The organism is Paenibacillus rigui (assembly GCF_002234615.1).
GTDB lineage: Bacteria > Bacillota > Bacilli > Paenibacillales > NBRC-103111 > Paenibacillus_S > Paenibacillus_S rigui.
Genome location: NZ_NMQW01000017.1, coordinates 230,687 through 288,357 on the forward strand (window position 1 = coordinate 230,687; position 57,671 = coordinate 288,357).

Here is a 57,671-nt window from a genome sequence, read left to right on the forward strand (position 1 = left end):
AATGCATGCCTGCTCTCACGCCGGGATACAAGGAATCGAACGGCTCCGACAGCCACTGCGATTCCGTTGCAGATACCACGTTTCCTTTCTCGTTGAGCAGTGCCACATTGCCTTGACCGTCACCGAGCTTCGGCTGCGACCAGTAGCGGGAGATGGCCTTTTCGTTGAGAGAGATCGACAGCCAGCCCAATGTCTGATAGTTGTTCACACTGCGAAGCGGGCGAATAAAGGAAAGCACCTTCGACCTTCCGTTATACGTATCGACCGTGTAAAGCTCCGTCCACATTTTCGACTCGATGTCGGGGATCCTCACAATACGGTCCAGGTCGGAGCTGTAGATGGTAGCCGTGGATAAGGTTGGGTTCGCATTCGCCGGATATATCGTGACATTCAATATATAATCCTTCGAGCTGACGAGATTAGCCATAAAAGCTATGATTCGGGTCTGAGTAGCTACGTCCTGATCCGTACGGTTCACATACTGCTGGATATCACTTTGCCCGATCAATGTAATCGACAAATTCTCGACGTCCTGAAGCATGAAGCGAAGGTTTGCGTCCATTTGGCGCAGCGTATCGATACCTGCCTGCTCCGTCTTCTCTTCCGTAATGTTAGATGAGATTTTATACGCAAAACCCCCAAGGAATACCAAGGGGATTAGCGTAGTTACAAGCATGATAAAAGACAGCTTACGTCCTAAGGAGAGTCCCAGCCAACGCCACATTGAAATCTATCCTCCATTGCAGGAAAGTCTTTAGCCCTTCACCGCTCCCGCTGTCATCCCTTTCATTACTTGCTCCTGGAAAGCCAAATAGACTAGGATTGTAGGAATGACCGCTATAGTCATGGCCGCTAACGTTAGACCATAATCCGTCTGGTAGCCGTCTGCAAAGGTGGCAATGCTTAACGGCAGCGTCTTCAAGGTCGATTTACTGATAAAGACCAACGCAAACGAGAAATCATTCCACGAATGCAGGAAGCTAAGAATTGTAACGGTAGACAGCGCCGGCAGCGAGATGGGCAGCATTATGCGTAAGAATACACCCCATAGTCCCGTTCCGTCAATAAATGCGGCTTCCTCAATCTCCTTCGGCACCGAGGTCAAATATGCGGTAAGCACGAATATCGCCGTAGGCAGCGCGAAGGCCGTATAAGGAAGAATCAGCGCCCAGTACGTGTTCAGAACGGACATCTGCTTCATCAAAATGAACAAAGGCACCAGCGTACTGTGTATGGGAATCAGCATCCCAACGACGAAAAAGCCCATAATCCAGCCTTTGAACCTGAATTTCAGCCGGGCGATGACGAAGGAGGCCAGTGCCGAAATAAATAAAGTAAACACGAGCGAAACGACAGACACAATTACGGAATTGGCAAAAGCTGTTCCCATCTTAGAAGATTTCCAAGCTCTCGCAAAGTTATCCAGCTGCCATGCCTCCGGAAGCCCGAAGGGCCGGTTCATAAACTCGGCATTCGTCTTGAAGGCACTGATAAACAGCCAAAATAGCGGATATAACGTTAACAGACCGTAGATGGTCAGCAGTGTCCAGAAAATCGCGCTTTTCCATTTTTTTGCGGTTCCGCTGCCGGATTTATAGGGCGATACCGATGTTTTTTGCACCATGACTCCGCTCATTAGGCGTGCCCTCCTTTCGCTTCCTGCTTCGATTTACGGCTGGTCAGCCATTGGCTGGTACCGATAAAGAGCAAGCTGATAATAATGATGGATGTAGATATCGCGCTTCCGTAGCCGTAACGGTAGGAAGAAAACGTCGAGTTGTACATATATGTTGCGAGAAGCTCCGTCGAATGCGCCGGACCACCCTTCGTCATGACATACACCAGGTCGAACGACTTCAAGCTGCCTGAAATGCACAAAATAATCGCGACCTGTACGGTGCTCCAGATCATCGGCAAAGTAATGGAAACCATTTTTCTCGCGCCGCTTGCACCATCGATCAGTGCCGCGTCGTGAATCTCTCCTGGAATGTTCTGAAGCGCTGAAATAAAGATGATCAGATACAATCCGACAAAGCTCCACAACAACGGAGGGATCAGCGAAAAGATAGCAATATGAGCATCGGACAGCCATTGCAGCTTCCAGCTTCCCAAGCCTATGGCATCCAGAAGAAAGTTCAGAATCCCGATTTGCGGATGGTAAATGTACTGCCAGATCATCCCGATAATAACGGAGGACATGACCATCGGCATAAAGATCGCAGACCGTAAAAACCGCTGAAGCGGATTACTTTTATAAAGCACAATAGCAAGCACTAAAGCTAAGGGAACCTGCCCTAATACAGAAGCTAATACAAAAATGACGTTATTTTTGAGTGCCCTCCAAAATACCGGATCGTGGATAACTTCCACATAATTTTTTAATCCGATGAATTTGGCCTCTCCGATGCCTTTCCAATCAAAGAAGCCGTAGTAAGCGGACCAGATAACAGGAACAAAAACAAATAAAGTATAAATTACTAAAGCGGGAAGTAAGCCGAGGATGACAAACCGGCGTACGTTCAATGTATTAGTCACGAATCTCACTTCCTTTCAAATAATCAGCCCTCCGGGAGGGAGGGCTGCTGTAATTGGGGAGTTACCGGTTTATTTACCGAGAGCACCCGCCTGTGCATCTTGAATTTTCTTGGCAATCGCTTCCGGATTGCCGCCCATCAGAAGCTCCTGGAGACCGTTGTTGATTACTTCAACTGCAGCAGAGCTCAGCTTGGAATCGTATACCGGTGTAATTTTCACATTCTTCATCAGCTCGTTCAGCTCTACAAACAGCGGATGCGCTTTGGATTTATCTACATCGATTTTGTAGCTGACCAGCGTGCTGCTATCCAAGGTTGCTTTTTGTCCTTCAGGACCGGACAAGGCGTACAGCAGCTGCAAAGCCGCTTCTTTTTGTGCGCCGGACACTTTTTTGCTCATACCCATTCCTGTCCCTACAACGCCTGCAGTCGATTGAGCCTGACCTTTGCCGCCGTCAACCGGAGGCAGTACGGAAATATGGGTTGTGTCGAGAATTTCCTTTGGAGCGGTTTTTACAAGATTTGCGAGCGCCCAGCCGCCATCCATGAACATAGCCGCTTTCCCTTGTGTATACAGCTGGATCATTTGATTCTCGTCAATGCTGTTGAAGCCGTCCTGGAACGCTTTCGATTTGCCCAAATCTTGAAGCACCGTCAAGGCTTTCACGAATTCAGGATCTGTGAATTTCGCTCCGTTTTGCGTTGCTGCTTTTAAGAACCAATCCGTACCGGTCACACGGTCGCCGATTGTACTGAAAATTGTCGATTGTGCTACCCAGTTCGCTTTGTTCCCCAAAGCTACTGGAATCACATTGTTTTTGTTGAACGTATCGATCGCCGTTTTCAGCTCATCCCATGTTTTAGGCACTTTCACATTGTACTTGTCGAAAATCGCCTGGTTGTAATAAATGAAGGAGCTCGGTGCCAGGTTCATCGGTACGGAATAAATTTTGCCGTCTACCGTGAAGCCGTCCAATGCATTCGGGATGAAGTTATTTTTCCATTCCGGCTTGGTGTTTAGAAACTCGTCAACCGGCTGAAGCAGCTTGCCGTTCACGAATTCCTTCGTCATGGCGTCAGGCCACATCACGAACATATCCGGCATTTCATCCGCTGCAGCTACGGTGCGCAGGCGAGTTTTCAGACCGTCTGTCGGAAGACCTTCTACTTCCAATGTCACTTCCGGGTGAGCCGCTTGGAAATCATCCAAAATTTTACGCATAGCGATCGCTTTCGCGTCCTGGCCTGTCCAGTTGTGCCATACGGAAAGCTTTACTTTTTCTTTGGAACCACCGCCTGCGGCAGCCCCTTTATTGTCAGCCTGCTGTCCGCCTCCGCATCCTGCAAGCATGGTCGCTGTAGCTAACATAGCCAGACTTACTTTCGTTATCTTTTTCATGTTCTTACTCTCCCCTTTCGTTTCTAACCTCATTCTATAGACTTCACGCCTTTTCAGTAAGGGGAATTTCATAAGAAGCAGGGTAGAAAAATATCGGATGAGGGGGGTGGGTGGAGACGAAACATAGGAGAGAGGTGAATGATGAATCCTTGAGAGACATCCGGAGCAAGGGGTGTGCCTACGGTCGCTTTTTTCGGAACGACAAAAAAGAAGACGCAAAAAAGGCACACGCATCCCTTATACCTCTACGGTCTCCAATTGGTCGAACCTTTATTTATTAGCTAACTAGTAGCGTTGCTCCTTCCCTACACGAAAAAGAGGAGAGTTATCATAATTGGGGCGAAGACTTATTGTAATTTCAGCTATGACACGAAGCCTGGCAAATGTATTTGGCAGGCGCAAGGTCAATTCGATTCTGGCAACGATTGGGCAAGTGATTGCTTTGTTCTCCGTATTACTTCACAACGAGGGACTCGAACCCTCAATGTCTTACGACCGCGAATTTTAAGTTCGCTACGTCTGCCAATTCCGCCAGAGGCGCATAAAAGATATGATGGGTCTGACTGGAATCGAACCTGCATTTTTGCTTTTATTTGAAATTCGTAATTGAGATCATCCATTTTGATTGTCGACGTACTCCCTAGCCAGGAATTACAGTGTGAACAAAATCCGGGGGAACTACGGTGATCCATAATCAAATTTGTTCTTGCACATTCAGGACAGATCTCCATTAACATTAATAATAAACTTAGCCCCACAGCAAAGGGCTGCGGGGCTAAGTTCATATTTTAAAGGGGGGCGATTATTATTATTTTTAAATCTTCTTCAACCTTCTTCTTTTAATGCGCCGATTATCTTTCGAATATCCTCTAAAGGTACTTTAGGTTCTCTGTTATAGGTCAGCAATCCGTTTATCTCCTGCTCCACATCCGTTAATTGCGTGTAACAGAAACCTTGCACGACGGGGGATGCGATTAACGGGTCTACGACTGCGGCCAATCGCTGAAGGAAGTCCTGATCATTATCTGCGCCGGAATAGCCCCAGCCTTCCCATTCGCTTTTCTTGTACGCGATGCCACCAAATTCAGAGACAAGGATGGGCTCACCTTGATATAAGGTTTTCCCCACATGTAATTGCCGTTCAGCTGGTCTTGACTGAATTGCATTATCGACTGTGCGGTAACGTTCTATCAGTACATGTTCCCGCCATTCGTAGTCATGAATAGTCAACAGATCAGATGTCATATGCTCCCAACCATCGTTGGAAATGACAAGTCGGTGCGGATCCAGCGATTTGGTCAAATAGTACATTGCATTGGCATGATGCTGCTCTCTTGCATCCGTCAAAATATTCGGTACGCCCCAGCTTTCATTGAGCGGTACCCAGGCTACGATTGACGGATGATTGTAATCACGTTCGATTGCTTCTTGCCACTCCTGCGTCAAGCGGCGAATGTAGGTCTCATTAAGAGCGCAGGCATTCGCCGCTTCTCCCCAAACGAGTAAACCAAGCCGGTCACACCAATACAGATAACGCGGGTCTTCAATCTTTTGATGCTTGCGAGCTCCATTAAAGCCCATCGACTTCGTCAACTCAACATCTTGACGTATCGCCTCATCCGATGGTGCTGTCAAGAGTCCTTCTGGGAAATACCCTTGATCCAAAACCAATCGCATGAAATACGGATGATTGTTTAGGCATAGCTTTCCTTTTTCCACAGAAATTTTGCGCATGCCGAAGTAGCTAGTAACCTGATCCACAATCTGCCCATTCTGACTAAGCTCGAAATGAACATCATACAAATGCGGATGCTCAGGTGTCCACCAGCGATCTGGACGGCTGAAATGATAGTCGAAATCCGGTAATTGCACGGTACAATTATCAATGTTACTATGAATGCGAATGACCTGCTCAACAAGCTCCTCACCTTTGAAGCTTACCCGTATGCGAAGCTTAACATCTGAACCCATGCAAGATTCTAATCCATTGACAAAAGTCCTCAACTGGACCGTATTCTGATCGATGTCAGGTGTCATTTTCACATGATCCAAATGAAGCACAGAGACTGCCTCCAGCCAAACCGTCTGCCAAATGCCCGTCGTTCGCGTATAAAATATCGCCTCCGACTTATCCTTCCAATATTGCTTGCCCCGCGGCAAACTCAAATCCCGCGCATAATCTTCTGCGCGAACAACCAGCACATTTTCTCCTGCATGAAGCGAATTCGTTATATTAACAGAAAATGAGGTATGCCCACCTTCGTGCTTCGTTATAAATTGTCCGTTTATCCAAACAGATGCAGCATAATCTACTGCTCCGAAGTGTAGAACAACCTGTCTACCCTTCCAGTCATCTGGCAGCCGTAATGACCGCTGGTACCAGACAACATCGTGAACCCCTTTGTCCTCTATACCACTCAGCTTGCTTTCGTAACAAAAGGGAACTTGAATTTGTTGTGTGAACGGATGGTTACCAGCTCCCCACCCCGCCTGCTCACCAACCCGGTTATCATCAAATTCAAACGCCCACTCCCCATTTAAATTCATCCATTCGTTTCTTACAAATTGCGGTCGCGGATATTCATTCCGTATCATTGCCTTCATCTCCTTAAGCAGAGCGGGATGAATTTGAGTTTTTACAAATTCGCCCCGCTTATGATGCCTTATTTAGGGTGCATATTATGGTGAAGAACTGAACAGCCATTGCTGATTAGCCGTATTCATATCTTGATATTGGGAGATATTTGTACCATCTATCGTTGAACCACCTTCTACATCAATCAACTTTCCACTGTTACGGTTGACGATCTTCCAATAACCACCGCCGACACTCACGACTTGCCATTGTTGATTCGCAGCTCCAGATCCCGTATCGGTATATTGCGAAATATTTGCACCATTTGCGGTGGACGACCCTTCTACATCAATCGTTTTGCCGCTGTTCACATTGATGAACTTCCAGTAACCGCTACCTTGATCGACCGCTTTCCACTGCTGAGCCGTTATCGCACTATCATGCCACTGCCGAATGTTAGCGGAATTTGCCATTGATGCATCTTGTACATCGATAACTCGCCCACTTTTCTTGTTTGCAATTTTGTAAATCGCATTATTAGTAAGTGTACTCACGGGTTGTGGTACTTCGATAAATGCCCATTGCTGGTTAGGAGTCCCTGAATCCGTAAATTGGCTTATATTCCTACTGTCATCTCGGCCAGAGCTTTCCACATCGACGGCCTTACCGCTATTTCGATTAATGATTTTCCAGAAGCCTTGGCCCACGCCGGTAACCGTCCATTGTTGATTCGTCGCACCAGATCCATTGTCAGTATATTGGGAAATATTCGCACCGTTCGCTGTGGAGGACCCTTCTACGTCAATCGCTTTGCCACTATTCAGATTAATGAACTTCCAGTATCCACTCCCCTGGTCAACCGCTTTCCACTGCTGGCCTGTGCCATTGATATCATGATACTGAGAAATATTAGCGGAATTAGCTGTTGATGCACCTTGGACATCTATTAACTTCCCGCTGTTCCGATTCACGATCTTATACACTTTGCCATTGGTAATTTGCGTAGCCGGCGTAGTGCCACCTGGCAAATAACTTAGGTGGCTCAGCATCTGCTTCTGTCCGCTGGATAAATTGCTTTCGATTTGATCAATATTTTTGTAACCGAACATATCCTCAAGCATCGCGATGGACTCCAATTGCACAGCTAATTGCCAAGTTAAGCATTCCAAGCCATAATACTCCGTAAAATTATTCCCCATAATCCCTTCGCCCAGCAATGCTTTGAACTGGTAGCCAAGTCGTCCGTCATAATCGGTCGGCGCATTTGCATTGTTCGCTAGAATTTTAGCGAAGCTGAGGTATTGTGCGTCTCCCGTACTTACGTACAATCTGTAAAACTCCGCAGGACCATTAATCATAAACGTATCTGTATACGAATGTCCGGTTGCGACAAGGCTTTGCCCCACCAAGCCTGCTGACGGCCAAGGGCTCTTAAGATCGGAAGTGACCACGCCATCAACGCCTTTGGCGGCATTGTGCGCTGCATCCTGCTCCGAGGATGCCGTTGCCGATTTATCCTGCGCGATGTTAGAGCCAGAACCATCATATACTTTGAACTCGTAGATGCTTGGCCATGGTCCACCTTCTGCTCCAGTAATTGTAATGCGTACATAACGCGCAGTCGCTGTACCATTATCCACATAGCCCATGGATACGGGTCTGGCGGTATTACCGGTTTTATCAATAAATGTCGTCCAGTTCGTGTTATCAGTAGATGTTTCAATCTTGTACTTGTAATACACATTTCCATACTCAAACATCGTTTCAACTCGGCTAATACTGTAATTTGCACCCAAATCTACTTTGAACCACGATGGATATACAGCGCCATTCGCTGCCCAACGTGTTGATGGGTACACGTTATAGTTGTAAGCGAATGTCCAGCTTTGAACATAGTTTCCCGCGTTCTTTGCTGCACTTAACCACTTACTATCTCCCGTTACATCATAAAGGGAGTTAAAAGCATTCAAGGCCATCATTCCAGCTTCTTTATCCATCGTATTGTTATTGTCAGGCGTACCACCCACGTAACTATAGGTTTGATCGACATTCGTCAGCGACCAGTTTCCTGCTTGAATGGCTGCCGTATAATAGCGCGGATCATGCGTAGCCAAATACAATTTTATAAGAAAACGAATCGGATTTGTTGTATTGAACTTGCCTGCATTTTGGACAGTACCATCGATGTTATAGCTTCTTGCCCATGAGCCGTCTGCTGCTTGCTTCGTGACTAGGAAATCACCGAATTTCTGCACATAGATCATCCAGTTGTCGTGATAATCTCCTCGGGCATAAGCCGTATTATAAGCATCAAGCACTCCTTCGGCCGCATCTGAAACGGTCCGAAGAAACAGGGGGTCAGAACCCCATAGTCCTGTATCACTAAAGAAATCCGTTTGAGGAATACCTGCAGCTGTCATAGAGCTATTTGCCCAGAAGTCGATCATCGCAACACCTTTACTCAGATTGCTTGCGTTATTATTCTTATAACCGTCACGAATCATCTCCCAGCCGACCTTGGTCTGTTGACCCACGAAACCGGATTGCAAATGATAGCCCGTATCACCGCTTGTTCTCGTTAAAGAACTCCAGGGAAGACCGTTAGCCCCATTAGCGAAGCTCTGATATTTGGCACCAAAATAAGATAAGTCATTATTGTAGATCGTATTCGCATCAATATAATTCACTGTTGGATTATAAAGGTTGTACGCATATTTCCAAACGCTTCCTTGCGTAGTCGAGAAGTCCGTATCTTGCCCTACTTTTATAACCAGAGAGTACGAATGACTAACGCCCGTTTGCACGGGATGGCTGCGTCGAACGAGCCCTGTCAAGTGAAGCAAACCATTCTGGTCATTACCGTAGTAATTTTTATCACCTTCGGTGCTTGGATATATATAATTTAATGTGGGACGAGGTGATTTCTTAACACCAATGGCACCAAATTTAAACCCTGCATCTACAAGCCAGGATTCGCTGGATTCACTTTGAACAGAGCTTAAATTTGCATTAGTGTGAATGAAGGCCAACGATTCACCCGAGCTAGCCGTCTGCATCGCCATCATCGGAAGTGGAAGACGTGTTTCTTTGATGAAAAAGTTTTCATCCGCGTAATTACTCGCCAACGCTCCAGAAACCACATTGCTATTTTGTTTATACCAATTGCCTGGGGCAAACATATTGTAATCCGTAAGACTTGTCGATGAGAGCGGGTATAACGCATAGCGGGTTGCAAAGCCTTTATCCCCGCTATTTACAACAGCTACATTCACGTTACGTGACATTACGAACGCACCTGTGCCATCCTGCACCGTATATTGGTCTGTATAGTCGAATCGGCTCCCGTTACTTGTGGTCAGACTCCCCGTTGCCGTAATTACCCCCCCTGCGTTTGCCCAACTTGTATAGGGTCCTTGATAAGAAATTTCCGTCGAAGCTGCACTTTTTATTTGTAAGGATAAGGGATTAACCTGCTCATCGAGCTTGCTAGTCCCTTTGTAAATACCTACACCATAGTGCCCTGAGCCTTGATCATCCAGTGCTAAGGTATAAGCCCCAGATACAAGAGAGGCTACACCAACCGCCTCTACCTTCGATGCCCCCACGTTAATTCCTGATAAAGCAATGAAAAGCGTCAATACCGTGCTCCCCCATTTTTGCCAAGACATCATTATTCTTTTCCTCCCGTAAAGGCAATGCCCTTAATAATTTGCTTTTGGAAAAAAATAAACACAATGATAAGCGGAATAGCTGCGAGTGTATTGGCAGTCATTGGAAGCGAATATTGCTGCATATAAGAGCTTTGAAAGTTAGGCAAACCTAATGTAATAGTCATGAATGTTTTGTTAGAAACCGAAACGAGCGGCCACAAGAAATCGTTCCAAGCCGCCAAGAACGAATAGATACCCAGCGCTGCAAAAGCTGGACGTGACAATGGAATGAAAATAGAAGACCATATGCGCCAATATCCCGCCCCATCCATGCGTGCTGCTTCTTCTAATTCCTTCGGAAGTCCGTCAAAAAACTGCTTTAACACAAAAATACCGAATGGGCTAGCGATACCTGGGAGAATGAGCGAAGCCAAATTGTTAAGTAGCCCCCAATCTCGCATCATGAGAAACAGCGGAATGAGCGTTGCTTCTCCAGGAATCATAAGTCCCATCAGGAATAACAGAAATAGCCACTTGCTGCCTGGGAATCGCACGCGAGAAATCGCGAATGCAGCTAAGGAGTCCACAATGACGATCACAATCGTCTGTATGGTGGCAACCAACAGACTATTCAACATCCAGTGGAAGATGGGTGCCTCGGACAAAACCTTTCGATAGTTAACAAGGGAAAGCTGGAGAGTCCCATTTTGTAGAAAAGGTACACCTTCCGTTTTGAACGATAACGCGATCATATACACGATCGGCAACAAAAAAGCGACTGTAACAAGCAAAACTAATACACGAATAATCCAACGATAAAGCCGTTCCATAGGACCTCCTCTAGTTCTCATTAGGCATATACTTGAATTGCAGGGCAGAAATGATCATGATGATCATCATTAGCAAAATGGAGACGGCAGAGGCATAGCCCAAATCAAACGTTTTAAAGCCTTTTTCATAAATCATAAAGACGATTGTTTTCGTACCGCCCGCAGGTCCGCCGCTTGTAATAAGCTTGGATTGCCCAAATATTTTGAAGCAGGCAATGGTCTGAAGTACGATTACCAGTAATGTAACTCTCGAAAGCGAAGGCAGTGTGATGAAGCGGAAACTTTGCCAGCGTGATGCACCTTCGATTTGTCCAGCTTCGTAGAAGGTTTGTGGAATGTCCTGGAGGCCTGCTAAATATAGAATAAAAACAAGACCAACCGTCCACCATACTGTGGCTATGATAATACTAACCCAAGCAAGAATCGGCTGCGAGATCCAGAAAATTTCTTTTTGATAACCAACCAACTTAAGCAATTGACTTAGTAACCCTGAGTATGGCTGTAAAAAAATAACCCAAATCGTGGAGATTACCGAAACCGACAACATCATCGGCAAAAATACACTGGCTCGGAAAAAAGATTGCCATTTGCGGATTTGATTGATCAGAAGCGCTAACGCGAGCCCTGTCAAAACAAGTAACGGCGCAGAAATAATAACGAACATAAACGTATGCCATGTATAGATCCAGAACTCTTTATCTATAAGGAGATTATGATAATTTTTGAAGGCAACAAATTTTTTAGTACCCAGCAGCGCCCAATCGTAAAAGCTGATGCGGAGTCCAAAGAAAATAGGAACTAAGGAAAAAAGGACAAAGAATAAGAAGTAAGGGAGCACCATGATGTATCCGATGCCCCATGATTTTCTTTCATATGTTGTTGATCGCATGGATGCCGCTCCTTTCAATGCGGATTATACAAAAGAAGGTCAGGCCCGCTCTTCCTACCGATGAACCTCGAAGCAACAGGTGATCTATCCGCGGACCTAACCTTGTCTTATTTACTTATTTACTTACTTATTCGCAATCCCATCAACAGCTTTACTAGCATTTTTCAAAGCCTCTTCCGGTGTTTGCTTCTGAATCGTCATTTTTTCGAATTCTTTAATAATTGCATCACTCATCAAGCCCCACTTGTCGCTGCGCGGGAAGTAGGCTACACTTTTGCCTGCATCTGCGTAATCTGAACGATATTTCAGTTTCTTGAAATCATCCGATTGAAGTACTTTATCAACAGCAGGGATATGTCCAGCTACCGCCCACATTGCACCGTGTTGCGCAATCCAATTAGCGAAAGTTACAGCCGCTTTCAGCTTCGCAGGATCATCCTTACTATGCTTTGGCAGTGTCAATGTGTGGGAATCGCCCCACTCCGCTGGGTGATCATATAAGGTTGGAACTGGCATAACGCCGAAATCCAGATCTTTCGTAGCCTCAAAAGCTCCTGTTCCCCAAACACCTGTAATTAAGGTTGCAGCTTTGCCATCTTGGAACATTTTGAACGCATCATCAATGTTTGGCGGAATCAATTGATTTTTGTATAGGTCATTCACAAATTGTATCGATTTCAGTGCTGCTGGGTTGTCCAAAACTGATTTTTTACCGTCATCAGAAAGTACTTTGCCTCCATCGTTCATTTGGTTATACCAAGACCAGAACAACCAGAAAGAATCCGTGCGCACATTCGGTTCCGTTAATGGAGCAATCTCTTTCGGCACACTATCTTTAATTTTTTGCAAAAACTTCACATAGCCCTCTGGACCTTTCTCTATATCCGGCTTGCCGTCCTTCAATACGCCAGCCTGTTGCAACCATTTCTTGTTGTAGTACATAACGACAACATGTGTATCTAAAGGTACGGAATAATGCTTACTATTATAAATAGTCGATTTCAAAATCGTCTGGTTGTAGTCTCCCCAGTTTACGCCGGCCTGACTAGCAGCATCGTCTAGTGTATTCAAGTAACCCGTCGGCACGAATTGTGGCAATCGCGAGGAATGTACAATAGCTACATCAGGTGCGCTGTCAGCCGCTAGTGCGGTTTGTAGCTTCGTATAGTAGTCATCTGCTTTACTCGGATCTTGCTCGACCTGAATGTCAGCGCTTTCTTCATTAAATTTCTTGACCATTGCGTTCATGTAATCCCCGTCACCACCACTAAATGGTGTCCAGTACGTAATTTTCACTTTCTTGCCTGAAGCGGCAGCTTCCGTTCCAGCTGTGCTTTTCGGTGCATCCGTTGCGGTACTGCTGCTCGTGTCTGTTGTAGAAACACATGCGGATAACAAAATGGAAGATGCTATCGTTAGTGTGCTAATCTTAATCAAATTCTTTTTCATGTGTTGAACCCTCCCTAAGCTATCTACTTACTTGGTACATCCTTATCATACGGGAGGGGATGATGTCTTTTCTTTGGAAGCGTATAGCTCCTTAGGACGTATTTTTATTGAAATGACACCTTGTCTACACGCTGTCTCGATACTCCCCTGGTGTCTGACCCGTTAAAGTTCGGAATACCCGATTGAAATGACGCAAATTCGTGAAACCCGTCGCCTTAGCGATATCCACGATTTTCTTCTCAGATGCAAGCAGCAATCGTTTCGATTCTTCAATCCGGCGTTGCGTCACATAATCAACGAAAGTGATACCTAGCTTATTTTTGAAAAGAGTGCTCAGATACGATGGGTTCAGATACACTTTGTCCGCCATCATACTTAAAGTAATTGGCGTGCTGTAATGCTCATCGACATAGCGAACAACCGTATCAATGGGATTGATCTCGATGGACGAATTTCGTTGATGTACCATTTCACTCAGTCTCCCTAATAAACGTTCACAGGTTTCCACCATTTCGAACATGGTCGTTGTGGACAATATTTGTTCCAGCACACGCTTAATTTCTGCATGCTGCAGCCACTCCTTGACGAGATTCAGCCTGACTGCAAGCTCATAAAAGTGGAGCAACATGGCGCAAATTTGTTGCTGTACCATTTCAGGCGATGTCATGGCATCACACAATTTACGGACAAACTTCCTCGTTTTAAGTCTAGTTTCCACCGCATCGCCATCTTCAATACTCTTATCCAACAGAGCCCAATCCGAAGTCAACGTGTTCATTTTAACTTCTTTGCTTCCCTTCACCGAAGCATAGGTAAGAATGCGGTCCCCTCCCGTCACAAGACGGTAGAGAAGCGCTGTCTCTGCTTCTTCGTAAGATTGGGAAATCGTCTCCATATCGAACACCTCTGCGCCAAGTCCAATGGTGATCGTAACATTGCTCATATTCTTCATTTCTTTGCATATACGTTTCGCCCACGATGTCACATGCGTATAGGCTTCGGGTGTCGTCTCATAATTTAGCAATGTCACGACTTTTGTATCTGATATCGGAAACACATAGCCAGTCCATCCCGTTTCCACAGATTCCTGAATAAATTGGGAAATAAAAAGGGAATATAACGCGGGATTCACACGAAAATAACGCTCATCTTCAATAAATTCACGATCCAGATTAATTAACAAGCAGCAATACGATGCATGCGGAAGCTGAATGCCTACGTAATCCATTAAATCAAGCTCCTCATGGCTGATACTGCCATCCATCAATCCCCTCAGGATGTGATGTCGTAATCGTTCCCTTGCTTGCCTTTCCTCCATCTGTTTGCTTGTCTCTTGCTCTTTTATAGACAACCATTCTGATTGAAGACTATCTAGAATCCGATACAACTCCTTACGTACAATTGGCTTGGTCAAGTAATCCTTAGCACCCATCCGCAATGATTCACGTACATATTCGAAATCACTATATCCGCTCATCACAATAACCTGTATGTTGGCATGCTTTTCTTTCAAGATATACTGTAATTCAATGCCATTCATAATCGGCATCATAATATCCGTAATCACGAAATCAGGCTGGTGCTGTTCTATTTTCTCAAGTGCCTCAATGCCATCCTCCGCTTCATCGACAACCTTCCATTCTCCTTGCATTTCCGCAATCATATGACGAAGCCCTTTCCGGAAAATAGACTCATCATCCACGATTAATACTTTTGGCATCTAGTTGTCCTCCTCTGATGAGATCTTGCCACTATCCGTATATGGAAACTTTATGATTACCTTTGTGCCCTGCATGGGTTCACTGGTAATGAATAAACCAAAGGCAGAACCATAACGAAGAACGATTCTTCGATGTACGTTGACGATACCATGGCCCCCTGCTGCACCTTCTGGCAGTGACGCATATTGAAGTCTATTACGAAGGGTTTGAAGCTCGGCAGCATTCATGCCTTTACCGTTATCTTCAATTGCAATCAGCATGCTATTACCTTCCTTGGTCCCTATTATGCGAATCCTCCCTCGCCCTCTGGCCCTGCCAAAACCATGAATAATACAATTCTCCACAATTGGTTGCAGACTAAGACGGATTACATGACTAGACAGCAACCATTGATCTATTTCAATCTCGTAGTGTAGTTTATTTTCAAATCGAATCAGCTGAATGGCCATATACCCTTCGACATGCCCGAGTTCTTGTTGAAGAGGTACCTCGCTTTGATCGCTGTTAATGCTGTAACGTAGTAGATGACTTAAATTGTTTGTCATTTCAACAACTTCACGATTTCCTTGAATCTCCGCATACATGCTGATACTTCCTAATGTGTTATAAAGGAAATGCGGATTAATTTGATTTTGCAGAGCGGCCAACTGGGAATTCTTCTCTCGAATTTCAGTCTCATACAGCTTATAGCCCAAATCGCTCAACCTCGATACCATCACATTAAAGGTATGGCTCAATTGCCCTACCTCATCTTTGTTGCGAACCGGTACAGCTACAGCCAAGTCACCATTTTCTACTCTTCTCATTAAATTCCCTAGCTGACTGATTGGTCGAGTAATAAGTAATGAGAGCCAAATGGAGATTAATACCGCCAAGAATAAGCATCCAATACCAATGAATATAATATTATTTCGAACGTTAGCCGTGTCTTGTAACAGCAATGACATGGGAACTATTCCAATCGTTGTCCAACCCGTTAGACTTGAGGTGTTATATGTCAATAGCTCTTCCTTGCCCTTTGAATGGACAACAAGGCTTCCTGTACCCTGATAATTTCGGATTAAGGTATCCGTAACATCCAGTGAACTGTCTTTGTACACTAAGCGTCCTTCGTCATCGACGATCGCAATATTCCCAAAATTTGAAGTAGCGAGATGGTTACTTCTATTTTCAATAGCAGAAACAGGTACATCAATGACAAAATACCCCACTTGCTTACCAGTCTGGATACTCTTAATTTTACGGGTGACAGTCATGACTCGCGATTTCACGCCATTACTAGAGTTAACTTCATGTGGACCCAAGTAATTCAAATTATTAGATGAAGCAGATATCCGCTCAAACCACGGCTCTTTCTCCAATTTTCTTGATGTTGTAGCAATGCTTTCGGGTAAAAGGACATAGGATGAGCCCTTGGTGCCGTATAAATATAAACTGGTGACATTCACCCTCCCATTCACTAGCACATGATTAACAAAACTGCCAATCGTCGTATTCTCCTCTAACGTCAAAGGTGCCCCCTCACTTCGGGAAGCAGCCAAAAACCGCATGATCTCCGGCGACTGGTATGGCATCATAGTAAGTAAATTCAATTCATTCATGTACGTATCGAGGTTTGTCGTCAACTCACGTACAACATCCCCTTGATATTTTCCTACACTTTTTTTTATCGATGCTGAATAACTGGAATAAGCGAATAAGCTAGCTATAAGTAAAGGTAAAATGACTATTAAATTAATCACTAGCATTTTTGTTAAAAGCCGTAAATTAGCAAATCGGCTAAGAATCTGATTAGGTGTCATCGTGCTATTCTCCAAAATGTTCTTGAATCTGTTTAGTGATCTGATTTTGCGAATTTCGCAGCACATCCTCAGGTGATTCTGACTGATGCAGCATTTTAGCTATTTCTGAAGAAATGAAATCATTAATTTTCCCTTGGAAGGGATGGTCTGGAAAATACGTCACATGATCTACCTCACTTGTATAAATTGAGGAGAAGCGTCGATCCGTGAACATTTTTGACTTCAACGCGCTCAGATTGCCGGGAATATGTCCTGCTCTGGCCCAGCTATCGCCATGTTTTGAAATCCAGTCTGCAAATTTAATAGACGCGACAACTTTAGCAGGGTCGGACTTCGTATGCGCTGGAAACGCCATTGTATGGGAATCGCCCCACACAGCAGGATGGTCATAAATAAGAGGGATCGGTGCTACTCCCAAATCCAAAGACGATTCCGATTCAAGCGCGCCTGTCGACCATACGCCCAATATTAACAAGGCCGCTTTATCTGCTTGGAAGATTGAAAAAGTATCGGACAAATCCGGTGGTATCAACTTGCTGGTATATAGCTCATTGACATAATTGAGCGCTCGCAAGGAAGGTCCATTGTTAATATTCAATGAATTCCCTTCATTCCCATAAAACTGCCCACCATCATTCATTTGGTTATAAAATGACCACCAAAGCCAATAGGCATCCGATCGAGTGTTCGGTAATGCCAATGGAGCGATATTTGAAGGAATACGCTTCTGGAGTGTTCTTAGAAATTGTATGAATCCCTCTTCACCAGGCTCTAAGTTTAAGCTTCCATCCTCACGCAATAGCCCCGCTTGTTTTATCCACTTCTTGTTGTAATACATCACATCAAAATGGGTGTCTAAGGGAATCGCATAATGACTTCCGTTCACGGTCGTTTTATTCAAAATCATTGTATTATAGTCATTCCAGTTAACATTTGCCTCCGTAGTTGCTTGTTGGATATTTGTAAGAAAACCGGCTGGCACATATTGAGCAAATCGTGAAGCATGAATAATTGCAACATCAGGTGCTTCATCCGTCACAATTGCTGTTGGAAGCCGCGTGTAATACTCGTCGGAATTATTGTTCGTTAGCTCTACGAAAACATGCTCGGTATTTTCCTGATTATATTGGTTTACAAGCTCCCGCATAAAACTGCCATCCCCTCCACTAAATGGTGTCCAAAATGTTATTTTGGTTGTAGTCTTTATAGGCTGGGAGGTGAACTGGCTTCCTTGCGGTTCACTATTGCAAGCTGTCATTAAAATACACAAAACAATGAGGGTAAGAACTGTTTTCTTTGGGGGTAATGGCTTCACTATTCAACCCACCTTCTCTTCCGTGAATGGATAGCTCTATCTTAATAGAAAAAAGAACTGATCGGTATCAGTTCTTTCACTTTTTTATGGACATATTTTTAGGTTCATTAATCATGGTTAACAGGACTGGCATTCGAAGACCGCAGTCATAACCAATTTTATTATTTGCCAGGGATCGAGGTTGCGCTTCATGGACATTGCGATATTCTATCAAGGTTTCGAGACACCGGCAAACGCAACTTAGCCAGCCGCTGCCCTTATTTCAGCGCTTAACGAAGGTTCAGTTGATTTCGATGGTTTTAATGACTCTGGCAGGATTGCCCCCAACGATGACATTGTCAGGCACATCCTTTGTCACCACGGCTCCAGAGGCTATAACGACATTATCGCCAATGGTAACGCCTGGGTTAATAACGGCCCTTCCTCCGATCCAAACGTTATTTCCAATCGTAACAGGCTTGCCGAATTCTGCCCCCGAGGCCCGTTCAAACGGATTTATGGGGTGTGTAGCCGTATAAATATGTACACCGGGTCCGATAAAGCAATATTCACCGATACGAACTTCACACACATCTAAGATAACACAGTCGAAATTGGCATAAAAATGATTGCCGATATGGATATTGTATCCATAATCGCAGCGGAACGTCGGTTCGATATAGAGGTTCTCACCTGTGGAACCAAAAAGCTGTTTAAGAAGCTCGGTACGTTGATCAAGCTCTGTTTCCAGTGTTTGATTAAACAAACGAGTCTGTTTTCTGGCGTTCTCCCGATCTTTTGTTAGCTGCGGGTCTGAGGCAAGATAAAGCTCCCCAGCTAGCATTTTTTCTTTTTCAGTTTTGAAATTCATTCCCATCCTCCTTTCCATCTCTCAAGTAATTTTGCAGCTCCCTTAGCTATACCATACAGGAAATGGAAGTCGAAGCATAGTCCCTCCATATCTTGACCCTCTTCTTCCTATAGAGATCCTATGCATAAACCGCAGAAGTCATTTCTTCTCCCGGCTTTTAACGCGAAAATAAAAAAACTGCCCGAGCAGGTTACCGCTCAGACAGCTTTCGTGAAATCTTCTTATTTATAAGCCAAGCGAGCTTGGTGAGCCGCTTCGTAAGCTGCGATTTTGTCCGCATGCTGAAGCGTCAAGCCGATGTCATCCAAGCCTTGCAGCAAGAATTGACGACGGTGCTCATCCAATTCAAATTCGATGCTCAGGCCTTGATCGTCGGTGATCTTTTTGTTTTCCAGGTCAACGGTCAATTGGTAGCCTTCTTGCTTCGTTGTGCGTTGGAACAGCTCTTCGACTTGCTCTTCGCTCAATTTGATCGGCAGGATGCCGTTTTTGAAGCAGTTGTTGTAGAAAATGTCCGCATAAGACGGAGCAATGATCACTTTGAAGCCGTAGTCTTGAATCGCCCAAGGAGCGTGCTCACGGGAGGATCCGCAGCCGAAGTTCGCACGGGAAATCAGAACGGAAGCGCCTTGGTAACGCGGTTGGTTCAGGGAAAACTCCTTGATCACCTCGCCTTGCTTGTCAAAACGCCATTCGAAGAACAAGAATTGGCCGAAACCGGAACGCTCGATCCGTTTCAAAAATTGTTTTGGGATAATCGCATCTGTATCTACGTTTACGCGGTCCACCGGACCTACCAGGCCGGTATGCTTTTTAAAAGCTTCCATGTCGTTAGTCTCCTCACTTAAAAAAGATTGAATTAAGCTTCTTGCTTCACTTTGAATTCCCAATCGCGAACATCATAGAAATGTCCTTTGATTGCTGCAGCAGCGGCCATAGCCGGAGATACCAAGTGGGTACGTCCATCACGTCCCTGACGCCCTTCAAAGTTACGGTTAGAAGTGGATGCGCAGCGTTGGCCCGGCTTCAATACGTCCGGATTCATCGCCAAGCACATGGAGCAGCCTGCATCGCGCCATTCGAAGCCCGCTTCAGTGAAGATTTTGTCCAAGCCTTCTTTTTCCGCTTGAATTTTAACGCGGCCAGAGCCTGGTACAACGATTGCCGTTACGTTAGAGGAAACCTGGTGTCCTTGCGCTACGGCTGCTGCCGCGCGAAGATCCTCGATCCGTCCGTTCGTACAGGAACCGATAAATACATAATCCACAGCCAGATCCGTCATTGGAGTGCCTGGTGTAATACCCATATATTCGATCGCTTTTTCAGCGGCTTTACGTTCGTTCTCCGTTGGGAAGCTTTGCGGATCCGGTACCAGTGCCGTAACGTCTGTACCCATACCAGGGCTCGTTCCCCAGGTTACTTGCGGAATCAGGCTGTCAGCGTCAAAATCAACAACGCGATCGTATACTGCGCCCTCATCTGTAGTCAGTTGTTTCCATGCAGCTACCGCTTCGTCAAAAGCAGCGCCTTGTGGCACGTATTCACGGCCGCGCAGGTATTCGAAAGTCACTTCGTCCGGAGCGATCAGGCCGGCTCTTGCACCTGCTTCGATGGACATGTTACAAACCGTCATGCGCTCTTCCATGGACAGGTTGCGGATAGCTTCGCCTGTGTACTCGATAACGTAGCCGGTTGCAAAGTCTGTGCCGTATTTTGCGATAACGCCCAAGATCAAGTCTTTCGCCGTTACGCCCGGGTTCAGCTTGCCATTGATGCGAACTTCCAATGTTTTCGCTTTGGATTGCTGCAAGCATTGAGTAGCCAGAACGTGCTCCACCTCGGAAGTACCGATACCGAACGCCAACGCGCCGAAAGCACCGTGAGTCGAAGTATGGCTGTCGCCGCACACGATCGTTTTACCAGGGTGAGTCAAGCCCAGCTCAGGTCCCATAACGTGAACAACGCCTTGATCGATGCTGTCCAGGTCGAACAGGGTCACGCCAAAATCTTTACAGTTTTGCGACAGAGTGTCGATTTGCTGCTTGGAGATCGGATCCGTGATGTTGAAGCGGTCTTTCGTAGGAACGTTGTGATCCATTGTTGCAAAAGTCAGATCCGGACGGCGCACTTTGCGGCCGGACAAGCGAAGCCCTTCAAATGCTTGTGGAGACGTAACTTCGTGCACCAGCTGCAGGTCGATATAAATGATGCTTGGTTTGCCTGCTTCCTGATGAATTACGTGATTGTTCCAAATTTTCTCGAACATTGTTTTTGCCATCAGATTCACCTCATTAGTCATGAATGATAATCAATTCATCCTTTGTGCATAGTCTAGCATTTCTTTATTCATTGTTCCAAGATATAATATCTATAAGCTTAATAGGAAAATATAATAAGAACATTTGCAAAGCTGCTTAGACCTTTTGATTCTATCATATATCAGATTGAAATTCATATAGAAACGGAGCCGTAAAAAATGGAACTTAGACAGCTGCAATACGCGCTGCAAATCGCCATAGACAAAAACTTCTCCCGTGCCGCGGAGAAGCTTCACATTGCCCAGCCGAGCTTAAGCCAGCAGCTTTCGAAGCTGGAAAAAGAAATCGGCGTCCTGCTGTTTCAGCGGACAACGAACTCCGTCGAGGTCACGCATGCAGGCTCGCTCTTCGTGGATAAAGCTCAAGCGATTCTCGACATGGTCGAGCAGCTGAAGCGGGAGATGGATGACATTTCCCAAATGCGCAAAGGCAAGCTCGTTGTCGGCAGCCTTCCGATTACCGGGGCGCATGTGCTGCCCTTTGTACTGCCGGTGTTCCAGTCCCGTTACCCGGAGATCGAAATTACGCTTATGGAGGAGACAACGGCCAACCTGGAGCATTTTACGGCTAATGGTCAAATCGATATCAGCCTGCTTTCGCTCCCATTATTGGACGAATCACTCACGTATCAGCCGCTGATCGAGGAAGAAATCATGCTCGCGCTGCCGCGTCAGCACAGGCTGGTCGAAGCGTCGCAGCACGGTCAGATCGACATCGAGGACCTGAGGGATGAGCCTTTTATCGCTTTGAAAAAAGGTCAAGGCTTCCGCCAAATTACACTTGAGCTGTGCCAGCATGCCGGCTTTGCTCCGAATATCGTGTTCGAAAGCAGCAATATCGAAACCGTCCAATCGCTCGTTGCCGCCGGCATGGGCATCGCGTTCGTACCCCATATGGTGTCTCGCGGCGGCTGGAGCCAGCTGGCCCCCGCTTACCTCTCGCTGAAGCAGAGGCCGACCCGCACCCTTGTCATTGCTTACCGCAAAGGACGGTACCTGTCGAAGGCAGTGGAGGCTTTTATGAACACCTTCCGCGAAATCATGGAGATGCAATGGGAGACGGAGGTTCGACAGCTGCGGCCGAACGACTCGGAAGGAAGCTGAAGTGCAGCGTCGTAACCCGCCACTTTGCGCCAGCATACCACACAACAAGAAAAAGGCAGCCGACCACATCAGGTCACGGCTGCCCTTTCTTTTAAACTGCTTCATCATTTTATTAGTACAAAGTGGGTCTTCGGTCTTCAAAAATCGGGATCCGGCTCCGTACCTCAGCCACCAGCCCTAAGTCTATCTCGGCACGAATGATTTGTTCCGTCCCGTCGCCCTCGGCCAATACCTCACCCCAAGGATCTATCACCATCGAGTGCCCGAAAAATTCCGTCGTCCCGCTGATGCCAACCCGGTTGCAGGAAATAACGAACATCTGATTCTCGATTGCCCGCGCCATCAACAGTGTACGCCAGTGATGCAATCTCGGGTTCGGCCATTCCGCAGGCACGAACAACAGCTGTGCGCCTCCCAAAGCCAGCTTGCGGGCAAGCTCAGGAAACCGGATATCGTAGCAGATCATCATCCCGGCGGAAACACCGTCCAGCTCGAATTGTCCGACACGGCTTCCCTCTTTCAAATATTTTTCTTCGTCCATGAGACGAAACAAATGGATTTTGGAATAGTCCGCGACGACCTTGCCTTCCCGATCAAACGCGTAAATCGTATTCAAGATGTCCTCGCTCTTCTTCTCGGCGATAGACCCTCCGATAATATTGACGCCGTGCTTCACGCTGAAAGCCGACAACAATGCTTGGGTCCGCTCTCCGTTCCGGTCGGCCAGCTCGTGAATTTGGTCCAGCGCATAGCCGGTGTTCCACATCTCCGGAATGACGATAACGTCGGGCTTGACGGTATGGTTCACAGCTTCCTCCAGCAACGATTCCAGCTTTGCAAAATTGCGTTCCGGCTCACCGATGGCAATATCCATTTGCAGTAAGGCTACATTCCATTTTTGACTTGACATACCGCTTTCACCCTTTATCTCATCTATATATACTTCTATAATAAATTTATCATAGTCCAACATGACCTGAACTTCAATGCCCCGCTCCTATTCTCTCACTCACATGTTTCATTCAATGAAACATTATGTTGACATGTGAAACTGCTTCTTTTATCATTTTACTATTCATTTCAATCAAAGAAAAGCAAATAAGCAGAGTACTCCTATACATCTGCTTGTATTTCGTGTTACATTAATGCTAGCCCGCGTTGTCGGCCACACTAACGAAAACATATGGAGAGTGACTATAGATGAGTTCCCGAGTTTCCGCCTTTCCCATCCAGCCAGCCGAGCGTATGAAGGGGCTGCCCACGCAGTTTTTCGCAACGCTTGTTGCCAAAGCGAATCAACAAATTGCAGCAGGCCATGACGTTATCAACCTGGGTCAGGGCAATCCCGATCAACCGACCCCGCCACATATCGTGAAAACATTGCAGGAAGCCGCCGAAAATCCATTGTACCACCGCTATCCGCCCTTTAATGGCTTCCTGTTCTTGAAGCAAGCCGTCGCGCAGCGCTACAAGGAGGACTATAATGTAGATCTGGATCCGGAAACCGAGGTAGCCATCCTGTTCGGCGGTAAAACAGGACTTGTCGAAATCGCCCAATGCCTTCTGAACCCAGGGGATGTTTGCCTGGTTCCGGATCCAGGGTATCCGGATTATTGGTCCGGTGTCGCTCTGTCCGGTGCGCGCATGGCCTTTATGCCGCTGCGGGAGTCCAACGGCTTTTTGCCGGACTACAGTGCGCTTGCCGCCGACGATTTGAACAAGGCGAAGCTCATGTTCATTAATTATCCAAACAACCCTACAGGGGCCGCGGCACCTGCTTCCTTTTACGAAGAAACGATCTCTTTCGCGGAAAAACACGGCATCGTTGTTGCAAGCGACTTCGCATACGGCGCCCTTGGATTTGACGGCCATAAGCCGATCAGCTTCCTGCAGCTGCCGGGAGCTAAGGAAGTGGGCATCGAGTTCTACACGCTGTCCAAGACCTATAATATGGCCGGCTGGCGCGTTGGCTTTGCGTTGGGGAATAAAGAAGTGGTTCGGATGATCAACCTGATCCAGGATCATTACTACTGCAGCTTGTTCGGAGGCATTCAAGCCGCCGCGGCCGCCGCATTGACTGGACCCCAAGATTGCGTTACGGATCTTCTTGCTATGTATCAGGGACGGCGGGATGCGTTATATACGGCGCTCGATAGCATTGGCTGGAAAGCCAGCCGCTCCCAGGGCTCGTTCTTCACCTGGCTGCCCGTACCAAAAGGACACACCTCCGCTTCGCTTGCCGATCTATTGCTGGAGGAAGCCAAAATTGTCGTCGCTCCGGGCATCGGCTTTGGGGATAGCGGTGAAGGCTATGTCCGGCTTGGTCTTCTGACACCGGAAGCGCGTTTGCAGGAAGCGGTCGAACGGATCGCCAAGCTGAATCTATTCGCTTGACACGTGATGCCCGAACCTTTACAAACTGCTTCACGCCGTGCTATGCTTAGAGGAAATAGTTGAAATGAACCCAAACGTGATGATGGGATTAGTAGGTTGCCTTTGACGTGTCCAGAGAGTAAATTCCACCGGCTGAAAGAATTTACCGCGAACAGCTTCCGAACCCGCCCCGGAACGGCCAACGAAGAGTTGGACGGCTTATGCCTTGCTGTTACTTAAGGCTTGTATAAAGTTGGATGTTGTATATAACATCAATTAAGGTGGTACCGCGGAAGGTAAAGCTTTCGTCCTTAGAGGACGGGGGCTTTTTGTGTTTTTTCAATACTTTACGCAGTCAAAAGAAAGAAGTGATCGATTCATGCAAACGCAGCAAACCATCGTTGTCAAAATAGGAAGCAGTTCCCTGACCTCCGATGAGGGGGGGCTGAATCGAAGACAGATCGCCTTTTTCGCGTCAGAGCTCGCAAAACTTCAGCGCCAAGGCTTTCAAGTGCTGCTGGTTACTTCCGGCGCTGTCGCAGCAGGCTTTCGGGAGATGGGCTATGTAAGCCGCCCCAAAAATTTGCATGAAAAGCAAGCGTCCGCTTCCGTCGGGCAAGCGCTGTTGATGCAGGCGTACCACGAAGCCTTTGCCGCACATCACATCGGAGTCGCGCAAATTTTGCTGACCCGCTCCGACTTCTCCAACCGCAAGCGGGTCCATAACGCTTCCATGACGATCGATGAGCTGCTCCGTCACCGCATCATTCCGATCATTAACGAGAACGATACCGTCTCTGTTGATGAACTGAAGTTCGGCGACAACGATAAGCTCTCGGCGTTGGTCGCCAATCTGGTGCGTGCCAAGCAGCTCATCATTTTGACGGATACGGACGGTTTATATACCGAAGACCCGCGGAAAAATGCAAATGCCCAACGGATTGAGCGTGTGCGGGAAATCGGTGAGGAAATATACCGGATCGCCGGCGGCTCCGGTTCCTCCGTAGGCACCGGGGGCATGCGCTCCAAGATCGAAGCGGCCAGTATTGCTATGCGCGGGGGCGTACCGGTGTTCATCGGCCGGGTCGTCGAGGACGGGGACTTAACCTTGGCGGTCGAGGATTGCGGCAAAGGAACGTACTTCGAAACGTTCGAGCATAACCTGCCGATGAAAAAGCAATGGCTCGGCTTTCATTCCTTGCCGCAAGGGCAAATTACCGTTGATTCAGGCGCCGAGGCCGCTCTCATCAGCGGAGGAAAAAGCTTGCTCCCGGCCGGGGTGAAGGAAATCACCGGCGATTTCCACCCGGGAGATGTGGTTGAGGTCGTCAATGCAGACCGGCAGCCCATCGGCCGCGGCATCGTCAATTATACAAGCTGGCAGCTGCAGGCCGTCGCAGGTCTCAGTACGGAAGAAGTACAGAAGCGGATCGAAATCCATCGGATCGAAGTGATTCACCGTGATGAATGGATCACGCTGGCCGCCAGGCTTTAACGAAGAAGCTGAGAGAAGATCAAGTGTCGAATAAACATAGCAAACAAGAGGAGGAACTCCCTATGACATCATCTATCCAAACTTCAACTGCAAGCGAGGTCGTACAAAAGGCTACGCTGGCCAAGCAAGCCGCTCCCCGCTTGGGCATGCTCTCCACCGAGCAAAAAAATAAAGCTTTGCTGCTCATGGCCGATGCTTTGGTAGCCGAAAGCGCATCGATTATCGAAGCTAACGCAGAAGATTTGCGCCGGGGCCAGGAAAATGGAACAAGCTCATCGCTGCTTGACCGCATCGCGCTAAATGAAGATCGGATTGCCGGCATCGCAGAAGGCCTTCGCCAAGTGATAGATCTGCCGGATCCGATCGGAGATATGCTGGAGCAGTTTAGCCGGCCTAACGGGCTGCACATTCGCAAAATCCGTGTACCTCTTGGGGTCATCGGCATCATTTACGAAGCACGCCCGAACGTGACGGTGGATGCGGCAGGCTTGTGTCTCAAAACCGGCAACGCTGTCGTACTGCGCGGCGGCTCGGCGGCATTGTACTCCAACAAACGAATTGTTGAGGTGCTGCACGAAGCGCTTGGACGCTCCGAGGTTCCTGCCGATGCGATTCAGCTCATCCTCGATCCTAACCGCTCCTCTGTCGATGAAATGCTGAAGCTGAACGGCCTGCTCGACGTCTTGATTCCAAGAGGCGGACATTCCCTTATTCAAAATGTCGTCAAAAACGCAACCGTCCCCGTCATTGAAACGGGAGCCGGCATTTGTCATACTTATATGGACGAATCGGCACAATACGATATGGCACTGAACATTGCAACGAATGCCAAGGTACAGCGTCCTTCCGTCTGCAACTCGATGGAAACCCTGCTTGTGCATGAGTCCTTCGCGAAGCAGCATTTGGCGGCGGTTGCCAACCATTTTGAAGCGCTGAAGGTGGAGCTTCGCGGCTGCACAACCTCGGTTGAGCTCGTACCTTCCATGAAGCTGGCAAGCGCCGAAGACTGGGATACCGAATACAATGACTACATTCTCAATATCCGGGTCGTTCAAGGACTGGATGAAGCTATTGAGCACATCCGCCAGCACGGAACCATGCACTCCGAATGCATTGTAACGGAAAACGCGGAGCATGCGGCCCGCTTCCTTCAGGAAGTCGATGCTGCAGCCGTATACCATAATGCCTCCACCCGCTTCACCGACGGCTTCGAATTCGGCTTCGGTGCGGAAATCGGCATCAGCACCCAAAAGCTGCACGCCCGCGGTCCAATGGGTCTGCCTGCACTGACTTCAACCAAATATCTTGTCAGCGGCAGCGGACAAATTCGCGGTTAACGATCGAATTTCAAAACATTGATTTGTTTGAGTTCAATACAAAGGAGATTTTCCAATATGTCATTATCTACAGCCTCTATTACATTTGTCGGTGCCGGCTCCATGGCGGAAGCCATTGTTCGCGGCCTTGCTTCCCAGAAGGATAGCGATGCTTCACGGATTACCGTGATCAACCGTCAAGATACGGCTCGGTTGATCGCATTGCAAGAAAGCTACGGGGTCAGCTATGCTGCCGATACGGCAAGTAAAAACCGTGCGATCTCCGAAGCCGATATCGTCGTTGTCGCTTTTAAACCGAAGGACGCGATCGAAGGCCTTCGGTCCCTGGCTTCCTTGTTGAAGCCCTCCCAGCTGCTCGTCTCCGTCATTGCCGGTCTTTCCATGGCAACAATGGAAACGATTCTCGGTACCTCCGGGCAGCCTATCGCCCGAACGATGCCGAATACGTCCAGCTCGATCGGACTTGGCGCTACCGGCATCAGCTTCTCCTCTTCGGTCTCGACCGAACAGCAGCAGTTGGCTATCGACATGTTCGCTTCTACCGGGATTGTCTCCGTCGTGGAAGAAGCGAAGCTGGACATCGTTACAGGCGTGTCCGGCAGCGGTCCGGCTTATATTTATTACATGATGGAAGCCATGATCGAAGGCGGAATTCAAGGGGGCTTGTCCCCTGAAGCAGCCAAAGAGCTGACTGTTCAAACCGTGCTTGGCGCAGCCAGAATGGTCCAGCTGACCGGCGAGAACCCGGCCGAGCTTCGCCGCAAGGTCACCTCCCCTAACGGGACGACCCAAGCCGCTTTGGAGACGATGGATGCCCATCAGTTTTCTACAGGCGTAACGAAAGCAGTTTTGCGTTGTGCTGAGCGCGCAGGTGAACTGGGAAATGCCATCAGCTCCCAGGCAGCTGCCGTAGAAACCAAATAACCCATTCACATATTTAATTTAAAGTAGGTGTAACGATTGTTAAATTCATATTGTGTAGCAACCTATCGCTGCTTTGACGAAAAAGCAGATTTCACCAAAAAAGCCCGGGGGATCGCCGTAGGCTTGACAGTTGGCAGCTGGACCGATTTGCCCGAAGCCAAGAAAGCGGAAATGCAGCGCCACTTAGGCATTGTTCTGGATGTTCAGGAGCATGAACCGGCATCTGGTGCCCCTGCATCGGACCGGTACGCCGATATTCAGATTGCTTATCCGGACGCCAATTTCAGCCGCGACATTCCGGCGCTGCTCGTAACGGTATTCGGCAAGCTGTCCATGGACGGGCGCATCAAGCTGATTGACCTCTCCTTCTCGGACAGCTTCTTATCCGCCTTCCCGGGTCCGAAGTTCGGCATCCAGGGCGTTCGCAGCCTCCTCGGTGTGCAGGATCGCCCTCTGCTGATGAGCATTTTCAAATCCGTTATCGGACATGATCTCTCCACCTTGCGTGAGCAATTTTATTTGCAAGCCAGAGGCGGCGTCGATCTAATTAAGGACGACGAAATATTATTCGAGAATCCGCTGACTCCTATCGAGAAACGCGTGGAGATTTGCATGCAGGCAGCTGCGCAAGCCGAGCAGGAAACAGGCCAAAAGCTGTTGTATGCCGTTAATTTGACCGGACCGACCTTCAGCTTGCTGGATCAGGCCCGTAAAGCTATAGATGCCGGAGCGAATGCTTTGTTGTTCAACGTGCTGGCTTACGGCTTTGACGTTCTTAGCGAGTTAAGCCGTCATCCCGATGTGAAAGTACCGATTATGGCGCATCCGGCGCTTGCAGGGGCCTTTTATCCATCCCCGCATCACGGAATCTCCGCTAACGTATTGCTAGGCAAGCTGCTGCGCTTGGCCGGCGCTGACCTTAGCCTGTTCCCTTCTCCTTATGGTTCCGTTGTGATGCCAAGAGAAGAGAATATGGCCATTAAAGAAGTCCTGCTGACGGAGAAGGCTTCCGACTATACGGTGAGCACGGCGCGGCTCCAAGCTGCTGGTGCACTAGTAGATGCTGCCGAACAGCGTGACGCTGCCGAGCTGAAGCTCAAAACAAGCTTCCCCGTACCTTCCGCAGGGATTCATCCGGGTCTTGTACCGTTGATCCTCCGCGATTTCGGCGATCAAGTGGTTGTAAATGCAGGCGGCGGTATCCATGGTCACCCGATGGGCACGATTGCGGGCGGACAAGCGTTCCGTCAAGCGATCGACGCTTGTCTTGCAGGAGAGTCCTTAAGAACCTATGCCGAGCGTCATCCGGAGCTTAAGGCGGCAATCGAGGCCTGGGGGATCAAGGAATGAGTACGCAGCGGCAGCAAATCATTTTTTGCGATTTTGACGGAACCATCACGGTCAACGATAACATCGTAGCTATCATGAAGCATTTTCAACCGCCGGGATGGGATGTGCTGGTCGAACAAGTCATTTCGAAGCAAATTTCGATCCGTGAAGGCGTAGGAAGCATGTTCGCTCTTCTGCCGACATCCCGTAAGCAGGAAGTGATTGACTACGCGATCAGCAATGTAACCATCCGGGCCGGCTTTGCCGAGTTACTGGAATACTGCAAGCAGCACAATGTCCGGTTTCTCGTGACAAGCGGCGGCATTGATTTCTTCGTGTATCCGGTGTTGTCCGAATTTCCGATTCCTAAGGAGAACATTTACTGCAACGGTAGTGATTTTAGCGGTTCTCATATTGAAATCCTGTGGCCGCATTCCTGCGACGACCATTGCGATACACACGGACGCTGCGGCATGTGCAAAACAACGATTATTCGCAGCTACAGCCCGGAGCAGTATGAGCGTATTCTGATTGGCGACAGTGTTACCGATTTTGAAGGGGCCAAGCTGGTCGACACGGTATTCGCCCGTTCCCACTTGATTGACCTGTGCGAGGAATTGCATTTGCCTTATTATCCATTCAATGATTTTCACGATATTATTCAACGGTTAGAGGAGATGAAAGCAAGGTGAGCAGCACCCTTCGTTTAGAAGAAAAGCAGCAGGCTTTTACCGAGCTGCGCGAAATTAAAACTATCCTGGCCGCCCGGAACTGGTTTCCGGCAACCAGCGGCAATCTCTCCATTCGTGTAGGTGATTTTGCCCCAGAGCAATTTACGTTCGCCATTACAGCAAGCGGAAAAGATAAATCTGTCAATACTCCTTCGGATTTTCTCCTTGTCAATGAGAAAGGCCAGCCTACCGATGCAACGGGATTAAAGCCGTCCGCTGAGACGCTGATCCATTGCGAGATTTACAAAGCAACGGGCTGCGGCGCTATTTTTCATGTGCACACCGTGTTTAACAACCTGGTGTCCGAGCTGTTCTGGGAGCGTAAATCTATTCCTGTCGATGGTGTTGAGCTGATCAAAGCATTCAACATTTGGGATGAAGAAGCGCAGATTGAGATCCCGATCCTGCCCAACTACGCGGACATTCCTCGCATAGCCGAGCTTGTTGAAGGCGCGATTGTACCTCGTGTACCAGGAATCATGCTGCGCAAGCATGGCATTTATGCCTGGGGAGCCAACGCTTTTGAAGCGAAGCGCAATCTTGAAGCGTTTGAATTTTTATTCGAGTATGTGTACCGCCTGGAAATGTTAAAAAAATAACGTATGACTTTCACCAAAAGAAGGCAGCCGGACCCCATCAGGTTCAGCTGCCTTTTTCCATTTCATACGACGATGTTGACCATAGCTCCGCGTAAGCTTGTAAGCTTCCTCCACCATGGCCGCTCCGCTCCTCCATCAGTATGAAAGCTTCCTTCTAACTGAAAAAATCCGACTGTAACGCACTTCTTCATTCATTTGAGCCATAATGGACAATTGAGCCTCCAGCACCCCGTACTCTAGCCCCTTTCTCATGGGAACGTGCGTCGTTTTAATGGGTTGCCGTCACATATCCCCCGGCTTCAACAGCCTGACGGCCTTCTTCACTTAATATCCACGCAACCATGCGATTGGCCGCACTATTCTCAGGCTCGTCCTCACGTGTGACCGCGAATAGCTCCGCAGTGAAAGGATATGTTTTGGAGCGGATGTTATCCTTATTTGGCTCCACCCCTTCAACGGCAAGGAATTTGACCTCCTCCCGCCTGTTCATCTCACTTGCATAATAATAAAAAGAGTAGCCCAGCGCGTTGTCCGCATTATGGTAATCGGCGACCGCCTCGATCAATCCGCCCATACCTCCGGCCTTTCTCTCCTTTGGGGGTTCGGCGAAAGGCAGGCCCTTCATAATTTTTTGCTCCATAAAGGTTTGGCTGCCCGAGTTTTTCTCCCGTTGAAAAGCAACGATCCTGCTATCGGCTCCGCCAATCTCCTTCCAGTTCGTCAATTGACCCGAATAAATTGCTTGAAGCTGGGCTACCGTTACATTCGATACCGGGTTTTCGCGGTGAACCAAAAAGATAAACGCATCCTTTCCGATCGGGGTCAGCTTTAATTTCACCCCCTTCGATGCTGCAAGCGCTGTCTCTTCATCCGAGGGACCGGCAACAAAGATAAGATCCGCTCTTTTCTCGATTAAATTCACATAAGCATTGTGCGTTGTATTGAACCGCACCGCGTTGGCGGCATAAGGCTTGTTCACACCGGTCAGCTCATGAACGGCAATGTTCCCGAAGGGAATGGCCGCTGTGGCCCCGTCAAGCACCGGCAGTGTTTTCAATGTAAAGGGTGCCTGATGGGGGAGCAGCATACTGCCGAACAGCAAAGCCAGAAGCATCGCTGGAACCGCTGTCCCTGGCAGCAGACCTCTGAGAAGCCTGCGCTCTCCCTGCAGTCCCGTCATCCTGATCATTCCCAGCCATGCGGCTGTACTCGGCAGAAGGGATAGCAGCAAACCCGCAGCTTTCAAATATGTGCTATCAGTTATGTAAAATTTCAAATAATCAACAATCGGTACAAGCCAAAATGCAAACAAAGTAAAAAACATCCAAGGCATATCATTCAAATTCGACGTGGCTCCGCTGAGACTCCGATATGTTAAAAGCCAGATCAGACTCCCCAGCAGCACCAATGGCAGCACGGTGAGCAGCTGCATCCCCCTGCCTGCAACCTTTTCACTAAACAACAGGCCATACAAATAAAACAGCAGGCCCACGAGGCACACATAAATGGCGGCCGCAAAGGCCAGCGTCAAATCGCTCCATTCGAGATGGAGAAGCAGCCCTGTTTTGGAAGCTATCGTTTGCCCCCAGAAAATGTTGAATAAAAAATAGACGATAATAAAAGCTATCCCCCAAACAACCGCTATAAGGCCTTCCATAGCTTTGGACCTGCCCGGTCGCTCTGTTTCCATTTGACTCACTCGGTCTCTCCTCTCTGCTCCCCGCCAAAATTTCCACCTTATGGTATTTTACCACAGCTTAGCAAGTATAAACACAAAAAAGCCCCGAGCGTTTGTCGAGGCCACTGAAAAAGTTACGGCTGCATGGACGGATCATTCTTCCGGTCGCTGTTGTCCCCCGGGTTTATTAATTTCAACCCGCTAATAGCGGCCAAAATCCGGGCGTTTACGCTTCTACAGAACGATTCCGTCCACTCCGCCCGTTTTTCGTGGCTTCGTGTTTGTCACTCAGAGCTTTCTTTTATATCTATCAAAGCTTGTACAAATTATTTACCGAATTCGCTAGGGTTCAAGCGCCAAGCCTTGAGCGCCTCCAGATCAGCCTGCTGAATGCTGCCCTGCTTCAAGGCTACGTCAATCAGAATCGAGTAATTCGTCAGCGTTTCAAATGGAATGCCTGCACCAGCAAACGCTTCGGACGCTTTCTCGAATTGATAGGAGAAAATGCCGAGTACTCCAAGGGCTTGGGCTCCTGCATCATTTACAGCCAATGCTACCTTCAAGGAGCTGCCGCCGGTAGAGATCAGGTCTTCGATAACGACTGTTTTTTGCCCTGGTTGGATGTAGCCCTCGATCAGATTCTCTTTGCCGTGGCCTTTGGCCTTGTCGCGAACATACACCATCGGCAGGTTCAGTTTCTGCGCAACCCATGCCGCATGAGGAATACCGCCTGTTGCGGCTCCTGCGATCACTTCCGCATCGGGGAAGTTTTCACGAATCAAAGCAACCAGTCCGTCAGCAATCAGCTCACGAACCTCCGGATACGAAATGGTAATCCGATTATCGCAGTAAATAGGCGACTTGAGTCCGGATGTCCAAGTAAATGGCTGATTCGGACGAAGCGCAACCGCCTGAATATGGAGTAATGCCGCTGCCACTTGCTCTGCCAGCTGAGGATTCGTTACAATCGTTTTGGTTGACATGGGTTTAATCTCCCTTTCCGGTTCCAATATTATCATTTAGGTTTAGTTTACTTCTTGCACCGATGCAATGATCGCTTCCAAGGCCGCTCTAGGGTCCGCTGCGCCTGTTATCGGACGTCCGATAACCACGTAGTCGGTTCCTTGAGCAAAAGCCTCAGGAGGCGTCATGACGCGCGACTGATCGCCAATTGCCGCCCCTGCCGGACGAATCCCCGGAGTCACAGTGACGAAGCCGCTGCCGCACGCTTCCTTGATTCGCGTTACTTCCAGAGGCGAAGCAACTACGCCATTCAGACCTGCCGCTTGCGCCAAACGTGCATAGCGAAGAACTGCCTCCTCCACCGTTCCTGCGAGACCGATTTCCTCATTCATCACCGTCTGGCTGGTGCTCGTCAATTGGGTCACGGCGATCACGATCGGCTTCACTGCGTTCGTTGATCCATTCAACGCTTTGTCTACGCCCTCCATCGCATACTCCATCATCTGCTTGCCGCCGGCCGCATGGACGTTGAACATATCCACACCAAGCCGGGTGACGCTCTCGGAGCCGCCCTTGACCGTATTCGGGATATCGTGCATCTTCACATCCAGAAATACTTTATATCCCTGTTCCTTCAGGCTGAGCACGAACTGCGGGCCTGCGCTGTAGAACAACTGCATCCCTACCTTCATGTAGCACGGGATGCCCTTTAGTGCCTCTACCAGCTGACGGGCTTCGTTCGCTTCCGCATAATCCAGAGCCACCATGATTCGCTCTGCTACGTTCGTTATCTTCGTCATGAAAAATACCGCCTCCTCTACCCGTTGTACAAGCGAACCCGCCTAATCAAGGGATTAGCACAGCTTCCTATGTGCTCACAGGCTGCTGTGCTAATCTTGTTTGTAATTCTTATATTAGTTAAAAGCAGGCATCGGTCTGGATTGGAAGTTGATCGCCTCAAGCATATGCCAAAGCGCTCTTACCGTATCCAAGGATGTCATACATACGATACCGTTCTCTACCGCTTCCCGGCGAATCCGGAAGCCATCTCGCTCAGGCGTTTTGCCTTTGGTCAACGTATTGACCACGAAGTGCGCTTCACCATTGCGGATCAGGTCAAGAATATTCGGTGAGCCTTCGCTCAGCTTGTTCACATGAGTTACAACAAGTCCCGCTTCTTCCAATGCTTTCGCGGTACCGCCGGTAGCCACGATTTTGTAGCCCAGCTTGTAGAAGCCGGTCAAAATTTCAATCGCTTCATCTTTATCTTTATCCGCAACCGTTGCGATAATGGAACCGGTTGGCGGGATTTTCATACCGGAACCGATCAAGCCTTTGTACAATGCTTTGGCAAAGTTCTCATCGCGGCCCATAACCTCACCGGTCGATTTCATTTCAGGTCCGAGCGTTGTATCCACACGGCGCAGCTTAGCGAAGGAGAATACAGGCACTTTCACCGATACGTAGTTATCTTCAGGCCACAAGCCCGTTTCGTAACCCATATCCGCCAGCTTCTCACCCATAATGATACGCGTAGCAACGTTGGCCATAGGGATTTTGGTTACTTTACTCAAGAACGGCACTGTTCTGGACGAACGAGGGTTTACCTCGATAACATAAGCTTGCTCCTGGAAAATAACGAACTGGATGTTCACTAAGCCAATTACTTGAAGTCCGCGAGCAATCTTCGTCGTGATGTCGATGATTTGCTGTTTGATGTCGTCAGAGATCGTTTGCGGCGGATATACGGCGATGGAGTCACCGGAGTGTACGCCCGCTCTTTCCACGTGCTCCATAATTCCTGGGATTAAGACTGTTTCTTTATCGCAGATCGCGTCAACTTCCACTTCTTTCCCCAGCATGTAACGGTCGATCAGTACCGGATGCTCCGGATTGATTTTCACCGCATATTCCATGTAGCTCAGAAGCTCTTCATCGGAATAAACGATTTCCATCGCGCGGCCGCCCAGGACGTAGGAAGGACGGACAAGCACCGGATAACCGAAGTTGGCAGCCATGCCGACAGCTTGGTCAACGGAAGTGACTGTGCCACCCGGAGGCTGTGCAATATCCAGGCCGCGAAGCAGCGCTTCGAATTTTTTACGGTCTTCCGCCGCATCGATATTTTCAAGATCCGTACCCAGGATGCGAACTCCGGCTTTAGCCAGCGGCGCAGCCAGGTTGATCGCCGTTTGACCGCCGAATTGAACGATAACGCCGATGGGCTTCTCGCGCTCGATGACGTTCATAACATCCTCGAAGAACAAAGGCTCGAAGTACAATCTGTCCGAGGTGTTGAAGTCCGTCGATACCGTTTCCGGGTTGTTGTTGATAATAACCGCCTCGTAGCCTGCCGCTTGGATCGCCCAAACTGCGTGTACTGTCGAGTAGTCAAACTCGATCCCTTGACCGATACGAATCGGACCGGAGCCCAGTACGACAACCTTTTGCTTCGACGTTTCTTTGACTTCGTCCTCTTGCTCGTACGTTGAGTAGTAGTAAGGTGTCGTCGCTTCAAACTCAGCCGCACATGTATCAACCATTTTGTATACCGGCTTCAGGTTCAAGCTGATCCGGTAAGCGCGAATGTCGGCTTCATTCGTAAAGTTCAGGCCTGTGTTCGCATTCGCACGGATTTCGGCAATCGCCCGGTCCGTGAACCCTTTGCGCTTCGCCTCAAACAGAAGCTCTTGAGTCAGCTCAGGCTGTTTCAGCTCTTCCTCGAATTGAATCATGCCTTCGAGCTTATGCAGGAACCACCAGTCAATCTTGGTCAGATCCTGAATTTGCTGCAAAGTGTAGCCGCGGCGGTAAGCTTCCGCAATAAGGAACATGCGTTCGTCATCCGGCTTCACCAGACGCGCTTCAAGCGTCTCTTTATCCAGCAGATCCGTTTCTTTCAGGAACAAACGGTGAACGCCGATTTCCAGGGAACGAATCGCTTTGTGAATCGATTCCTCAAAGGTACGGCCAATGGCCATAACTTCGCCCGTAGCTTTCATTTGAGTCCCCAGCTTACGGTTAGCCGCCGTAAATTTATCGAACGGCCAGCGTGGAATTTTCGATACGATATAATCCAGCGTTGGCTCAAAGCATGCATAAGTTTGACCCGTAACCGGGTTGATAATTTCGTCCAGCGTATAGCCGATCGCGATTTTGGCAGCCATTTTGGCAATCGGATAACCGGTCGCTTTGGAAGCCAGCGCGGAGGAACGGCTTACACGAGGGTTTACCTCGATAACATAGTATTGGAAGCTGAACGGATCCAGCGCGAATTGTACGTTACATCCGCCTTCGATGTTCAAGGCGCGAATAATTTTCAACGATGCGGAACGCAGCATTTGGTACTCGCGGTCCGACAGCGTTTGGCTAGGCGCAACGACGATACTGTCGCCCGTATGTACGCCAACCGGGTCAAAGTTTTCCATGTTACACACGACGATACAGTTGTCGTTCGCGTCACGCATAACCTCGTACTCGACTTCTTTCATGCCGGCAATGCTTTTCTCGATCAAGCATTGGCCAATCGGACTGTAACGGATACCGGAAGCAACAGTTTCCAGAAGTTCTTCTTCGTTAGCACAAATCCCCCCGCCTGTACCGCCCAAAGTGTACGCCGGACGAACGATGATCGGGTAGCCGATTTCGTTTGCGAAGTCTACCGCTTCTTGAACGGTTGTAACAATCGTACTGTCCGGAACCGGCTGTTCCAGCTCTCTCATCAGATCGCGGAACAAGTCGCGGTCTTCCGCTTTCTCGATAGCTGTCAGCTGTGTGCCGAGCAGCTTCACATTTTCACGTTCCAGTACGCCTGCGCGTGCAAGCTCAACGGCCATATTCAAGCCCGTTTGCCCGCCTAAGGTCGGCAGCAATCCGTCAGGACGCTCCTGGCGAATGATTTGGGTAACGAATTCCAGTGTAATCGGCTCGATGTATACTTTATCCGCCATGTTCGTATCGGTCATGATGGTGGCCGGGTTGCTGTTGATCAGTACAACCTCCATGCCTTCTTCTTTCAAAGCTTGACACGCTTGGGTTCCTGCATAGTCGAACTCAGCGGCTTGCCCGATGACGATTGGACCGGACCCGATAACTAATATTTTTTTGAGGCTATTATTTTTTGGCATAGTGAAGTTCTCCCTTCGATGCATCAGCGGCACCGGATTGGCCGGCTAGCTTGGAAGCGGCGGATAGCTGCGCTTGTTTTGGAAGACGCGGGTTATCCTGCTTGAATTTGCGGATTGATTCGATAAAGTCATCGAACAGGTAACTCGAGTCAAATGGTCCAGGTGCCGCTTCCGGATGGTACTGTACCGAAAACGCCGGATATTTCTTATGTCTCAAGCCCTCAACGGTTTTATCGTTGTTATTGATATGAGTGACTTCCAGCTCCGTATTGGCGATGGAATCTTCTTTTACAGTGTAGCCATGGTTCTGGGAAGTGATATAGCAGCGATTGCTGATCAAATCTTTGACCGGGTGGTTTCCTCCGCGGTGACCGAATGGCAGCTTCTCCGTATCGGCGCCACAAGCAAGTGCCAGCAGCTGGTGACCCAAGCAAATACCGAAGATCGGGAATTCGCCCAGCAGCTCGGAAATCATTTTGGCTGCGTGCGGAACATCCTTCGGATCCCCAGGGCCGTTGGACAGCATAATCCCGTCCGGAGCCAAGCGGCGGATTTGCTCTGCCGTCGTGTCTTGCGGAACGACTACCACGTTGCAGCCGCGTTTGGTCAAATCATGCAGGATACCGCTTTTGGAGCCGAAGTCCACCAGCACGATGCGCTCTTTCGTACCCGGTACGCTGAATACGCTCTTCGTCGATACACGGGATACTTGATCGGTCATCAGCGGGTTTGCTTTCAGCTGCTCCAGCAGCTCAGCTACCGGCTTGTTGGATGTTGTCAGCAGCCCCTTCATAACGCCATGATGACGAATACGGCGAGTCAGCATCCGGGTATCGATCTCACTAATGCCGATGATGCCGTACTCTTTCAGCAGGCTGTCCAGCGAATACTCCGCTCTCCAGTTGCTTGGCACTTCTTCAAGACGGCGAACCACGAACCCGTGAATAAATGGACGCACCGATTCAAAGTCATCCCGTGTAATCCCGTAGTTCCCGATCAGCGGGTAAGTCATTGTCACGATTTGTCCGCAGTAGGACGGATCGGATAGAACCTCCTGATAACCTGTAATTCCTGTATTAAAAACGACTTCCCCCGTCGATTCACCTTCACTACCGAATGCTTTTCCGGTAAACAATGTACCGTCTTCCAATAACAATCTTGCCTGCATCGATTTCAACTCCTTATCAGTTAACTTCCCCTTGGTGATGCTGTTTCTACCTTGTCTAACCTATGACTCAGGCTTCGTCCGATCGATTCCCGATCAGGCTTCCGACCAAACGACCTTACCGCCAACGATGGTTGTTGTAGGCCAGCCTTTCAGACTCCAGCCGATGAACGGCGTATTCGTACCTTTGGACAGAAAATCCTTCGGATCCACTTCTTTTTCTGTCTCCAGATCAATAATTGTTATATCTGCTTCCTTACCCACTTCCAACTTGCCGTATGGCAATCCGAATACTTGAGCCGGCAGGGACGTCATTTTCTCTACCAGGAACTGCAGCGTCCATTGTCCGGTCGCTACGAACTTCGTGTACAACAGCGGGAACGCCGTTTCGAAACCGACGATGCCGAATGGCGCCAGGTCTACGCCGCGCGCCTTCTCTTCGGCGCTGTGCGGAGCGTGGTCCGTTACGATAATGTCGATCGTACCGTCCAGCAAGCCTTCGATGCATGCTTGTACGTCTCTCGGCGTACGCAGCGGGGGATTCATTTTCCAGTTCGCGTCCATGCCCGGAATGTCTTCATCCGACAGGATTAAATGGTGCGGGCACACCTCGGCAGTTACTTTAATGCCGAATTGCTTCGCGTGGCGAATCAGGCGAACCGATTGCTCAGTGCTCACGTGGCACACATGGTAATGTACCCCTGTTGCTTCAGCCAGCAGACAATCGCGTCCGACATGGATCGCTTCCGATTCATTCGGAATAGCTTTCAGTCCGTGCTTCTTGGAGAACGCTCCCTCGCTTACCCATGCGCCTTCTACCAATGTGTTATCTTCGCAGTGCGCGATAATCGGAAGGCCGATCGAGGCTGCCTTCGCCATCGCATCTTTCATCATCTGCGCACTCTGTACGCCTACACCATCGTCTGTGTAGCCAATGACACCCGCTTCCTTCAGCGCGTCAAAATCCGTCAGCTCGCGACCGAGCTCGTTCTTGGTGATACATCCGTAAGGCAGAACGCGCACGATGCCTTCCGAAGCAGCCTTGTCCAGCACGTATTTCACCGTCTCTACCGTATCGATAACCGGACGCGTGTTCGGCATGCAGGCGATGGTCGTAAACCCTCCGCGTGCCGCTGAGCGGGTACCGCTCGCGATCGTTTCCTTGTGCTCGAAGCCCGGCTCACGCAAATGCACGTGCATATCGATCAGACCCGGGGTCACGAGCTTGCCTTCTGCACGGACAACCGTGTGGCCCGCCGTATCCGGCTGCACGCCTGTGCCTGCATCGATGATCTTCTCAATCACATTGCCTTCAATCAAAATATGCTGCTTCGTCAGCTGGTTGCCCTCAGCAACCACTTGTGCGTCCAGTATCCAAATTCCCATGACAGCCTCCTGCACGTTCTATATTTAAAAGTTGTTGTTAACCCTATCGCTTAGCTCAACGCCCGCTCAATGACCGCCATGCGGATCGGTACGCCGTGACTCATTTGCGTGAATATTTTGGACTTCTCGCATTCTACCAGCGCGTCGTCGATTTCCACGTTGCGGTTGACCGGCGCCGGGTGCATGATGATCGCGTGCGGCGCCATCCGGCCTGCCCGCTCCTCAGTCAAGCCATACGCCTCACGGTATTCCTCCGTGGACTCGAACAACCCGCCCTCGTGCCGCTCCAGCTGCACTCGCAGCATCATCACGACGTCGGCCTTCACAGCCTCCTCCATCGCGATGTAAGGCGCGTGCGCGGCGAGCTCCGGCGCCTGCATGCTTTCCGGTGCGCAGAAGCTTACCTTCGCCCCCATCGCCTGCAGCGCCCACAGGTTCGATCGTGCGACGCGGCTATGTAAAATGTCGCCGATGATCGATACGTTCAGGCCCTGCAAGTGGCCGAAATGCTTGCGCATCGTGTACAAATCCAGCAGCGCCTGCGTCGGATGCTCATTGTTGCCATCGCCTGCGTTAATCAACGGTACGCGAATATTTTGCGCGAGCTCCTCCAGCAGGCCGTTCGGTTTCATCCGGATGACTCCGGCGTCGATCCCCATCGACTCCAACGTTTTGACCGTGTCGTAGATGGATTCGCCCTTCGCCACACTGGATGCGGCTGCGGCAAAATTCAGTACCTCTGCACCCAGCCGCTTCTCAGCCACCTCAAACGAAAACCTCGTCCGCGTGCTGTTCTCAAAAAACATATTGGCCACAAAACGGCCCTGCAAATGATTGGACAGCTTTACGGGGTATTGTTCCCAATAAGCGGCCCGATCTAGTATTGACGTAATTTCCTGTGCGCTCATCCCTTTGGTGCCTAACAAATGTTTCTCAGATGCAGCTTTCAATGATGTTGTCATCCGTTTTGCCTCCTTTGTTGGGTTATAACGACTTGATCCATGCCATCGACTTCCTGCAGCAGAACTTCGATGCTTTCGAGTCGCGAGGTCGGTATGTTCTTACCTATATAATCCGGACGGATCGGCAGCTCCCGGTGCCCCCTGTCAACCAGAACGCCCAGCTGTATCATTTGCGGACGTCCCAGGTCCATCAAAGCATCCATTGCAGCCCTGACCGTTCTCCCCGTGTACAGCACATCATCGAATAAAATCAGCTTCTTATTATGAATGTCCATAGCCGGTGCGGCATCTTCCTTCGTATGCTCTGGCCTGCCCGACCTGTCGTCCCGGTACCGGGTCACATCGATTTCGCCAATTGGCACCGGAACATTTTCAATTTCCATGATCCGTTCGGCAATCCTTCTTGCAAGGTAGATGCCTCGCGTACGCACACCGATCAGCATGCAATTTTCAAAGCCCTTGTTTTTTTCCAAAATTTCATGCGCTATCCGGGTCAATGCACGCCGCATGCCCGTTTCATCCATCAGCACGTGCTCGTGCTCTTTTTCTGTTTCCTGCACCAAGGTCTTCGACCTCCTGCTCCAGTAATGGGACAAACAAAAAACCTTGCCAGAGGGCAAGGTTTGCGGACATACAGACAGAAGGGTATCCCCCTGGAGCTCTCCGTCTACAGCTATAGACTTCGACCTATCCAAAGAATCCGTTCTTTCCATTCGTTCACCTTGCCAGCCTCTCGGGACTGTTTTTAAAGGCGCTATTCAGTTACGAGTATTATGCCATGTTCGACAATCGATGTCAAGAGTACTGTCGAGCATTGTCGCCTCCAACATTGCTAGAACAAGGCTTTTGTGCTATAAAGAGAGAGAATGTTTTCGTGGTGTCCGGATGCAACGAGGCACGCGTAATTTTACATAAGGAGTTGTATATAACCCATGTTGGAAATGAACACAGAAGAAGTTATTGCATTTATTAAGAACAGTACAAAGAAAACCCCAGTGAAAGTATATGTGAAGGGTGACTTGGAATCGATCGATTTCGGTACAAGCATCCAATCCTTCGTATCCGGAAAAAGCGGCGTTTTGTTCGGCGAATGGACTGACGTAAAAGCAATTTTGGACGCAAACTCTTCCAAAATCGAAGATTACGTGGTTGAAAACGACCGTCGTAATTCCGCAATTCCTACATTAGACTTGAAAAACATCAATGCTCGCATCGAGCCGGGCGCTATCATCCGCGATAAAGTAGCTATCGGTGACAACGCCATCATCATGATGGGCGCTTCCATCAACATCGGCGCTTCCATCGGTGCCGGTACGATGATCGATATGAATGTAGTAGTAGGCGGCCGCGCTAAGATCGGCGCTATGTGCCATATCGGTGCAGGCTCCGTTGTCGCCGGCGTTATCGAGCCTCCTTCCGCTCAGCCGGTTGTTATCGAAGACGACGTGCTTGTAGGTGCCAACGCGGTTATCCTCGAAGGCGTACGCATCGGTAAAGGCTCCGTTGTAGCGGCAGGTGCGGTTGTTACCGTAGATGTTCCTGAAAATTCGGTCGTTGCAGGCGCTCCTGCACGCGTCATCAAAACCGTTGATGCCAAAACAAAGTCCAAAACGGAAATTTTGCAAGACCTGCGCACCCTGTAAGGTGATGTGCTGAACGGGGCTCGGCGATCATCGCCGGGCCTCTTCTCAGTAGGTAGGATCCTTGTCCATTGAAAGGAGGATGTTTTCACGATGACAGTTTCAACGCGCTCTACACAGGCAGGGGCTTCCCCCAGCCCTTTTGTCGCTATCCGCAGAGAGCTTCACCAGATTCCTGAGCCCGGCTTCGCCGAATTCAAAACCCAGCAGTATTTGCTGAACTATATCGCTTCGCTTCCGCAGGACCGTGTCGAAGTCCGCACCTGGCGGACAGGTATTTTCGTCCACGTTAAGGGAACCGCGCCTACTCGGCGCTTCGGCTACCGTGCGGATATGGACGGATTGCCGATCAATGAAGAGACAAGCTATGAATTCCGGTCTACTCATCCGGGATATATGCATGCTTGCGGTCACGACGTACATATGTCCATCGGGCTTGGCGTGCTGACCCATTTCGTTCAACATCCGATACGCGACGATATCACCTTTATTTTTCAGCCAGCAGAGGAGGGGCCTGGCGGTGCCAAGCCCATGCTGGAAGCACCCGAGCTGCAGGACTGGATGCCCGATCAAATTGTGGCGCTGCATATCGCGCCGGAATATCCGGTTGGAACCATTGCAACGAAGCCCGGTATTTTATTTGCCAATACATCTGAGCTGTTCATCGACTTGACGGGAAAAGGCGGTCACGCCGCATTTCCTCATCATGCCAACGATATGGTCATCACAGCCTGCCAGTTGGTCGGTCAGCTTCAAACGATTATCTCCCGCAATGTCAATCCATTGGATTCGGCTGTCATTACTATCGGTAAAATCGACGGCGGGACAAAACAAAACATTATTGCCGAGAAGGCCCGGCTGGAGGGAACGATCCGGACGCTGTCAGCCGAAACGATGACCCTTGTCAAATCGCGGATTGAGTCTCTGACAGCGGGTATTGAAGCCGGGTTTAACTGTACGGTGGACATTGACTACGGAGCTAACTATAGACAGGTGTTCAATCATGAAGAAACGACCCGCGAGTTTATGAATTGGGTTCAAGCCAACGGCTCCGTTCAGCTGATCGAATGTACGGAAGCGATGACAGGAGAAGACTTCGGGTATTTTCTGGAGCAAATCCCCGGCTTCATGTTCTGGCTGGGCGTTGATACGCCCTATGGTCTGCATCATGCCAAAATCGAGCCTCAGGAAGATGCTATTGACCTGGCTATTACCATGATCAGTGATTATATTTCCTGGAAATCCGGTACATCCGTATAAGCACGGTTACCTGCGGGATCGTCTGATGCTTGCCTCTTCACGGGCGGAATTCAAAAGAACACAAAAAGCTCCTACCCTTTAAACTGCAAAGGGTAGGAGCTTTTTCGTCTACTATAGCTTGCTGACAAAAGCGGCCAGCCGTTCCATCGCTTTTTCCAGAACCTCCATGCTGTAGGCATAAGAAATCCGGATGTAGCCTTCCCCAAAGCTGGAGAAAGCATCCCCAGGTACAACCGCCACGCGTTGTTCTTCCAAAAGCTTCATCGTGAAGTCCATCGATGACAGCTTAAAGCGTTCTATGGACGGGAACAGGTAGAACGCACCCTCCGGTTTCTCAAGCTCAAATCCCATGTGCACCAACCGGTCATAAACGAAATCTCTGCGGGCAACATAAGCCTCTTTCATGGGTAAAGCATCGTCCACACCGTTCGTCAGCGCTTCAAGAGCCGCATATTGGCTCACCGAGCTTGCGCAGGTGACATTGTACTGATGCACCTTGACCATGTGCTGGGAGATCGATTCCGGAGCAAAGGTAAACCCGATTCTCCATCCGGTCATCGAATGGGATTTGGACAAGCCATTGATCACAATCGTCTTCTCGCGCATTCCATCATACTTTGCAATCGAGGTATGGGATTGATCATAAATAAGTTCACTATAAATTTCATCGGATATGACGAAAATAGATTTGTCCGCCAGGAGTGCCGCGATGTCTGCCAGCTCCTGTGAGCTCAACACTCTCCCTGTCGGGTTGGACGGATAGCACAGAATAATGCAGCGTGTCTTTTCCGTAATATGCGGCTCCAGCAGCTCTGCTGTCAGCTTGAATCCGTTGTGCCGTGTGTCCACATAAACGGGAATCCCTCCACACAAGCGAACCAACGGTTCGTATCCCGGATAAATAGGCCCGGGCAGGAGGACCTCCGCCCCTTCTTCAAGGATCGTTCTCAGCGTAATATCCAGCGCTTGGCTGGCTCCGGCGGTAACAATAATCTCGGTTTCCGGACGGTATGTAAGACCGTATTTACCGGATACGTACGCTGCCGCCGCTTGTCGAAGCTCCAGCAGCCCGGGGTTCGGGGTGTACGTTGTTTTATGCGCATCGATAGCCGCTTTGCCTGCATCCATAATATGCTGCGGCGTCGGAAAGTCCGGCTGACCGATGGTCAAGGTCAAAGCATCTTTATAAGTACTGACAAGGTTCGATATTTTACGAATCCCTGAGATTTGAATATCTTTTACTTTGGGATTGATCAAATGTTCCATGGAAATCCGTCCCGTCCTTATCGATTTTTTAGCACATGAAGCAGCTTCCGCATATCGTCCGGCAGCTCCGCCTCAAATTGCAGGTGCTCCCCGGTACGCGGATGGACGAAGCCTAGCACAGCAGCATGCAGTGCTTGCCCTTCCATGGCGATATCTCTGCTGCGCGAAGGTCCGTAAGCCGGGTCTCCTACGAGCGGATGACCGATAAATTTCATGTGAACGCGAATTTGATGCGTGCGGCCTGTTTCCAGCTTCAGCTCCATCAAGGTATAATCGCCGAAGCGCTCCAGCACCACAAAATGGGTCATTGCATGCTTGCTGTTGCGCTCTGTGACCGTATACAGCTTCCGGTCCTTCGGATCCCGTCCGATCGGGGCGTCAATCGTCCCGTGATCGTGCGCCACATTGCCGTGGACAACAGCGATGTATTTGCGGTTTACGCTGTGTTCCTTCAGCTGCGCCGCGAGCGAAACGTGAGCCAGGTCGTTTTTGGCAGCCATCAGCAAGCCTGAGGTATCCTTATCGATCCGATGTACGATCCCCGGACGCATGACTCCATTAATACCGGATAAATCCTTGCAATGATACAACAGCGCATTGACCAAGGTACCGCTGTAGTGTCCTGGCGCCGGATGCACCACAAGCCCCCGCGGCTTATTGACCACAATGACGTCCGAATCCTCATAAACGACCTCAAGAGGGATATCCTCTGGTGCCAAATCCAGCTCTTCAGGGTCCGGGATGCTCAGCACCAGCTGATCCCCTTCCGCCAGCTTGTAATTGGCTTTGACCGATGACCCGTTCACCTGCAAATGGCCATCCTTGATCCACTGCTGAACCTGCGTCCGGGATACGTCTTCTTCCAGCGAATCCGTTATGAATTTATCTATTCTCTCCCCACGGTCCTCCGCCTCAGCCGTCCATTCCTTGCGGTTATCCATTCCTTCTGTTTCTGCTGCCGGCATCACGATTGCAAGTCCCTCTTTTCTTTTCTCCAGCTGATTAACGAATCGATGAAAATCAAAGCAACCCCGATACAAATAGCCGAGTCGGCCAAGTTGAAAATTGCGAACGTATAATCCACAGGCGTCCCGAACCAGTTAAACTGAAACCGGAATTGCAGGAAATCGACGACTTCCCCGAACAAGGCGCGATCTATAAAGTTCCCTAAGGCTCCGCCCAGCAGCAAGCTTAAGGCAAAAGGCAGAAGCTTACGCCCTTCCTTAATCGTTTTTTGCAAATACCAGATAATTGCTACGGCTACGGCTAATGTAATGATAATGAAAAACCAACGTTGGTTTTGTAAAATGCCGAATGCCGCTCCGCGATTCCGATGCGAGGTAATTTGAAAAAACTCCCCGATCACGGATCGCGATTCCCCTAACAAAAGCCGATTCACAATCAGCCATTTGGAAGCTTGGTCCAAAAGCAGCACAATCAATGCATAAATGTAATATATCAAGGTTTCATCTCCTTATTCGCTTCCTGTGATACAAGGATTTTCCTAGCTAAAAAACGCAGTTACCGTAAAAAATAGGAGCATCGTGATTTTACAAGGAGGTCTCTCCCATGGCAAATCAAACGCAATCCATCAGCCCGCAACAGCTGCAGTATTTAAAGAGCAAGCTGCAGGAAGAACAGCAGTGGCTGCAAACGAAGCTTGAAGACAATGATCATTTTGGCCTTGACGAGTCCTTGCGATTTCAAACCGGGGAGCTGTCTACAAATGACAACCACCCTGCCGATCTCGGAACGGAAATGTTCGAGCGCAGCAAAGATATTGCATTGAACGAAAACCGCGAACGCCATTTGACCGATGTCAACGAAGCCCTTCAACGCATCGAAAATGGCCGGTATGGCTTTTGTGATACGTGCGGGGTCCCTATTTCCTATGAGCGGCTCGAGGCGATACCTACTACATTATACTGTATTGAGCATGTTCCCGATCCCCATGCCTCAGAGCGAAGACCCGTTGAGGAAAAGCTGCTAGCCCGTCCATTCGGACGCTCCAGTCTGGATGAAAAAAACGATCAAACCGAATTTGATGGAGAAGACGCCTGGCAAATCGTTGAAAGCTGGGGTACCTCCAATTCCCCCGCCATGGCGGAAAATCCGAATGTATCGCGCGACTACGATGATATCGAGATTGAAGCAGACGAGCACGTCGGATATGTCGAATCATTCGAGAGCTTTCTTGCGACAGATATGTACGGCCAGCATGTGACCGTTGTCCGAAACAAGGCTTATCGCGACTACATGCATAGCGGTGAAGGAGAAAGCCTGCTGGAAGAAGACCCGTTATATGACGAGAACTCTTACAGCTAGTAAGTTCTTCCTTCAAGCTGGAATTGAACATGCTTCACGATTTCGGCGATATAGTCTCCTATAATCGGCAGGTTCAGAGCCCCCAGCGCTTTCAGAAAGTAAAGAATGGTGGTCGCAAATACGGTAAAACCGATAGCGATTCCTACGCCCCTGGACAGCCCCGCCAAAATGTTGAGCCATATCAATCTCCTGGGGCTGTTCAGCAGTTGAACATAATCGGCAATTTGAGTCCGTTCCATTTGGTTGGCTATCTGGATCAGCTGCTTATTGACTTTATCTAAAAGCTTTGTATCCGTCTCGGTCAAATTGTTGTTTTGTTCAACCATTCCGCTTCCCCCGCAACTTATAAACTTAACGGGCAGCCCGGCTTTTGAAATCCAGATTCAGCAGCCGGGCACACCCGTTATTTTCTTATACCCGAGCCGTAAGCTTGATCACCTGTGAGCAACGTTTGCAAAGTGTCGGATGATCAGCGTCATGACCTACTTCCGGCGTTACAATCCAGCAGCGCTCGCATTTATCTCCTTCCGCTATGCGAACCTGAATAGCGAGTCCTTTGTTCGCATGCGCTTCTTCCGGAAGCTCAGTACCCGGTTCATGAACTTCAACATTGGATACGATCAAGAGTTGATCCAGCTGTTCAAAGCCCGAAAGCAGCTTGAATGCTTCGGCATCCGGATACAAATGGACAGCGGCACCTAGTGAGTTGCCGATTGTTTTATTTTTCCGCGCCTCTTCCAACGCTTTAAGAACATCATCACGCAAAGCGATGAATTGCTCCCAGTTGTTCTCGATGGTTTCGTTAAACAAGGAGGTATCGGCCAGAGGAAGCTCACTCAGTTGTACGCTTTCCAGCTCCACACCCGGAATATACTTCCACACTTCATCACTTGTGTGCGGCAGAACAGGAGCAATCAATTTAGTTATTGCCGTTAACGCCTCGTATAATACGGTTTGTGCGGCTTTACGCTGCTTGTCGTCCGGTGCGCTGGCATACAGACGGTCTTTAATAATATCAAGGTAGAAAGCGCTCATCTCGACCGCGCAGAAATGGTGAACCGATTGGTACACCACATGGAACTCATACGCATCGTAAGCCTTAATGACGCGCTCCATCATCCGATTCAGGCGGATCATTGCAAAACGGTCTAATTCATTCATTTGCTCCACAGGCACACGATCTGCAGCTGGATTGAAATCAGACAAATTTCCAAGCAAGAAACGAAGCGTATTGCGAATTTTTCGGTACACCTCAGTAATCTGGTTCAAAATGTTATCAGAGATCCGCACATCCTGCTGATAGTCAACGGACGATACCCACAATCGCAAAATATCGGCACCCAGCTTGTCGCAAACCTGATTCGGGTCAACCGTATTCCCCAAAGACTTGGACATTTTCCGGCCTTCCCCGTCCAATGTAAAGCCATGGCTCAGTATGCCTTTATACGGCGCTTGTCCTTTAACGGCTACGCCTGTAATCAAAGAAGAGTTATACCAGCCGCGATACTGGTCAGAGCCTTCCAAATACAAGTCCGCAGGCCATTGCAGCTCATCGCGTGTTTCCAGTACGGCTACATGACTGGAACCAGAGTCAAACCAGACATCCATAATATCCGTTTCCTTGCGGAAATGATCATGGCCGCACTTCGGACAAACCGTGCCGGATGGAAGCAAATCTTTTTCTTCCTTCTGGAACCAAGCGTTTGAGCCTTCCTGCTCGAAGATTTGAGCCACATGCTCAATCGTCTCCTTGTTGACAACCGGCTCGTTACAGCTGCGGCAGTAAAAAATCGGAATCGGTACACCCCACACCCGCTGACGCGAAATACACCAATCACCGCGGTCTGCGATCATGTTGTGCAGTCGGATTTCGCCCCAATTTGGCGTCCAGTTAATCCGCTTGATTTCCTCAAGCATCTCTTGACGGAATTTGTCCACGGAAGCGAACCATTGCTCCGTCGCTCTGAAAATAACCGGCTTCTTCGTACGCCAGTCATGAGGATATTGATGCTGAATCGTGTTCGAATGCAGCAAATGTCCGGATTCCTTCAGCATATCGACAATGATTTTATTTCCTTTTTCATAGAACATGCCCTCAAAGCCAGGCGCTTCCGAGGTAAAATGACCTTGATCATCTACAGGACAAAGTACGCCCAGGTTATATCGCTGCCCGATGACAAAGTCGTCCTCGCCGTGGCCCGGTGCCGTATGAACGCATCCCGTTCCTGCATCCAGAGTTACATGCTCCCCTACCATAACAAGGGACGTCCGATCGTAGAACGGATGCTGGCAGAGTACGCCTTCAAGCTCACTTCCTTTGATTTGGGAAAGAACTTGCGCATCCGTCCAGCCGATCTCCTTGGAGGCAGCTTCCAGCAGCCCTTGTGCCAGCACATATTTTTTACCGTTTGCCTGAACAAGTGCATAATCAAAATCCGGATGCAAGCTAATGCCCAGGTTCGCAGGCAATGTCCATGGTGTCGTCGTCCAAATGACGATAGCCGCATCTTCCGGCAGCTTGCCTTTTCCATCTTTCACTTGAAATGCAACGTAAATTGAAGTCGATTGTTTATCTTGATATTCGATTTCCGCTTCCGCGAGCGCACTCTCCGACGAAGGAGACCAATAAACCGGCTTCAGCCCTTTATAAATATAGCCTTTGTTCACCATCTCACCAAAGACACGGATTTGCTGCGCCTCATATTTGGGCTGCAAAGTAATGTAAGGGTTATCCCAATCGCCTCGTACAGCTAACCGTTTGAATTGGCCTTTTTGCCGCTCAACCCATTGAAGCGCATATTCTTTACAATACTCGCGGAATTCGGAGACGCTCATCTTTTTGCGGTCTACTTTTCCTCCATTGGCGATGGCTTGCTCGATCGGCAAACCATGCGTGTCCCATCCCGGAACATAAGGCGCATCGAAGCCCTGCATCGTTTTAAAGCGAACAATGATATCCTTCAAAATTTTATTCATTGCGTGACCGATATGAATATCCCCGTTGGCGTAAGGAGGTCCGTCATGCAAAATAAATTTCGGCTTTCCTTGACGGCTTGCCTGTACCTTCTTATAGATATCCATCTCATTCCAGCGCTCTTGCATTTTCGGCTCTGCTTGAGGCAGATTGCCGCGCATCGGGAATTCCGTCTGCAGCAGATTTAAAGTTTTTCCATAGTCCATGCTTCTCAGCTCCTTCAAAAATTGACACAGCCCCTTGAAAACGGAGGCTTCTTTAATCCTCTAATAAAACAAAAAAACCTCTCATCCCTATATAGGGACGAGAAGTCTCGCGGTACCACCCTGATTAAGACCACTGCCACAAATAAACTGCGTAAATAACGACGTTTATTCATTTGACAGCTCAACAGTCTTCGCTCATCGATCGATAACGGGATCAGCCGATACTCTTTACTATGAATTCAAGAGAATGCTCATGGGTGATTTTCGTTCACCGCAAAGATCGGGCTCACACCACTTCCCGAATCGCTTGTCATCGCTAATGTGAATTACTCTTCCCAGTCAACGCTTTCCTTATCATGATTGCCTTGTACAAGGCAGCATATACAGGAGTATAGCGAAAATGCCGTTCGTCGTCAACATACGAGACCGGCACCCATGCCCACCTGCAGCTGTTAGGCCTGCTCGATTTCCATCCGCTCCAGGGAGCTCCAATCTTCCTTGCTGAGCAGCTCCAGCTGGGCTTCCAGCAAAGTACGGAAGCGTGTCCGATAAATGGACGCCTGTTTCTTCAATTCCTCGATCTCTACGGCGATTTTGCGCGATTTAGCCAAAGACTCGTTGATAATCCGGTCCGCGTTCTTCTCCGCTTCCTTGATGATCAATTGCGCCTCTTTCTTCGAATTGGATTTCACTTCATCCGCTGCTTCCTGGGCAACAATGATTGTCTTGCTCAATGTTTCCTCGATATTAGAAAAATGATCGAGGCGCTCTTGAATAGCCAACAGCTGATTTTGCAAATCCTTGTTCTCGCGAATGAGCGCTTCGTAATCTTTAATGACCTGATCCAAAAATTCGTTGACTTCGTCTTCGTCATAGCCGCGGAACGAGCGGCCAAACTCTTTGTTATGTATATCCAACGGTGTTAAAGCCATTGCGGCACCTCCTGAATATTGGGCAAACTATCATCTTTTCCGTCCGATGCGTATAGCTATATTCGACAAGAGGCTGCATTTTCCTGCATACATTCATAAAAAAAATCGGCATTCATGCATATTTGCCGATTTTAACACGAAACCTGCCTTTTTTTGTGACGCCTTCGACTTCAAGTATTTTGAAGCGGCCGAAGCCCTGCAGGGAAACGACGTCTCCTGCTTTCAGCTGCTTGCTGGGGTCTTCTTCCTGCTTCCAGTTCACTTTGCATCGTCCAGCTTTGATCGGAGTTAAGATTTTGGCGCGGCTCAGATGATACACATCGCTGACGATTCCGTCCAGCCGCAGGGAGGCTACAGACAAGCCCACTTCCTCCAGTTTCGTTACAGCTGCTTGCAGCCGATCCAGCGGCAGCAGCTCCGTCTGCACGTGTACCCGATGGACCTGTTGAAGATTCAGCCTCATGTAATCGGCGACTTCCTCGGCTACCAGGAAGTGGCAGCCCGTCGCAGAGACGTGAATATCGCCAATCTTCTCCCTCTTCATACCTAGCGCCAGGATCGAACCCATATAATCGCTGTGATCGAGCTCTTTAAGCTTGTCGTCGAGGGAAGAAACGGCAATCAGACTAATGCCCATCTTCTCATCCTCAAGCACACGATAATCCGGGGCTACGAGCGCTCTTTTCCGTTCTGCCTGCTCATGTCCGCCCTCGAATCTTACCTGCACATCCGAGCTTCGATTCACTAAGGACGATAAAATAAATTGCTGCCGCGGATCCAGAAAATCCGTCAGCTTGACCATATGCTGCTCTGCTTTTTCCACCCATTCAGCCGCTTTATCCACGAAACGATGCTCATCCGGATGAAAATGGGAATAAATATTATCTACGCTCACAACCCGTCACCTAAACAAAAAAGTGAATGATCGCACGAATCCCTTCGCCAATAAAGCGAAGTGCAATCAACGCCACGATCGGTGAAATATCAATCATGCCGCCAATCGGCGGAATAAAGCGTCGAAATACGGATAAATACGGCTCACACAGCTTGCCGAGCATCTCACCGATGAAGCTGTTCCTTGCGCTTGGCAGCCAGGAAAGCAGCACATACGCGATCAGCATGTATGTATAGATTTCAATAAGCGTGTAAATGTAACCGTCAATATTGTACAAGCTGTTCACCTCGATATAAGATTATTGTGAGTATACATCATGATTCAGTATTTCCGAGATGGAGCCATGAATTTCAACGGTATCCGGTGTGCACAAGAAAATGTTAGGTCCAATTTTGGAAATGGAACCGTTGAGCGCATAGACCGTTCCGCTCAGAAAATCTACAATCCGTGTGGCTTGGTCTGAACGAACCAAATGCAAATTCACTACGACCGGCCTGCGGGAGCGAAGATGGTCGGCGATTTCTTGCGTATCTTCATAGGATTTCGGCTCCAGAAGCACCACCCGGACATTTTTCTGTGAATGTATACTGACAATGTTACCTTTATTCCTACGTTGTTCTGCGGTATTGGTTTCATGTTCTTCAACTTGTTCCACGACTCTTTCCCGCTCAACAACTTCTTCTTCCTCTTGCAATCCCAAGAAGTTCATGAATTTGTTCATCACGCCCATGCCCTCTCCTCCTTAAAGGTTGTCTTTGCCGACGAGAATCGAACCCAGACGAATCCAGGTAGCGCCCTCTTCAATTGCGATTTCAAAGTCATTTGACATCCCCATCGACAGATGGGGCACTTCGTAACCGAGTCGTCCTTCCCGGTTCAGCTCGTCCCTTAGCTCACGAAGACGCCGGAACACTGGACGGGTTGATTCGGGCTCCGCTTCGTATGGGGCCATGGTCATGAGTCCGACAATACGGATATGCTCAAACGCCTTCAGCTCCTCGACGAATCCCATCAGCATCTCGGGGGCCATGCCGTACTTTGTTTCTTCGCCTGAAACGTTCAATTGAATGAAGCATTGGGCTGTGATTCCCAAGGAAGCCGCCTTTTTATCGATTTCCTTGGCTAGTGATAGCCTGTCCAATGAATGAATGTAGGCAAACCTCCCTACGACATCCTTGACCTTATTCGTTTGCAAATGCCCGATAAAATGCCATATTCCAAGTCCTTGCTCACCGTATGCATTCCATTTGACCTGCGCATCCTGCCAGCGATTTTCCCCAATATGAAGCAATCCTTGCTTCAGCACCTCGCCCGTTGTCTCGGTTGAAACGTATTTGGTCACGGCAATGACCTGAACCTCGTCACGATTTCTCCCCGAGCGGGCACAAGCTTTATGAATGATGTCCTCAACATATGGTATCGTTTGCGAAAGCTGCATTACGTAATTCACCTCTATTCTTACATAACCTTCCTTGACACATGTTAATCGTGCAAGCCTATCCATGCCGCCATCCGGCCCGTTTTCCCGTTTTCTTTGCGATGGGAGAACAGTAAATCCGTGCGACAGCTGGTGCATAAACTACTCATTTCGATATGAGATGGCAAAATTCCTGCTTTTATCATAATTTGTCGATTCATTTGTTGCAAGCTCAAGTTATATTTCCCGTTCCCGGCCTCTTCGTAAATCGGCGGAAAGCCCCCATCGGCAGCGTTAACGATCACTAACTCATCCATTACCTGCTTCACACGGGACAATACATAATCATCCACCTCATAGCAGCAGGAATGAATGGACGGACCGATGGCAGCCGACAAATCATCCGGCTTCGTACCATATGCCTTACCCATAGCTTCTACTGTTGCACTCGCAATTTGCAGAACGGTTCCTTTCCAGCCTGCATGGGCTAAACCGACAGCCCGATTCACTGGATCATAGAACAGCAGCGGTACACAGTCCGCGAACAGGGCATGCAAGAAAACTCCCGGTTCATTCGTTATAAACGCATCCTTGGATGTAATTTCATTCTCTCTCGTTCGGGTTCCGGCACCTGCAAACGCGCGGGTAACCACTTGAACCTCATTGCCGTGAACCTGCTCAGCATAGGTGCAATCCTCCAGCTGTATACGCAGCGCCTCGGCAAGCTTCGTGCGGTTTGCCACGACATGCTCTGGACGATCCGATACATGCAGACCGCAGTTCAGGCTGGCGAACTCCTTCTCACTGACGCCACCCATGCGGGAAGTGCATCCGGCAGTCAGCCCCGTATGGCTTTTCATCCAGCCTTTAAGAAAAAACAGCTCGCACCCGTTTTCCACTTTTTGCAATACAAATGGTTCCATATCCGGCGCTCCTCTCGCTTCTGGTTCGGCTCTCTTCTTTATATCAGTATACACCAACCCATACAAAACAGCACACCATCAATGACCGCGAACCCCATACAAGCCCGGATGCATCGGATTGTGTGCTGCTCTGACTACTCCCATGTTTAGCTTACCTCAGCTCCTAGCCGCGGTACTGGCGGTTAAACTCATAGCTGCCTTCCACTTCCTCCTGCTGCTTGAACGTCCGTACGTCCTCCAGCTTGACAAGCACGACATCCGTGCCGATTTTTACAATATTTTTCCAAGGGATGACGACGTCCGTCCCCCCGCCAAACAAGCCGAAGAAACGGCTCGTATTCGGCACCACGATCGACTCGATCCTGCCTTGGCGGAGATCCAGCTCAAGATCGCTGATTTGCCCCAGTTTTTTCCCGTCCACTATATTGATTACGTCCTTGGTTTGAAAGTCTGAAATTTTCACGCTGCAACCACCACGTATTCTCATGGATTCTTGTACTTTGCCCTACTAATTACTATATGTGGGACTTGGGCAAAATGTCCTCCATCGTGAAAAAAAGACCTTCCCGCTAACGCGAGTCGGTCTGATTGAATTAGTTTTTGACGTGCTTTTGCATTTGGGATATTGCGGACTTCTCCAATCGCGACACCTGTGCTTGGGAAATGCCAATTTCATCGGCTACTTCCATCTGGGTCTTGCCGTCAAAGAACCGCATGGACAAGATCATTTTCTCCCGGTCATTCAGCTTACGCATCGCTTCCCGCAGTGCAATGCCCTCGATCCAGGATACATCCTTGTTGCGATCATCGCTGATTTGATCCATCACATAGATCGGGTCTCCCCCGTCATGATAAATCGGCTCGAATAACGAAACCGGATCCTGAATCGCATCCAATGCAAAGACGACATCCTCCTTCGGCACGTTCAGTGCTTCAGAAATTTCATAAATGGACGGCTCACGTGAATTTTGATTCGTTAAGCTGTCGCGTACCTGCAAGGCCTTGTATGCAATATCTCTTAACGAACGTGAGACCCGGATCGGATTGTTATCACGCAAATAACGGCGAATTTCTCCGATGATCATCGGTACGGCATACGTGGAAAATTTAACATTTTGGCTTAGATCAAAATTATCAATAGCCTTCATCAGTCCAATACATCCGACCTGAAACAAATCATCCACGTATTCACCGCGGTTATTAAACCGCTGAATAACGCTAAGGACCAGCCTTAGATTGCCGTTAACCAATTTCTCTCTTGCAGTTCGTTCATTGTTCGTTTGTAATTGAACGAATAATTCACGCATTTCCGCGTTGGTCAGAACAGGTAGCTTTGCAGTGTCCACACCGCAAATCTCGACTTTGTTTCGGGTCACCGTGATTACCTCCCAAGGAGAAACATTACTGTTAATTATCTCCTCGGTCCGCTTTTTTATGCGCCCCATCCCTGCTTCATTTCCACCATGGCTTGTCTGTAAAACAAGAAAACCAAGCAGAACAAGCCCGGATTCGCTTTCATTTTTATCAAAAAAATAATTTCCAGTTTACACCATTTTATTAAACTCTTTGCGCAGCCTTTTAATTATGCGCTTTTCCAGCCGCGATATGTACGATTGGGAAATACCGAGCAGGTCAGCAACATCTTTTTGCGTTTTCTCTTCGCCATCCTGGAGACCGAACCGGAGCTCCATAATGGTGCGCTCCCTTTCCGAGAGCTTATCCAGCGCCTTGTGAAGCAGCTTCCGGTCCACTTGCTCCTCAATATTACGATAAATCGTATCATTCTCGGTTCCGAGAACATCCGATAATAGAAGCTCATTGCCATCCCAGTCAATGTTAAGCGGCTCATCGAATGAAACTTCGGTCCGAATCTTGCTGTTACGCCGCAAATACATCAATATTTCGTTCTCGATACATCTGGACGCATACGTGGCCAGCTTGATTTTTTTCTCCGGGTCAAACGTATTTACAGCCTTAATGAGTCCGATCGCGCCGATGGATACCAGATCCTCGATGTTGATCCCTGTATTTTCAAATTTACGTGCAATATACACCACCAAACGCAGATTGCGCTCGATCAGCATCGCTCGAATGGCTGCATCTCCGGAGGAGAGCCTCTCCAGTAAGTATTCTTCCTCTTCCCGAGTGAGTGGAGGCGGCAACGCTTCACTTCCGCCAATGTAGTATATCTCCTCGCCTTTGAGACCCAACTTCAGCATGAGACGGAAATAATAGATTTGCAGTTTCAGCTTCCACTTCACGAGCATCGTCTGTTCCTCCTTAGAGTTTTGCGAAGCAAAACTTTCTTCGTAAGCCTAGAAATCCGGTG

The 57,671-nt window shown here is 48.8% G+C and carries 49 protein-coding genes and 2 other annotated features (1 of these 51 cut by a window edge); of the genes, 11 read left to right on the forward strand and 38 right to left on the reverse strand.

All coding sequences use genetic code 11. The features are described 5' to 3' along the window. The 15 genes from CF651_RS12300 to leuC form a co-directional block, all read right to left on the reverse strand. Positions 1–724: the start of a sensor histidine kinase gene (locus tag CF651_RS12300; RefSeq protein ID WP_094015144.1), read on the reverse strand. 1,061 nt of this gene lie to the left of the window's left edge; the window shows 724 of its 1,785 coding nt (coding positions 1–724); the start codon lies at positions 722–724; its stop codon lies off the left edge, out of view. Between the two features lie 30 nt (positions 725–754). After that, positions 755–1,636: a carbohydrate ABC transporter permease gene (locus tag CF651_RS12305; protein WP_425436257.1), complete on the reverse strand. Its 882-nt coding sequence runs from the start codon at positions 1,634–1,636 to the stop codon at positions 755–757. Beyond that, positions 1,636–2,535 (reverse strand): carbohydrate ABC transporter permease, encoded by a 900-nt coding sequence (locus CF651_RS12310; protein ID WP_094015145.1) that lies wholly within the window; start codon positions 2,533–2,535, stop codon positions 1,636–1,638. The genes CF651_RS12305 and CF651_RS12310 overlap by 1 nt, the downstream gene beginning before the upstream one ends. Before the next feature lie 69 nt (positions 2,536–2,604). Further along, positions 2,605–3,933, reverse strand: a complete 1,329-nt coding sequence (locus tag CF651_RS12315) for an extracellular solute-binding protein (RefSeq protein ID WP_094015146.1) — start codon at positions 3,931–3,933, stop codon at positions 2,605–2,607. 825 nt (positions 3,934–4,758) lie between these two features. Beyond that, positions 4,759–6,528 carry a glycoside hydrolase family 2 protein gene (locus CF651_RS12325; RefSeq protein WP_425436258.1) on the reverse strand — a complete coding sequence of 590 codons (1,770 nt, stop codon included), beginning with the start codon at positions 6,526–6,528 and terminating at the stop codon, positions 4,759–4,761. Positions 6,529–6,612: 84 nt separating this feature from the next. Beyond that, complete coding sequence (locus tag CF651_RS12330) at positions 6,613–10,179, reverse strand: RICIN domain-containing protein (protein WP_094015148.1); 3,567 nt, start codon at positions 10,177–10,179, stop codon at positions 6,613–6,615. Then, on the reverse strand, positions 10,179–10,988 hold the full coding sequence (locus CF651_RS12335; protein WP_094015149.1) for a carbohydrate ABC transporter permease: 810 nt from the start codon (positions 10,986–10,988) through the stop codon (positions 10,179–10,181). The genes CF651_RS12330 and CF651_RS12335 overlap by 1 nt, the downstream gene beginning before the upstream one ends. A 10-nt stretch (positions 10,989–10,998) precedes the next feature. After that, positions 10,999–11,877: a carbohydrate ABC transporter permease gene (locus CF651_RS12340; RefSeq protein WP_094015150.1), complete on the reverse strand. Its 879-nt coding sequence runs from the start codon at positions 11,875–11,877 to the stop codon at positions 10,999–11,001. Between the two features lie 123 nt (positions 11,878–12,000). Then, on the reverse strand, positions 12,001–13,326 hold the full coding sequence (locus CF651_RS12345; protein ID WP_094015151.1) for an ABC transporter substrate-binding protein: 1,326 nt from the start codon (positions 13,324–13,326) through the stop codon (positions 12,001–12,003). 124 nt (positions 13,327–13,450) lie between these two features. Then, positions 13,451–15,046, reverse strand: coding sequence for a response regulator (locus CF651_RS12350; RefSeq protein WP_094015152.1), 1,596 nt, complete (start codon positions 15,044–15,046; stop codon positions 13,451–13,453). After that, a complete protein-coding gene (locus CF651_RS12355; RefSeq protein ID WP_179232785.1) occupies positions 15,047–16,849 on the reverse strand; it encodes a sensor histidine kinase in 1,803 nt (600 codons plus the stop codon). A gap of 4 nt (positions 16,850–16,853) precedes the next feature. Continuing rightward, a complete protein-coding gene (locus CF651_RS12360; RefSeq protein WP_094015154.1) occupies positions 16,854–18,164 on the reverse strand; it encodes an extracellular solute-binding protein in 1,311 nt (436 codons plus the stop codon). Positions 18,165–18,444: 280 nt separating this feature from the next. Beyond that, complete coding sequence (locus tag CF651_RS12365; protein WP_094015155.1) at positions 18,445–19,014, reverse strand: sugar O-acetyltransferase; 570 nt, start codon at positions 19,012–19,014, stop codon at positions 18,445–18,447. A gap of 221 nt (positions 19,015–19,235) precedes the next feature. Continuing rightward, positions 19,236–19,841, reverse strand: coding sequence for a 3-isopropylmalate dehydratase small subunit (gene leuD / locus CF651_RS12370; RefSeq protein WP_094015156.1), 606 nt, complete (start codon positions 19,839–19,841; stop codon positions 19,236–19,238). Between the two features lie 32 nt (positions 19,842–19,873). Beyond that, complete coding sequence (leuC, locus tag CF651_RS12375; protein WP_094015157.1) at positions 19,874–21,292, reverse strand: 3-isopropylmalate dehydratase large subunit; 1,419 nt, start codon at positions 21,290–21,292, stop codon at positions 19,874–19,876. Positions 21,293–21,490: 198 nt separating this feature from the next. Here leuC and CF651_RS12380 point away from each other — a divergent pair, with 198 nt between their 5' ends. Continuing rightward, on the forward strand, positions 21,491–22,435 hold the full coding sequence (locus tag CF651_RS12380) for a LysR family transcriptional regulator (protein WP_094015158.1): 945 nt from the start codon (positions 21,491–21,493) through the stop codon (positions 22,433–22,435). 112 nt (positions 22,436–22,547) lie between these two features. On the opposite strand, the gene CF651_RS12385 is transcribed toward CF651_RS12380, so the two are convergent. Continuing rightward, positions 22,548–23,345 (reverse strand): carbon-nitrogen family hydrolase, encoded by a 798-nt coding sequence (locus tag CF651_RS12385; RefSeq protein WP_094015390.1) that lies wholly within the window; start codon positions 23,343–23,345, stop codon positions 22,548–22,550. A 290-nt stretch (positions 23,346–23,635) separates the two neighbouring features. On the opposite strand from CF651_RS12385, the gene CF651_RS12390 reads away from it, so the two are divergent. The 7 genes from CF651_RS12390 (at position 23,636) to mtnB (ending at position 31,223) form a co-directional block, all read left to right on the forward strand. Then, positions 23,636–24,829 carry a pyridoxal phosphate-dependent aminotransferase gene (locus tag CF651_RS12390; protein ID WP_094015159.1) on the forward strand — a complete coding sequence of 398 codons (1,194 nt, stop codon included), beginning with the start codon at positions 23,636–23,638 and terminating at the stop codon, positions 24,827–24,829. A gap of 70 nt (positions 24,830–24,899) precedes the next feature. Continuing rightward, positions 24,900–25,124: a binding site (T-box leader), on the forward strand. 63 nt (positions 25,125–25,187) lie between these two features. After that, on the forward strand, positions 25,188–26,303 hold the full coding sequence (gene proB, locus CF651_RS12395; protein ID WP_094015160.1) for a glutamate 5-kinase: 1,116 nt from the start codon (positions 25,188–25,190) through the stop codon (positions 26,301–26,303). A 62-nt stretch (positions 26,304–26,365) separates the two neighbouring features. After that, entirely contained in the window at positions 26,366–27,640 is a 1,275-nt protein-coding gene (locus CF651_RS12400) for a glutamate-5-semialdehyde dehydrogenase (RefSeq protein ID WP_094015161.1), read from the forward strand. Positions 27,641–27,697: 57 nt separating this feature from the next. Next, on the forward strand, positions 27,698–28,564 hold the full coding sequence (gene proC, locus CF651_RS12405; RefSeq protein ID WP_094015162.1) for a pyrroline-5-carboxylate reductase: 867 nt from the start codon (positions 27,698–27,700) through the stop codon (positions 28,562–28,564). 36 nt (positions 28,565–28,600) lie between these two features. Further along, the gene (locus tag CF651_RS12410) at positions 28,601–29,914 is read left to right on the forward strand and encodes a 2,3-diketo-5-methylthiopentyl-1-phosphate enolase (RefSeq protein ID WP_094015163.1); all 1,314 of its coding nucleotides are present in this window, start codon (positions 28,601–28,603) and stop codon (positions 29,912–29,914) included. Continuing rightward, positions 29,911–30,585, forward strand: coding sequence for a 2-hydroxy-3-keto-5-methylthiopentenyl-1-phosphate phosphatase (locus CF651_RS12415; protein WP_094015164.1), 675 nt, complete (start codon positions 29,911–29,913; stop codon positions 30,583–30,585). The genes CF651_RS12410 and CF651_RS12415 overlap by 4 nt, the downstream gene beginning before the upstream one ends. Further along, entirely contained in the window at positions 30,582–31,223 is a 642-nt protein-coding gene (gene mtnB, locus CF651_RS12420; protein WP_094015165.1) for a methylthioribulose 1-phosphate dehydratase, read from the forward strand. The genes CF651_RS12415 and mtnB overlap by 4 nt, the downstream gene beginning before the upstream one ends. A gap of 268 nt (positions 31,224–31,491) precedes the next feature. Here mtnB and CF651_RS12425 read toward each other — a convergent pair whose 3' ends face one another. The 8 genes from CF651_RS12425 to pyrR form a co-directional block, all read right to left on the reverse strand. Continuing rightward, a complete protein-coding gene (locus CF651_RS12425; protein ID WP_094015166.1) occupies positions 31,492–32,913 on the reverse strand; it encodes a PstS family phosphate ABC transporter substrate-binding protein in 1,422 nt (473 codons plus the stop codon). Positions 32,914–33,227: 314 nt separating this feature from the next. Further along, the gene (pyrE, locus tag CF651_RS12430) at positions 33,228–33,884 is read right to left on the reverse strand and encodes an orotate phosphoribosyltransferase (protein WP_094015167.1); all 657 of its coding nucleotides are present in this window, start codon (positions 33,882–33,884) and stop codon (positions 33,228–33,230) included. 42 nt (positions 33,885–33,926) lie between these two features. Further along, positions 33,927–34,664: an orotidine-5'-phosphate decarboxylase gene (gene pyrF, locus CF651_RS12435; RefSeq protein ID WP_179232786.1), complete on the reverse strand. Its 738-nt coding sequence runs from the start codon at positions 34,662–34,664 to the stop codon at positions 33,927–33,929. A gap of 114 nt (positions 34,665–34,778) precedes the next feature. Further along, complete coding sequence (carB, locus tag CF651_RS12440) at positions 34,779–37,991, reverse strand: carbamoyl-phosphate synthase large subunit (protein ID WP_094015168.1); 3,213 nt, start codon at positions 37,989–37,991, stop codon at positions 34,779–34,781. Continuing rightward, positions 37,978–39,159: a carbamoyl phosphate synthase small subunit gene (locus CF651_RS12445; protein WP_094015169.1), complete on the reverse strand. Its 1,182-nt coding sequence runs from the start codon at positions 39,157–39,159 to the stop codon at positions 37,978–37,980. The genes carB and CF651_RS12445 overlap by 14 nt, the downstream gene beginning before the upstream one ends. Positions 39,160–39,252: 93 nt before the next feature. Further along, entirely contained in the window at positions 39,253–40,542 is a 1,290-nt protein-coding gene (locus tag CF651_RS12450) for a dihydroorotase (protein ID WP_094015170.1), read from the reverse strand. A 50-nt stretch (positions 40,543–40,592) separates the two neighbouring features. Beyond that, positions 40,593–41,504: an aspartate carbamoyltransferase catalytic subunit gene (locus tag CF651_RS12455; RefSeq protein WP_094015171.1), complete on the reverse strand. Its 912-nt coding sequence runs from the start codon at positions 41,502–41,504 to the stop codon at positions 40,593–40,595. Further along, positions 41,501–42,028, reverse strand: a complete 528-nt coding sequence (gene pyrR, locus CF651_RS12460) for a bifunctional pyr operon transcriptional regulator/uracil phosphoribosyltransferase PyrR (RefSeq protein WP_245855876.1) — start codon at positions 42,026–42,028, stop codon at positions 41,501–41,503. The genes CF651_RS12455 and pyrR overlap by 4 nt, the downstream gene beginning before the upstream one ends. A 408-nt stretch (positions 42,029–42,436) precedes the next feature. Here pyrR and dapD point away from each other — a divergent pair, with 408 nt between their 5' ends. Together dapD and CF651_RS12470 are read left to right on the forward strand one after the other, a co-directional pair. Next, positions 42,437–43,147, forward strand: coding sequence for a 2,3,4,5-tetrahydropyridine-2,6-dicarboxylate N-acetyltransferase (gene dapD, locus CF651_RS12465; protein WP_094015173.1), 711 nt, complete (start codon positions 42,437–42,439; stop codon positions 43,145–43,147). A 90-nt stretch (positions 43,148–43,237) separates the two neighbouring features. After that, entirely contained in the window at positions 43,238–44,404 is a 1,167-nt protein-coding gene (locus CF651_RS12470) for an N-acetyldiaminopimelate deacetylase (RefSeq protein WP_094015174.1), read from the forward strand. 111 nt (positions 44,405–44,515) lie between these two features. Here CF651_RS12470 and CF651_RS12475 read toward each other — a convergent pair whose 3' ends face one another. From CF651_RS12475 to lspA, 3 genes are read right to left on the reverse strand one after another with little or no spacing between them, the layout of a single operon-like run. After that, complete coding sequence (locus CF651_RS12475) at positions 44,516–45,670, reverse strand: aminotransferase A (protein ID WP_094015175.1); 1,155 nt, start codon at positions 45,668–45,670, stop codon at positions 44,516–44,518. Between the two features lie 17 nt (positions 45,671–45,687). Beyond that, positions 45,688–46,635 carry an RluA family pseudouridine synthase gene (locus tag CF651_RS12480; protein ID WP_094015176.1) on the reverse strand — a complete coding sequence of 316 codons (948 nt, stop codon included), beginning with the start codon at positions 46,633–46,635 and terminating at the stop codon, positions 45,688–45,690. Then, positions 46,635–47,132, reverse strand: coding sequence for a signal peptidase II (gene lspA, locus CF651_RS12485; RefSeq protein ID WP_094015177.1), 498 nt, complete (start codon positions 47,130–47,132; stop codon positions 46,635–46,637). Before lspA ends, CF651_RS12480 begins: the two co-directional genes overlap by 1 nt. Before the next feature lie 107 nt (positions 47,133–47,239). On the opposite strand from lspA, the gene CF651_RS12490 reads away from it, so the two are divergent. Further along, positions 47,240–47,995, forward strand: coding sequence for a TraR/DksA C4-type zinc finger protein (locus CF651_RS12490; protein ID WP_094015178.1), 756 nt, complete (start codon positions 47,240–47,242; stop codon positions 47,993–47,995). Here the strand turns inward: CF651_RS12490 and CF651_RS12495 are convergent. The 11 genes from CF651_RS12495 to sigE form a co-directional block, all read right to left on the reverse strand. Next, complete coding sequence (locus CF651_RS12495; protein WP_094015179.1) at positions 47,992–48,321, reverse strand: DUF5665 domain-containing protein; 330 nt, start codon at positions 48,319–48,321, stop codon at positions 47,992–47,994. The two genes, CF651_RS12490 and CF651_RS12495, sit on opposite strands and share 4 nt — an antisense overlap. A gap of 85 nt (positions 48,322–48,406) precedes the next feature. Beyond that, positions 48,407–51,175: an isoleucine--tRNA ligase gene (gene ileS, locus CF651_RS12500; protein ID WP_094015180.1), complete on the reverse strand. Its 2,769-nt coding sequence runs from the start codon at positions 51,173–51,175 to the stop codon at positions 48,407–48,409. A 90-nt stretch (positions 51,176–51,265) separates the two neighbouring features. Next, positions 51,266–51,527 (reverse strand) — a binding site (T-box leader). A gap of 100 nt (positions 51,528–51,627) precedes the next feature. Then, complete coding sequence (locus tag CF651_RS12505) at positions 51,628–52,107, reverse strand: DivIVA domain-containing protein (RefSeq protein WP_094015181.1); 480 nt, start codon at positions 52,105–52,107, stop codon at positions 51,628–51,630. Positions 52,108–52,219: 112 nt separating this feature from the next. Continuing rightward, the gene (locus CF651_RS12510) at positions 52,220–53,002 is read right to left on the reverse strand and encodes a YlmH family RNA-binding protein (protein ID WP_094015182.1); all 783 of its coding nucleotides are present in this window, start codon (positions 53,000–53,002) and stop codon (positions 52,220–52,222) included. A gap of 10 nt (positions 53,003–53,012) precedes the next feature. After that, a complete protein-coding gene (locus CF651_RS12515; protein ID WP_094015183.1) occupies positions 53,013–53,279 on the reverse strand; it encodes a YggT family protein in 267 nt (88 codons plus the stop codon). Between the two features lie 21 nt (positions 53,280–53,300). Beyond that, a complete protein-coding gene (locus CF651_RS12520; RefSeq protein ID WP_094015184.1) occupies positions 53,301–53,732 on the reverse strand; it encodes a cell division protein SepF in 432 nt (143 codons plus the stop codon). Between the two features lie 12 nt (positions 53,733–53,744). Further along, complete coding sequence (locus CF651_RS12525; protein WP_094015185.1) at positions 53,745–54,440, reverse strand: YggS family pyridoxal phosphate-dependent enzyme; 696 nt, start codon at positions 54,438–54,440, stop codon at positions 53,745–53,747. A gap of 44 nt (positions 54,441–54,484) precedes the next feature. Next, positions 54,485–55,342 (reverse strand): peptidoglycan editing factor PgeF, encoded by an 858-nt coding sequence (gene pgeF, locus CF651_RS12530; protein ID WP_094015186.1) that lies wholly within the window; start codon positions 55,340–55,342, stop codon positions 54,485–54,487. 163 nt (positions 55,343–55,505) lie between these two features. Beyond that, entirely contained in the window at positions 55,506–55,805 is a 300-nt protein-coding gene (locus CF651_RS12535; RefSeq protein ID WP_094015187.1) for a YlmC/YmxH family sporulation protein, read from the reverse strand. A 130-nt stretch (positions 55,806–55,935) separates the two neighbouring features. Further along, the gene (sigG, locus tag CF651_RS12540; protein ID WP_094015188.1) at positions 55,936–56,718 is read right to left on the reverse strand and encodes an RNA polymerase sporulation sigma factor SigG; all 783 of its coding nucleotides are present in this window, start codon (positions 56,716–56,718) and stop codon (positions 55,936–55,938) included. Between the two features lie 168 nt (positions 56,719–56,886). Beyond that, the gene (gene sigE, locus CF651_RS12545; protein WP_094015189.1) at positions 56,887–57,609 is read right to left on the reverse strand and encodes an RNA polymerase sporulation sigma factor SigE; all 723 of its coding nucleotides are present in this window, start codon (positions 57,607–57,609) and stop codon (positions 56,887–56,889) included. Between the last annotated feature and the right edge of the window lie 62 nt (positions 57,610–57,671).

Bases quoted from the DNA above. Each gene is read 5' to 3' on its own strand.
- CF651_RS12305 (WP_425436257.1), bottom strand. From the start codon at position 1,636: ATGAGCGGAGTCATGGTGCAAAAAACATCGGTATCGCCCTATAAATCC.
- CF651_RS12315 (WP_094015146.1), bottom strand. From the start codon at position 3,933: ATGAAAAAGATAACGAAAGTAAGTCTGGCTATGTTAGCTACAGCGACC.
- CF651_RS12325 (WP_425436258.1), bottom strand. From the start codon at position 6,528: ATGATACGGAATGAATATCCGCGACCGCAATTTGTAAGAAACGAATGG.
- CF651_RS12330 (WP_094015148.1), bottom strand. From the start codon at position 10,179: ATGATGTCTTGGCAAAAATGGGGGAGCACGGTATTGACGCTTTTCATT.
- CF651_RS12335 (WP_094015149.1), bottom strand. From the start codon at position 10,988: ATGGAACGGCTTTATCGTTGGATTATTCGTGTATTAGTTTTGCTTGTT.
- CF651_RS12340 (WP_094015150.1), bottom strand. From the start codon at position 11,877: ATGCGATCAACAACATATGAAAGAAAATCATGGGGCATCGGATACATC.
- CF651_RS12345 (WP_094015151.1), bottom strand. From the start codon at position 13,326: ATGAAAAAGAATTTGATTAAGATTAGCACACTAACGATAGCATCTTCC.
- CF651_RS12350 (WP_094015152.1), bottom strand. From the start codon at position 15,046: ATGCCAAAAGTATTAATCGTGGATGATGAGTCTATTTTCCGGAAAGGG.
- CF651_RS12355 (WP_179232785.1), bottom strand. From the start codon at position 16,849: ATGACACCTAATCAGATTCTTAGCCGATTTGCTAATTTACGGCTTTTA.
- CF651_RS12365 (WP_094015155.1), bottom strand. From the start codon at position 19,014: ATGAATTTCAAAACTGAAAAAGAAAAAATGCTAGCTGGGGAGCTTTAT.
- leuD (WP_094015156.1), bottom strand. From the start codon at position 19,841: ATGGAAGCTTTTAAAAAGCATACCGGCCTGGTAGGTCCGGTGGACCGC.
- leuC (WP_094015157.1), bottom strand. From the start codon at position 21,292: ATGGCAAAAACAATGTTCGAGAAAATTTGGAACAATCACGTAATTCAT.
- CF651_RS12380 (WP_094015158.1), top strand. From the start codon at position 21,491: ATGGAACTTAGACAGCTGCAATACGCGCTGCAAATCGCCATAGACAAA.
- CF651_RS12385 (WP_094015390.1), bottom strand. From the start codon at position 23,345: ATGTCAAGTCAAAAATGGAATGTAGCCTTACTGCAAATGGATATTGCC.
- CF651_RS12390 (WP_094015159.1), top strand. From the start codon at position 23,636: ATGAGTTCCCGAGTTTCCGCCTTTCCCATCCAGCCAGCCGAGCGTATG.
- proB (WP_094015160.1), top strand. From the start codon at position 25,188: ATGCAAACGCAGCAAACCATCGTTGTCAAAATAGGAAGCAGTTCCCTG.
- CF651_RS12400 (WP_094015161.1), top strand. From the start codon at position 26,366: ATGACATCATCTATCCAAACTTCAACTGCAAGCGAGGTCGTACAAAAG.
- proC (WP_094015162.1), top strand. From the start codon at position 27,698: ATGTCATTATCTACAGCCTCTATTACATTTGTCGGTGCCGGCTCCATG.
- CF651_RS12415 (WP_094015164.1), top strand. From the start codon at position 29,911: ATGAGTACGCAGCGGCAGCAAATCATTTTTTGCGATTTTGACGGAACC.
- CF651_RS12425 (WP_094015166.1), bottom strand. From the start codon at position 32,913: ATGGAAACAGAGCGACCGGGCAGGTCCAAAGCTATGGAAGGCCTTATA.
- pyrE (WP_094015167.1), bottom strand. From the start codon at position 33,884: ATGTCAACCAAAACGATTGTAACGAATCCTCAGCTGGCAGAGCAAGTG.
- pyrF (WP_179232786.1), bottom strand. From the start codon at position 34,664: ATGACGAAGATAACGAACGTAGCAGAGCGAATCATGGTGGCTCTGGAT.
- carB (WP_094015168.1), bottom strand. From the start codon at position 37,991: ATGCCAAAAAATAATAGCCTCAAAAAAATATTAGTTATCGGGTCCGGT.
- CF651_RS12445 (WP_094015169.1), bottom strand. From the start codon at position 39,159: ATGCAGGCAAGATTGTTATTGGAAGACGGTACATTGTTTACCGGAAAA.
- CF651_RS12450 (WP_094015170.1), bottom strand. From the start codon at position 40,542: ATGGGAATTTGGATACTGGACGCACAAGTGGTTGCTGAGGGCAACCAG.
- CF651_RS12455 (WP_094015171.1), bottom strand. From the start codon at position 41,504: ATGACAACATCATTGAAAGCTGCATCTGAGAAACATTTGTTAGGCACC.
- pyrR (WP_245855876.1), bottom strand. From the start codon at position 42,028: ATGGATGAAACGGGCATGCGGCGTGCATTGACCCGGATAGCGCATGAA.
- dapD (WP_094015173.1), top strand. From the start codon at position 42,437: ATGTTGGAAATGAACACAGAAGAAGTTATTGCATTTATTAAGAACAGT.
- CF651_RS12470 (WP_094015174.1), top strand. From the start codon at position 43,238: ATGACAGTTTCAACGCGCTCTACACAGGCAGGGGCTTCCCCCAGCCCT.
- CF651_RS12475 (WP_094015175.1), bottom strand. From the start codon at position 45,670: ATGGAACATTTGATCAATCCCAAAGTAAAAGATATTCAAATCTCAGGG.
- CF651_RS12480 (WP_094015176.1), bottom strand. From the start codon at position 46,635: ATGCCGGCAGCAGAAACAGAAGGAATGGATAACCGCAAGGAATGGACG.
- CF651_RS12490 (WP_094015178.1), top strand. From the start codon at position 47,240: ATGGCAAATCAAACGCAATCCATCAGCCCGCAACAGCTGCAGTATTTA.
- CF651_RS12495 (WP_094015179.1), bottom strand. From the start codon at position 48,321: ATGGTTGAACAAAACAACAATTTGACCGAGACGGATACAAAGCTTTTA.
- ileS (WP_094015180.1), bottom strand. From the start codon at position 51,175: ATGGACTATGGAAAAACTTTAAATCTGCTGCAGACGGAATTCCCGATG.
- CF651_RS12505 (WP_094015181.1), bottom strand. From the start codon at position 52,107: ATGGCTTTAACACCGTTGGATATACATAACAAAGAGTTTGGCCGCTCG.
- CF651_RS12520 (WP_094015184.1), bottom strand. From the start codon at position 53,732: ATGGGCGTGATGAACAAATTCATGAACTTCTTGGGATTGCAAGAGGAA.
- CF651_RS12525 (WP_094015185.1), bottom strand. From the start codon at position 54,440: ATGCAGCTTTCGCAAACGATACCATATGTTGAGGACATCATTCATAAA.
- pgeF (WP_094015186.1), bottom strand. From the start codon at position 55,342: ATGGAACCATTTGTATTGCAAAAAGTGGAAAACGGGTGCGAGCTGTTT.
- sigE (WP_094015189.1), bottom strand. From the start codon at position 57,609: ATGCTCGTGAAGTGGAAGCTGAAACTGCAAATCTATTATTTCCGTCTC.